Origin of the sequence: Mesorhizobium sp. B2-5-4 (genome assembly GCF_006441095.1) — a bacterium.
Lineage (GTDB): Bacteria > Pseudomonadota > Alphaproteobacteria > Rhizobiales > Rhizobiaceae > Mesorhizobium > Mesorhizobium salmacidum.
The window spans coordinates 56,771-105,652 of record NZ_VFUR01000018.1 but is presented as its reverse complement, the minus strand read 5'-3'; the positions used below and the strand labels follow the sequence as shown (position 1 = coordinate 105,652).

Sequence of the window (48,882 nt, the reverse complement as noted above, 5' to 3'; positions counted from 1 at the left end):
TCGCTGGACTGCCTTCCCAAAGAATCTCTTCTCAGACCAATTTCAACTCCCAAAACGCCATATGCGATTCCCCTGCCGTGAACGGGGAGAAGGAAAGATAGCTCACTGAGCCGCAAATTCCGCCGGATCGAAGTCGTACCGCGTCGAGCAGAACTCGCAGGCGACGTGGATGCCGCCATCCTCGGTGCTGTCCTTGATCTCCTGCGCGGAGAAGCCTTCGAGGATGCCGCGGATCTTGTCCCGGGAGCATGAGCACTGATCGGCGACGGGAACGCCGCCGAAGACGCGCACGCCATGCTCGTGGAACAAGCGATAGAGCAGCCGCTCGGCGCCGATGGTCGGGTCGATCAATTCGGTCGGCTCGATGGTGCCGAGCAAGGCCAGCAACTCCTGCCAGGAATTGTCTGTCGGATCATGGATCTCCTCGCGCGGATCGCCATCCCCACCCGGCAGGTCCGGAATGCGCATGCGCTCGGGCGATTGCGGCAGGAACTGCGCCAGGATGCCGCCGGCGCGCCACTGCTCGCGCGCACCGCCGACACCGGGCGTCAGCAGCTTGGCGACCGAGAGCCTTAGGTCGGTCGGGATCTGTTCCGACTGGCGGAAATAGGTGCGCGCCGCCTCTTCCAGCGTCTCGCCGTCGAGCTGGACGATACCCTGATAGCGCTGCGTATGGGCGCCCTGGTCGATGGTCAGTGCCAGCACGCCGCTGCCAAGCAGCGTTTGCTGCGAGGTCTCGCCGGCCGCGATCAGTGCCTCCAGCCGGTCGGCGTCGAAACGCGCATAGGCGCGCAGCGCCGAGGGGGTGGAAAAGTCCGCGACCAGCATGTCGACAGGCCCATCGGTACGGGTCTGCAGGATGAACTTGCCTTCGAACTTGAGCGAGGTGCCGAGCAGCACCGTCAGCACACAGGCTTCCGCCAGCAGGCGGGCGACCGGCTCGGGATAGTCGTGGCGGCCAAGGATGGCGTCGAGCATCGGCCCGAGCTGGACCGTGCGGCCACGCACGTCGAGCGGACCGACTTCGAAGGGAACGACGTGATCGTCGCCGGCGTAGCCGAACTCGCCGAGTTTGGGGTGATGTTCAGTCACTTGATGGCTTTCCAACATGACAAAGCTCCAGGGCGCGGCCATGGGGCCCTGGTGGGCACATGCGTCCAAACGCGCTTGATTTGCGTGATGCGGCGCAGATAAGCATCGCGCCTCCGCAGATCAAGCGCCTGGGCATTTCAGGCGCCCAGGCATTTCGGGCGCCCAAGACACTTCAAGCACCAAGAGACTTCAAGCACCGAGGCACCAGGCGAGCACGGCCTTCTGGGCGTGGAGCCGGTTCTCGGCCTCGTCGAACACCACCGAATGCGGCCCGTCGATGACCTCGTCGGTCACCTCCTCGCCGCGGTGGGCCGGCAGGCAATGCATGAACAGGGCATCGGGCTTTGCCCTGGCCATCAGCGCTGCGTTGACCTGATAGGGCGAGAAGACATTGTGGCCGCGAGCACGGTGTTCCTGGCCCATCGACACCCAGCAGTCGGTGACGATGCAGTCGGCCTGGTCGACGGCTTCCTCGGGCGAGCGGGTGAAATGCAGCTTGCCGCCATGCGCCTTGGACCAGTCGATATGCTTCTGCGCCGGTTCGCTGCCTTCGGGCACGGCGACGTTGAGATTGAAGCGGAACCGTGCCGAGGCCTCGAGCAGCGAGTGCAGCACATTGTTGCCGTCGCCGGTCCAGGCGATCGTCTTGCCAGCCACCGGCCCGCGATGCTCCTCGAAAGTCATGATGTCGGCCATCAGCTGGCAGGGATGGGTGTCGTCGGTCAGGCCGTTGATCACCGGAACGGTGGCGTTCTCGGTCAGCTCCAGCAGCCGCTCATGCGAGGTGGTGCGGATCATGATCGCATCGACGTAGCGCGACAGCACCTTGGCGGTATCGGCGATGGTCTCGGAGCGGCCTAGCTGCATCTCGGTGCCGGTCAACATGATGGTCTCGCCGCCAAGCTGGCGCATGCCGACGTCGAAAGAAACGCGCGTGCGCGTCGATGGTTTGTCGAAGATCATCGCGAGCACCTTGCCTTCGAGCGGCTTGGTCCGTTCACCGGCCTTGAGACGCGCCTTTCGCGTCACCGCGTCATCCAGCATGAAGCGCAAATCGCCTTCGGAAACGGTGGAAAGATCAGTGAAATGGCGGACTGACATCAGGAATGGTTCCGGATTACTTCGCGGCGGCGGAGGCCATGGCCTCCGACAGGCCCTTGGCGCCAGCGCGGATGCGGTTGAGCGCTTCGTGAATCTCGGCATCGATGACGGTGAGCGGTGGCAGCAGTCGGATGACGTTGTCGCCGGCCGGAACGGCCAGCAAATGCTGGTCGCGCAGCGCCATGTTCACCTTGCCGTTGGGCATCGCGCATTTGAGGCCGAGCATCAGCCCGGTGCCCCTGATATCCTCGACTATTTCGGGGAATTCGTCAGCTATTGACGCAAGCCCCTGCTTCATCAGCAGCGCCTTGCGCTGGACATCCTCGAGAAAGCCATCTTCCAGCACCACGTCGAGCACGGCGTTGCCGACCGCCATTGCCAGCGGATTGCCGCCGAATGTGGTGCCGTGCACGCCGGCGGTCATGCCGACGGCGGCCTCGTCGGTGGCAAGGCAGGCGCCCATCGGGAAACCGCCGCCAATGCCCTTGGCGATGGCCATGATGTCGGGCGTCACACCCGACCACTCATGCGCGAACAGCTTGCCGGTACGGCCGATGCCGCACTGGACCTCGTCATAGATCAACAACAGGCCGTGCTGTTCGCAGAGCTGCCGCAGCCGCTTCAGCGACTGTGTCGGCACCGGACGGATACCGCCCTCGCCTTGCACCGGCTCGATCAGGATCGCGGCGGTCTCCGGCGTGATCGCCTTTTCAGCGGCGTCGATGTCGTCGAAACCGACCTGGTCGAAGCCTTCGACCTTGGGTCCGAAGCCTTCGAGGTATTTGTACTGGCCGCCAGCCGCGATGGTCGCCAGCGTGCGGCCATGGAAGGCGCCTTCGAAGGTGATGACGCGGAAGCGCTCGGGATGGCCCTTGACGAAATGGTAGCGCCGCGCCGTCTTGATCGCGCATTCCAGCGCCTCGGCGCCGGAATTGGTGAAGAACACCTTGTCGGCGAAGGTGGCATCAGCCAGCCGCTCGCCAAGCCTGCTCTGCCCCGGGATTTCATAGAGATTGGAGACGTGCCAGAGTTTCGCCGCCTGTTCGGTGAGGGCCGCGACCAGATGCGGATGGCCGTGGCCAAGCGAATTGACCGCGATACCGCCGGCGAAATCGAGATATCGCTCGCCCTTGTCGGTAACCAGCCAGGTGCCTTCCCCATGGTCGAAGGCCAGGGGTGCGCGAGCAAAGGTCTCGTAAAGCGCCGAACCGCTCATTATATGCGTCTCCGGTACCGGAAAATCAAAAAAGCCGCCAAAGCGGCGGCCTTCTGCGGCTTATCGTGTTTTTCGGCCATGAAGTCAACGAAAACGTCGCGTAGTGGCGCGCGGCAAGCCCCCTGACGCAACGCCGGCTCATGAGCGACCGGGCAAGTTGGGGAAAACCGAAAAAACCGATTCGTGTTGCACTTGGGACTCTTGTCACCGAGTCAGCGCATAGAGTAGTTGTAGTCGAGAAATAACTAGATTTCGTGCGGCGGACCTAATCACCAGATATATGTGGTGTCTGCCCCAGCAGTTGTGCTGGGTCGGGAATGGATTCTGATTGCCGCACGCTTATGAGGAGCGCGGTCATGAACTGGACTGACGAGCGGGTAGAACTCTTGAGAAAACTGTGGTCGGAGGGTCTGAGCGCAAGCCAGATTGCTGCGCAGCTTGGAGGGGTCAGCCGCAACGCGGTCATCGGCAAGGTGCACCGGCTGAAACTGTCGGGCCGCGGTCGCGCGACGGCGTCGCCGGCACGCCAGAAGAAGGCGACGCAGGGATCGACCGTCCAGAAGTCGGTGGCGCGCGCCGCGAGCACGGCACGCCATGTCACGACTTCGATCGGCGCGACGGCCCTTCAGACGCAATTCGATGCCGAACCCGTGGCGCGGCACTACATCCGCCCGGTCGAGAACGTCGTGGTGCCGATCTCACGGCATCTGCAGCTCGTCGAACTGACAGAGCGCACCTGCAAATGGCCGAACGGCGATCCGCTTTCGGAGGACTTCAATTTCTGCGGCAACGAAGCCGCTGAAACCGGTCCCTACTGCAAATACCATGCCCGCGTGGCGTTCCAGCCAGCGGCGGAGCGGCGGCGGAATCGCTGAGCGAATAGCGAATAGCGAATAGCGAATAGCGAATAGCGAATAGCGAATAGCGAATAGCGAATAGACAGTGATTGAGCTTCCGCGAGGGGGCAATGCGGTTTTTCCCCTAATCGCTACTCCCTATTCGCTATTCGCTCTTTTACAGCCACCCATTCTTCCTGAACCGCCAATACAGGAAGCAGCAGATCAGCGCGATCATGGCCAGCACCATCGGGTAGCCATATTCCATCTTCAGCTCCGGCATGTCGGTAAAGTTCATGCCGTAGATGCCCGCGAATGCGGTTGGCACCGCCAGGATGGCCGCCCAGGAGGCGAGTTTCTTGGAGATCGCCGTTTCCTGGCTTTGACCGACCAGAAGACTGGCCTCGAAGGCGAAGGCCAGCACCTCGCGCAGGCTGTCGATCTTCTCCTGGACGGTACGGATGTGATCCGTCACGTCGCGGAACAGCGGGTGCATGGCCGAATGGATCTGTGGCAGGTCGGCGCTGGTCAGCCGGCGGCAGACTTCCACCAGGGGCAATGCCGCGTTGCGCAGACGCAGGAGATCGCGGCGCAGCATGTAGAGGCGTTCGATGTCGGGGCCGGTCATCGGCTTCAGCAGGACCTTGTCCTCGATCGCCTCGACCTCGTCCTCGATCTGCTCGAGCACGGGCATGTAGTTGTCGACGATGAAGTCGAGAATGGCATAGAGGACGAAATCCTCGCCCTTGGCCAGCGAATGCGGGCAGCTTTCCCAGTGCTGGCGTACGGCGGCATAAGATGTGGAAGGACCGTGCCTGACGCTGACGATGTAGCCTGAGCCGACAAACAGATGTGTCTCGCCGAAGGTGACGCGCCCTTCGATCAATTGCGCCGTGCGAGCGACGATGAACAATGCATCGCCATATTGCTCGACCTTTGGCCGCTGGTGCGGGTGCTCGGCATCTTCGATCGCCAGCTCATGCAGATGAAACTGCGCCTTGACGCGCAACAGAAGTTCGCGGTCGGGTTCAAGCAGCCCGATCCAGACGACATGTCCCGATTTCTTGGCCCAATCGCCGGCTTCCTCGATGGAAATATCGGCGATACGGTGCCCGGCGGTGTAGACACCACAGGCGATGATGCCCGATGTCAGCGGCGAGGGCTTGAATTCCCGGACATATTCCATCGCGGCCTCCCGAAAGCGTTGCCTTCCCTAGGGAACCGGCAAGCTTATCTCGGGATAGTTTAGCGCAATATGATCAAGCGTTCGAGAGGAGGTGCGTTCACTTCACCGGCAGCGCCGCGGGGAGGCCGATCTTGTCCGTCTTGTCGCTCTTCGGCCGCTCGGCCGGCATCTGGTCGCCGGTGACGATGTAGTAGATGGTCTCGGCGATGTTGGTGGCGTGATCGCCGATACGCTCGATGTTCTTGGCGCAGAACAGCAGATGCGTACAGGGCGTGATGTTGCGCGGGTCTTCCATCATGTAGGTCAGCAATTCGCGAAACAGCGACGTGTACATGGCATCGATCTGGTTGTCACGGTCGCGCACGAAGCCGATCTTGTCGACCGAACGCGACGCATAGACGTCGAGGACTTCCTTCAGCTGGGTCAGCGCCAGGTTGGCCAACGCCTCCAGGCCGCGGAAAAGGCTGGTCGGCTGACGGCCGTCGGTGACGGCGACCACCCGTTTGGCAACGTTCTTTCCGAGGTCGCCGACCCGCTCGAGGTCGGCCGAGATGCGGATGGCGCCGACGATCTCGCGCAGGTCCGTCGCCATCGGCTGGCGCTTGGCGATGATGATGATCGCCTTGTCGTCGATCTCACGCTGCCCCTCATCCAGCACGATGTCGTCGCGAATGACCTTCTGGGCCAATCCCGGATCGGCATTGACCAAGGCGGCGACCGCCTGCTCGACCATGCGCTCGGCATGGCCGCCCATCGCTGCGATGCGCTTGGCGAGATATTTCAGTTCCTCGTCAAAGGCGCTCATTGTGTGAACGGACTGCATGGACGAAATGCCTTCCCACGGGGTGTCTTGATCTTGAGTCGTTTCCTCGAATCCCCGCTGATACGCTAACCGGATGACAGAAAAAAGAAACGGTCCAGTGGGAAACTAGGGCAGTATCAGTGCGCCGGCAAATGGACCGAGAAGGCGGCGCCCTTGCCGACCTCGGACTTGATCGTCAGCCTGGCATTGTGACGCGTCAGGATGTGCTTGACGATCGACAAGCCAAGTCCCGTGCCTTTCTGGGTCCGGCTGGTCTCGACATCGATGCGATAGAAGCGCTCGGTGATGCGCGGGATATGCTCCTCGGGAATGCCGGGGCCAAAATCCCTGATCGTCACGTCGATGCCTGGTTCGGAACCATCATCGCCACGCGCGATCGACACCACGACGCGGCCGCCCGACCGGCCGTATTTGCAGGCATTTTCCAAAAGGTTCTCGAAGACCTGGAACAACTCGTCGCGATCACCCGGCACATCGAGCGACCCCTCGGCGAAATCGCGTTCGATGGCGACATTGTTTTCTCGGGCAAGCGGTCCGAGCGAATCGATGACGCTGTCGACGGTCTGGCGCAGATCGACTTCGGTTCCCGGCTTCAGATAGGGCTTCATCTCCAGCCGCGACAGCGACAGGAGATCATCGATCAGTCGCGCCATGCGGCCGGTCTGGTTCTGCATGATCTGGAGGAACTGCTCGCGCGCCGCCGGATCGTTGCGGGCCGGTCCGCGCAGCGTTTCGATGAAGCCAGCGATCGAGGCCAGCGGGGTGCGCAACTCGTGACTGGCATTGGCGATGAAGTCGGCGCGCATGCGGTCTATGCGCCGTGCCTCGCTCTGGTCCTTGAAGACCAGCACATAGAGGTCGGTGCCATGCCCGACCGAGGACGCGCTGACCCGGTAGGCCCGTTCGACGGGAAGTTTCTCGGTATAGTCGACAACATCCGAGGCGACGGTGCCCGACAGAACACTGTCCAGCAGCGCCTGCATTTCCGGCGCCCGGAATTTCAGCGGCAGCGATATGCCGGGCGCGATGCCTCCAAAGGCGGCAAAAGCGGCGGCGTTGGCGTGGACGATGGTGGCGGCCTGGTCGAAGATGATGAGCGGATCGGCGACGGCGGCCGCGAGATATTCGCCGGACAGGCGCTGCAAGCCCATCGCTTCGATTGCCCCGGCGCTCTCGGCGGAATGGCGCGCAGCTGTAACCGGCAATAGTGCCGCCGCCAGCAGCAGGAGCAGCGCCGGTACCAGCACGTAGGCGGAAATACCCGCGAAGCCATAGGCGATCAGGACCGCCACGACACCGGCCGCGAGCAGCCAGCGGCTGGTCCACAGCCGGGCGGCGATCGCTTGCCCCATGCCTTTCTGCTCTGCGCCCAGGTCAGTCATTCGCGCGCCCAGCCTCCACCGGTCACACGGCGGCGAAAACTTCCGCTGGACCGCAAATCAAAAGTGCTACAGCGTCCTTTGCGCGCCCAAATGGACGCGCGGCGCTGTAGTGGCTCCCAATAGCATGAGTCCAGACACTTAAAAGGGTTCGTCTGCATGAATAAGGCCAAGGAAAATTCCGCCTCGCCAACTTCAGGTCCGCTGAAAATCCGGATCGGCGGCAAGGAACGGGAGTTCGATATCGAGAATCCCGAGCTTCCGGACTGGGTCGAGGAGAACAAGCTGACCGCGGGCGGGTATCCCTACGACAAGAAGATGAAAGCCGAGGAGTACGACGATACGCTCGAGCAGTTGCAGATCGAGCTGGTCAAAGCGCAAGCATGGCTGCAGGCGACCGGCAAGCGGGCGATGGCGCTGTTTGAGGGGCGTGACGCCGCCGGCAAGGGCGGCACGATCTTCGTGCTGCGCCAGTACCTCAACCCGCGCACGGCGCGCAACGTCGCGCTGACCAAGCCAACCCCGACGGAGCTGGGGCAATGGTATTATCAGCGCTATGCCGACCATTTCCCGACGTCGGGCGAATTCGTCACCTTCGACCGCTCATGGTACAACCGCGCCGGCGTCGAGCCGGTGATGGGTTTTTGCACCCCAGAACAGCACCAGAAGTTTCTCGACGAGACGCCGCATTTCGAACGAATGATCGTCAATGACGGCATCCATTTTTTCAAATTCTGGCTGAACATCGGCCAGGAGACGCAGCTCGAGCGCTTTCACGATCGCCGCTACAGCCCCCTCAAGAGCTGGAAGTTCTCGCCGATCGACATTGCCGGCATCACCAAGTGGGACGACTACACCAAGGCGCGCGACAGTATGTTCGAGCGCACCCACAAGGAGTTCGCGCCATGGATCATCGTGCGGGCCAACGACAAGCGCCGCGCGCGGCTGGCAGTGATGCGTCGCATCCTCCTGTCGCTGCCCTATGAGGGACGCGATCTCGATATCATCGGCAAGGAAGACAGGAAGATCATCGGCGAAGGGCCGTCATTCCTGGGTAAGCAGGACTGACGCTTTTTTTGGCGCCGCGCAGCCAAAGGCGGCGCGGCGCAATTGATGAGGGCCCTTGATCCGGCTCTACAGCATGTCGCGGCGAATGGGATTCGCCCGGCCTGCTGTAAGCTTCTGATGTTTTGCATGTCGTTATCCCGGAACCGAGGACACTTCCGGGCGACATGCATTAGGCCGCCAGGCGTGCGATCCGCTGCAACCGTCGCAGCGTGGCGTCGTCCTGCAGCGCCTGCTGGAACAGCGATATCTCCTCATCGATGCGCTCGCAAAGCGCGGTGGTGTTGCCCTTGAGCAGGCCGCGCGTCTGCAACAACGCCGCAACCGGCTTCTTGGCGAGCTGCCTGGCCCGGCCGAGCGTCGCCTCCTCGACGCTGCCTTCCGGGACGATCTCGGCGACTAGGCCGAGCGCCCTGGCATCTTCGGCACGAAGCGTGTCGCCGAGGCAGAAGAAGCGGAAGGCACCGGCATAGCCGAGCTTCTGCGGCGCCAGGATGCTGGTCGCCGCGTCGGGCACCAGGCCGAAATCGACGAACGGCACCCGGAACGTGCTTTTTTCTGACGCGATCACCATGTCGCAATGGAACAGGATGGTGCAGCCGACGCCGACGGCATCGCCGTCGACACAGGCCAGGATGGGCTTTGGAAACGTTGCCAGCATGCGGAACATGTCGGTGACGGCGGCGATCAGCTTCTGATGCTTGGTGGCGTCCAGGAATTCGGAAAAGTCGCCGCCAAGACAGAAGCAGCCCGCCAGGCCGCGCAGCACGACGACCCGCACCTCGTCGTTCTCGGCGGCTTCCTGAAACGTCCTGGCAAGGCTCTCATAGGCCCTCCTGTCGAGCACCGGCCGGCCGTCATTCGACGACACGGTGACGATCAGCGCATGGTTGCGCAGTTCGGGTTGTGGGTGCGCGTTCATGACGCCCTCCTTTGGCCGAGCATGTCGGGATATCCCCTGGCCAGGACGGGTGCATGGTGATTGCGGCGCGAACGCACCACGTCCAGCGTGTGCTCGTTGAAGGTGAGCAGCGTCGCCACGACCTGCTGGTTGCCATAGGTGCGCTGATAGCCCAGCGGCGTCGCCAGGAAGTGCAGTTGCAATGCGCGCAGCACCCACATCGGCTCGAACTCGATGATGACCTTGTCGATGCCGCGCTTGAGACCCCACTCGACGAAACCGGCTATCAATTCCGTGCCGACCGTCGAGACGCCGCGCCGGCCATCGCGAAAACCCGGAGCCACCGCATAGCGGGTCAACTCCCAGATGTTGGGGCCCGCCGGCGGCGTTCCTTCGGAGAGATCGGTCAACACCTCGGTCAGCAGATGCGGCCGTGTGGTCGGCAACATCCTCTGATAGCCCGCGACTTCATCGCCCCTGATGACGATCTGATGCACCGCCTCGTCATGATCGAACTGGTCGACCTCAAAACCGTCGGGGCGCCGCAGGTCCTCCCATCCCATTTCCTCGACGAATATCCGGTAGCGCAGCCGATGGACGGCCTCCCAGAGGTCGGGGCGTTCCATCAATTCCTTGGTCGAAAGACAAAAAAGCATTCCGTAGTCTCCTGTGTTTCAGGGGAAGATACGGCCGTGCTTCGATGCGAAAATTGCGTGATCACGTAGGCAAGAAGTTCTAGGCCTGCACGGCCGACCTAGCTAATGTATCCGCGCCTTATCGCCTCGGCGACTGCCTGCACCCGGTTGACGGCACCGAGTTTGCTTTTGGCGTTAAGAAGATGTTTCTCCGACGTGTGTTCGGAGATGCCGAGGATTTGCGAAATCTCCCATTCGGACTTGCCGACCGCGGCCCATTGCAGGCACTCGCGTTCGCGCGGCGTCAGTTCGATGTGATCGATGGTCGTGGCCGCCATGGTGTGAAGCTGCATGGCGCGGCCAATGGCATAGGTCGAGACCAGCGAGACCAGGCCGAATTCGGCCGCCGACAGTTCCACGGCCTCGCCACCCAGCGACACCATGACGATTTCGCCATCGAGCGTGATCAGCGGGAAGGCCAGCCCGTCGCGCAGCTTGAAGGCGCCGGCGTCGCCCATTACTTCGCCACTGCTCTTATCGATGCGAACGCCCTGGGCGGCTTCCCGCCACTGGAACGGCGACTGCAGCTGTTTCATGTGACTGACGACGGGATCGTGATCGACATAGTTGCGCGTCACATAGCGCTCGAGCCATTCGACCGGCCAGTCGCAAAGCAGCACATGCTGCTTTTGCTGCCCCGTCGGCGTGCCCGGCCGCGGAACGGTTCCGGCCATCAGCGCGGTCAGGCCGAACTCCGATGTTACGCCTAACAATTTCTCGCATACCGCGGCCGCCGTTGCGGCGTGCTGCAGCTGGTCTATGTATTCCAGCGTCCGATCGAACTGACTCATCGCAACATCAACCCCATGTTGCCTTATGCATTGAAGCCCATGGTCCACGCCATGCCGGCGCTTCGCCACCGACCAGGAATTGCAAAGCGCCCCCTTCCGGTTGTGGTTCTCGACCCTGGTACCCCCGCCAGAGCAGCCACCGCTGTTTGCAAACCCACCAAATCATATCCCGAAATCGAAGCGTTGAAATCAAAAAGCATTGTGCCTGTACCATTTTCATACCAAAACCGGCACGAGCACGGTGCGGGGAGTTCTATCGTGGCGTTCCAATGGAGGTTCCAGGTCCTGGCAGCGGCGCTCATTGCGGCACTGGTTTTGGTTCCCGGAGCGCGCGCGGCGGAGCCGCAGGTACCGGTGCTCTGGGACGCCAAGGAGCGGCTGCCCAAGCCAGACCTTTCGGCACTGCCGCGGCTGCGGTTCCTGACGACCACGGATTTTCCGCCCTTCAATTTCCTCGATGGTTCGGGAAAGCTGTCCGGTTTCCACATCGACCTGGCGCGGGCCATCTGCGCGGAACTCGATATCGTCGACAGGTGCCAGATCCAGGCCTTGCCCTGGGCGGAGCTTCAAGGCGCGCTCGAGAAAGGCGAGGGCGAGGCGATCATCGCCGGCATTGCCGCAACGCCGCAGTCACGACAGACATACGCCTTCTCGCGCGCCTACCTGCAATTCCCGGCGCGCTTCATTATGCCGAAGAACAAGGCGCTGGCGGAACCGATCTTCGACAAGTTGCACGGCAAGCGCGTCGGCGTGATATCAGGCTCGGCGCATGAACGCATGCTGCGTGACTATTTCGGCACGGTCCAGGTCGTCCCCTTCGACAGACCGGAAGCCCTCTACGGCGACCTCAAGGCCGGCAAGATCGACGCTGCCTTCGGCGATGGCATGCGATTCGCCTTCTGGCTGGGCGGCTCCGATGCCGCCGGCTGCTGCCGCTTTGCCGGCGGCCCCTACCTGGCGCCCGAATATCTGGGCACCGGCATGGCCATTGCCACGCGAGCGGACAATCCGGCGCTGGCCGCGGCGCTCGATTACGCGTTGCAGGAGATTTCGATGAAAGGCACCTTCGCCGAATTCTACCTGCGCTATTTCCCGGTCAGTTTCTTCTGATCCGATCCGGTCAGTTTCTTCTAAGCACAGCCGATGTTCAGGTGACTTGAACCCCAACAGTCCTGGTTCAGACAGATGTCAAGTGAGCGTGCGAAGCCTTGCCTTCGCCGCACGGCCGATCGCAGCGACGGTCAACGTGTCGAGATCGAGCTGACGACGGATCAGCTGCAGCACGCGCACCTCTTCCAGCCGCATCTCCAGATCGACGGCGGCGACCTCGAAGGCGGCTGCGTAGGCAGTGTCGCGCAACCGCTCCGGCAGCGCCTCCGCAACCTGGGTCAGGACACCTTCCAGCCCATCCTTCTCTTGCAGCATCTTCTGGCAGGCTTGGGCCACGGCAACCAGCCGATCCTGCCTGAAATCCTCGAACACCGGCCACGAGCGGACGACATCGCCGATCCTGGCCAGTTCGACGTCGGTCATGTCCCGGTCGGAGGCCGAAGTGATGACCATAAGATAGATCAGGGCTTCGTGGGGGGTGGGCGACGGCATTCTTTACTCCTTGAACGGGTTCCGAAGGTAGGAAGGTGAGCCCGAGGCCGCAAGGAAAAAGCGCCCCACGCGTTGACGCTCCGGCCACGCGCGCCTAGAGACCGGTTGAAAATCGACACTTGCAGCCAGAGCGGCGAATAATTTTGGAAAACAGGACCATGGCGGGATCAAACATCATCGATCTCAATCCCGAACTGCTGACGGCCGCGGTCGAGAGCAAGGCATGGCCGTTCGAGGAAGCCAAAAAGATCATCGAACGCTACAAGGGCGCCGACTTTCCAGAATCGATCCTGTTCGAAACCGGCTATGGGCCGTCGGGCCTGCCGCATATCGGCACGTTCGGCGAAGTGGCGCGCACATCGATGGTGCGTCATGCGTTCCGCGTGCTGACGCAGGACAAGGTCGCGACCAAGGTGCTGTGTTTTTCGGACGACATGGACGGCATGCGCAAGATACCCGACAGCGTGCCGGATCGCGCAGCGCTCGAGCCGTATCTGCACAAGCCGCTGTCGTCGGTGCCCAATCCGTTTGACGGCGACTATGCGAGCTTCGCCGACCACAACAATGCGATGCTCTGCCGCTTCCTCGACACGTTCGGCTTCGACTACGAATTCGCCAGCGCGACGCAGTACTACAAGGCCGGCCGTTTCGATGCGATGCTGTTGCGCGCCGCCGAACGCTACGACCAGATCATGGCGGTCATGCTGCCGACGCTTGGGCCGGAGCGGCAGGCGACCTACAGCCCCTTCCTGCCCATCTCGCCGAAGAGCGGGCGCGTGCTCTACGTTCCCATGAAGCATGTGGACGCCAAGGCCGGCACCATCACCTTCGACGATGAAGGCACCGAAACCACGCTGCCGGTCACCGGCGGCAGGGTGAAGCTGCAGTGGAAGCCGGATTTCGGCATGCGCTGGGCGGCCCTCGGCGTCGACTTCGAGATGTTCGGCAAGGATCACCAGACCAATGCGGTGGTCTATGACCGCATCTGCAACATCCTGGGCGGGCGGGCGCCGGAGCATTTCGTCTACGAGCTGTTCCTCGACGAGAACGGCCAGAAGATCTCCAAGTCGAAGGGCAATGGCCTGACGATCGACGAATGGCTGACCTATGCGCCGACCGAGAGCCTGGGGCTCTACATGTACCAGCGGCCGCGGCAGGCCAAGAAGCTCTATTTCGACGTCATCCCGCGGGCCGTGGACGAATATTACACCTTCCTCGCCGCATACTCGCGTCAGGACTGGAAGGAGCGGCTGGGCAACCCGGTCTGGCATATGCATGACGGCAATCCGCCCGCCATCGACATGCCGGTGCCCTTCTCGTTGCTGCTCAACCTGGTCAGCGCCTCCAATGCGCAGAACAAGGATGTGCTGTGGGGCTTCATCTCGCGCCACGTGCAGGGCGTGACGCCTGCCACCCATCCCGAGCTCGACCGGCTGACGGGCTATGCGATCCGCTATTTCGACGATTTCGTGAAGCCGACGAAGACCTTTCGACCGGCCGACGAGGTCGAGCGCGAAGCGCTGCTGGCTCTCGAAAAGGCTCTTGGCGACTTGCCGGCGGGCGCCAGCGGCGAGGCGATCCAGAACGCTTCGCTCAACGTGGCGCGCAAGATCGAACGCTACCAGGATCATTCCAAGCAGAGCCCGGAAGGCGGCCCCGGCGTTTCAGGCGCCTTCTTCCAGATGATCTATCAGGTGCTGATCGGCCAGGAACGCGGCCCACGCTTCGGATCCTTCGCCGCCCTCTATGGCGTCACCGAGACCCGCTCGCTCATTCAGAAGGCGTTGGCTGGTCAGCTGGCTTGAGGACGCCGCCGTCCTCCTCCAGGATCGAGCCCGGCGCCTGAGGCGCTGGGTCGGGTGCGGCCGGCACCGCCGAGATGCCGGCAAGATTCGGCGCCGATCCGAAAATGCCTTTCTTCGCGCTTTGTGCCTTGTCACCGGCCTCGACATAGGGCCCGCCCTTGGCGGCGCGCGCCCAGCCGTTTTCGACCAGCCATTGACCGACATCCTGCTTGCCGATCCGGCACTCCGCCGCGATCCGGTCGCGACCACCTTCCGGCGGCACCGTGCAGACCACGGCGCGACCGCGCAGGAAGGCCCGGAACGCCGTGCGGGCACGGACCCCGCACGGCCAGGATTTGCCATCGGTGGTGCAGATCTCGTCCTGCCCGACGACATCGATGCCGGAAACGGCGACCGAATAGCCTTTCGCCTCGATCAGGCCGGCGGCCGGGGCGACCGGCTGGAACAGCTTTGTGCCGTTCCAGTCGTCGGGCATCTTCGGCTTGGGCGGCACGGCGAGGGCCAGCTTGCTCAACGGCTCGCGCGGCTCGACCCGCTCGAGCTCTCCGGCGGGCAGTTCCGGCGGCGCGACGACCTGCGGATCGATCGCCCGCGAATGCGCTGCCGGTTTTGGCGGCTGCGGAGCAGGTATGGCTGAGGTGGCAGGTTCTTCTGGTACCGTCCCGGTGTCAGCCTGCGGGATCGTATCGGCGCCGGGATCGATCTGATCCACCGCAACAGTGCTTGCGCTGCCTTTCAGCGTGCGTCCGCCGGCAACGACCAGCGCCGCCATTATCGGAACCATCAGAACCGCCAGGACAAGATGAGGAAGTCGCACCCGCTGCACCTATTGGCTTGCCCAGACGATCCGCGCCACCCATTCGACCTCGCGCATGGGGATGTCGCGATCCGGATGCTCCGGATTGAGCGAGACCAGCGCGATCGACTTGACGGTCTGGCGCTCGAGCACCTTGGCCATCACCTCGCCTGATGTGGTCTTGACGACGACGCGATCGCCCTTGCGGGTGGCGGCGCCCGGCTCGACGATGAGCACGTCGCCGTTGCGGTAGAGCGGCAGCATGGAATCCCCCTGCACCTGCAGCGCATAGGAACTCTCGGTCGATTGCGCTGGCAATTCGACGAGATCCCAGCCCTGCCCGGCGGGAAAGCCGGCATCGTCGAAGAAGCCGCCAGCGCCTGCCTGGGCAAAGCCGAGCAACGGCACGGCGCGCCGGCTGGCGGGCGATGCGCCCCGGCCTTCGATCAGTCCTGTGAATTCGTCCAGCGAAGCGCCCGTGGCCTCGATGATCTTGGCCAGCGATTCGGTCGAAGGCCAGCGCGGCCGCCCGTCGGACGAGAGGCGTTTCGATTTGTTGAAGGCGGTCGAATCAAGTCCCGCGCGCCTTGCCAGACCCGAAGCCGAAAGCGAATAGCGCTCGGCAAGAGCATCGATGGCAGCCCAGACGCGGTCGTGCGAGAGCATGACGTGCTCTCCTTCGAAACAGGAAAAAATGCCTCTTCCTGTCTAACGCGCAACCGCTGCGTTGTCCACCAGCGCGGCCGGTGGATCACGAACAAAGCTGTGTGCCGAAACGACGGCACAGTGTCATGGCCGAAGCCGCTATCCGGCCAATGCCGCCATCGCCCTCGGCAAACCCTTCTTGAGCTCGTCGACGTTCATCACCGGGATCAAATCGACGGTGGCATTGAAGGCGAAGAAGAACCGCTCGGCGACATAGGGCATATCCGAACTGTCCTTTACCTCTAGGAAAAGGTAGGCCGTCCGCCAACCACCGTCAGCGGTAAAGTAAGCAGCCTCCGGCTTGAGATCGGACAGAGTGTGCTCGATGAACTTGCCCATGCTGCCGTCCTTGATCGCCTTGTTGCCTTCCTCGGCCGGGATGGAAACTCTCAGCATCATACGCATGATGATTAATCCTCCGCCAACTCCATGTTAGCGATACCTAATGTACCATCCGCGCCTGGCTTGGGAAAGTCGATCGAACCCTGCCCGCCGACGGGTTGATCAGCCGGACGATTTGGCCAGGCCGCGCAGTCCCTGGTGCGACGTCATGAAAATCCGTTCCGCCTCTGTCGGTGGCCGCGGGTTCACCGCACGGCCAAGTGCGGCGACAACCTCGTCAATGTCGAGGAAGCGGCGTGCCTGGCGGTCATAGACGCCGGCCGTCGTCAGGATCAGGGCGGCCGTCTCGCCATCGTCGAGGACGAAGCGGTGCTTGCCGATGACCTGGGTGCCTTCCCAGGTCTCGATCGAGGACACCACTTCGAAGCGGCGCCACAGCTGTATCTCGCGGGCGTAGACGGCCTGCAACCCGCCCATCATCGGCGCCCAGCCATTCTTCCTCGCCAGCGTAATGAGGCCGGCACGGACAAACAGATCGATGCGGCCAAGGTCGGCCAACATCATGTAGCGCGCATTGTTGAGATGGATGTTGAAGTCGATGTCGGTCGGCAGGCAGCGAAAGGCCAGCCGGCCTTCGCCGCCCATGAGATAGGGACCACGCCTGCGCGCCGTGGCCAGCATGCGCGCCATGCGCGCCCAGACGTACATGACGCTAAGTCAGGCTGCCTGCTTCACATCGCCCTTCGCATGGGGATCGAAGCGTTCGTAGAAGGTCTTACCTTTCTCGGCCATGTCGATGAGCAGCTTGGGCGCCTTGAACTCGGCGCCATACTTCTTCTGCAGGCCCTTGGCGATCTTGAGGAATTGCTTGGTGCCGATCCCGTCAATGTAGGACAGCGCGCCACCGGTATAGGGTGCGAAGCCGAAGGCCAGGATCGAGCCGACATCGGCCTCGCGCGGGTCGGTGACGATACCCTCTTCCATCACGCGTGCCGCTTCGAGCGCGATGGTGACCAGCAGGCGCTGCTGCAGCTCCTCATAGTCGACCTTCTCGGCCGCGAGCTGCGGATAGAGGTCCTTCAACCCCGGCCACAGCTTCTTCTTCGCGGGCTTGGCCGGATAGTCGTAAAAACCCTTGCCGTTCTTGCGGCCGAAGCGGCCGTGGTCGTCGACCATGGTGTTGATCAGCGCCATCTGCCTGGGGTCGACGGCCTTGTCGCCGAGATCCCTGATGGTCTGCTTCATGATCTTCTGGGCGAGGTCGATGGCCGTCTCATCGGTCAGCGCCAAGGGACCGACCGGCATGCCGGCGGCCTTCGCCGCATTCTCGATCATCGGCGCGGGCACGCCTTCGATCAGCATCTTGTAGGCTTCCGACATGTAGCGCAGCACGCAGCGGTTGACATAGAAGCCGCGCGTGTCGTTGACGACGATCGGCGTCTTCTTGATGGCGCGCACGAAGTCGATCGCGGTCGCCAGCGCCTTGTCGCCGGTCTTCTTGCCGAGGATGATCTCGACCAGCATCATCTTGTCGACCGGTGAGAAGAAGTGGATGCCGATGAAATTCTTCGGCCGCGCCGAATTCCTGGCGAGGCCGGTGATCGGAATGGTCGAGGTGTTGGAGGCAAAGATCGCCGACGACTTCAGCACGGCCTCCGCCTGTTCGGTGGCGTTCTTCTTGACGGCGGAATCCTCGAACACGGCTTCCACCACGAGATCGCAGCCGGCGAGGTCTGCATAGTCTGCCGTCGGCGTGATCAGCGACAGGAGCTTGTCCTTCTCCTCGGGCCTGGCGCGACCCTTCTTGACCTGATCCGAGATCAGGCTGTCGGAATGCGCCTTGCCCTTTGCGGCCGCCTCCATATCCCGGTCGAGCAGCACCACCGGAATGCCGGCCTTGGCGGTGACATAGGCGATGCCGGCGCCCATGAAGCCGGCGCCGAGGATACCGATCTTCTTGAACCTGGTGTCCGGCACGCCGGCCGGGCGGCGCGCGCCCTTGTTCAGCTCCTGCAGCGACACGAACAGCGAGCGGATCATCGCCGCCGCCTCCTTGCTCTGCATGATCTCGGTGAAATAGCGCTGCTCGATCCTGAGCGCGGTGTCGAAGGGCACCAGCAGGCCCTCATAGACGCATTTCAGGATCGCGGCGGCGGCCGGGTAATTGCCATGGGTCTCGCGGCGCAGGATGGCGATGGCCGGCGGCCACAGATTGGCGCCGGCCGCCGAATAGATCGGCCCGCCGGGCAGCTTGAAACCCTTCTCGTCCCACGGCGCCACCGGCTTGAGGCCGTTCCTGATCATCGCCTTCGCGGTCTCGATCAGCTTCGCCGGTTCGGCGATCTCGTGGATCAGGCCCATCGCCTTCGCCTTCTGCGGCGACAGGGTCTGGCCGGAGGTCAGCATCTGCAACGCCTGTTGCTGGTCGGTCAGCCGCGGCACGCGCTGGGTGCCGCCGGCACCGGGGAAGATGCCGATCTTGACCTCGGGGAGCGCCATCTTGACCTTGTCGGAGTCGGCGGCGACGCGGCCATGGCAGGCGAGCGACATTTCGAAGGCGCCGCCCATGCATGTGCCGTTGATCGCCGAGACCCATGGCTTGCCGCAGGTTTCCAGCTTGCGGAACAGGCCGGTCATGATGCCGGCATTGTCGAACAGCGCCCTGGTCGCCTTCTCGACATCCCTGACCTTGTCAGTGGCGAAGCTGGTCAGCATCCTCTGCAGCAAGGTGATGTCGGCGCCACCGGAGAAAGTGTCCTTGCCGGAGGTGATCACCGCGCCTTTGATGGCGGCATCGCCGGCCACCTTGTCCACGATGGCGTTCAACTCGCGCATCACCTCTTCGGTGAAGACGTTCATCGAGCGGTCCGGGCTGTTCCAGGTGACCAGCGCGATGCCATCGGCGTCGATGTCGAGGGTGAAATTGGCGTAGCTCATCGTTCTCTCCCCGTCAGACGCGTTCGATGATGGTTGCGGTACCCATGCCGGCACCGATGCACAGTGTCACCAGCGCGGTGTTCAAGTCGCGGCGCTCGAGTTCGTCCAGCACCGTGCCGAAGATCATCGCGCCGGTGGCCCCGAGCGGATGGCCCATGGCGATGGCGCCGCCATTGACGTTGATCTTGTCGTGCGGGATCTCGAAAGCCTGCATGTAGCGCAGCACCACCGAGGCGAAGGCCTCGTTGAGCTCGAACAGGTCGATGTCCGACAGCTTCATCTTGGCACGCCTCAACAGTTTCTCGGTGACGTCGACCGGGCCGGTCAGCATCAGCACCGGTTCGGAGCCGATGTTGGCGAAGGTGCGGATGCGGGCGCGGGGCTTGAGGCCCATCGCCTTACCGGCCTTCTTCGAGCCAAGCAGCACGGCCGCCGCGCCATCGACAATGCCGGACGAGTTGCCGGCGTGATGGACGTGGTTGACCTCCTCGACCTCGGGATGCTTCTGCACCGCCACCGCGTCGAAGCCGCCCATTTCGCCGGGCATGACAAAGGACGGATTGAGCGAGGCGAGCGACTGCATGTCGGTCGACGGCCGCATATGCTCGTCATGGTCGAGAATGGTCAGTCCATTCTGGTCCTTGATCGGTATGACCGAGTTCTTGAAGCGGCCATCGGCCCAGGATCTTGCGGCGCGCTTCTGGCTCTCGACCGCGTAGGCGTCGACGTCGTCGCGCGAGAAGCCGTATTTGGTGGCTATCAGGTCGGCCGAAATGCCTTGCGGCACGAACCAGCCGGGCAGGCCGACCGAAGGATCCATGAACCAGGCGCCGCCGGACATGCCCATGCCGACGCGCGACATCGATTCGACGCCGCCGGCGATGACGATTTCATCGGCGCCCTGCGCGATCTTGGCGGCGCCGAAATTGATGGCGTCCAATCCGGAGGCGCAGAAGCGCGAGATCTGCATGCCGGGTGCCTTGGTGTCGTAGCCGGCCTCGAAAGCGGCGGCACGGGGAATGACGGAGCCCGCCTCGCCGACCGGGTCGACGCAGCCGAAGATGATGTCGTCGACCGTGCCGGTGTCCAGCCCGTTGCGGTCGCGCAGTGCCTCGAGCGTCCTGGCGGCGAGCCGCACCGCCGGCACCTCGTGCAGCGATCCGTCCTTCTTGCCCTTGCCGCGCGGCGTGCGAACGGCGTCATAGACATAAGCTTCGGCCATTTTCATGCTCCTTGGGTTCGCTGAAGAGAGCTGCTCAGAGCGAGCGTCCGATCAGCAATTTCATGATCTCGTTGGTGCCGCCGTAGATGCGCTGGACGCGGGCGTCGCGGAACATGCGGGCGATCGGATATTCATTCATGTAGCCATAGCCGCCGTGCAATTGAAGGCATTCGTCGACGACTTTACCCTGCAGGTCGGAGAGCCAGTACTTGGCCATCGAGGCCGTTACCGGATCCAGCCCGCCATTGATGTGGCGGGTGACGCAGTCATTGTAGAAGACGCGGCCGATGGTGGCCTCTGTCTTCAATTCAGCCAGCTTGAACTGGGTGTTCTGGAAGTCGATGATCGCCTTGCCGAAGGCCCTGCGCTCCTTGACGTAGTCGATGGTCAGCGCCAGCGCCCGCTCGATCATGGCGATCGCCCCGGTGCCGATCTGCAGCCGCTCCTGCGGCAATTGCTGCATCAGCTGGACGAAGCCCTGTCCCTCTTCATGGCCGAGCAGGTTGGAGGTCGGCACACGCACGTCGTTGAAGAACAGCTCCGACGTGTCGTTGGCCTTCAGCCCGATCTTGTCGAGGTTGCGGCCGCGCTGGAAGCCTTCGACCTCATCGGTCTCAATAACGATCAGCGAGGTGCCCTTGGCGCCCTTCTCCGGATCGGTCTTGGTGACGACGATGATGAAGTTCGCCAGCTGGCCGTTGGTGATGAAGGTCTTGGAGCCGTTGATCTTGTATTGGTTGCCGTACTTCTCGGCACGCGTCTTGACACCCTGCAGGTCGGAACCAGCGCCAGGCTCGGTCATGGCAATGGCACCGATCAGTTCGCCGGTGGCGAGCTTGGGCAGCCATTTCTTCTTCTGCTCCTCCGAACCGTAATGGAGGATGTAAGGGGCGACGATCGAATTGTGCAGGCCGATGCCGAAACCATCGACGCCGACATGGCCGATCGCCTCGATGATGGCGCTCTCATGCGCGAAGGTGCCGCCCGAGCCGCCATATTCCTCCGGCATCGAGGCGCAGAGCAGGCCGGCGGAACCTGCCTTCAGCCAGCTTTCGCGGTCGACCATCTCGTTCTTTTCGAACTCGTCGTAGCGCGGTGCGATCTCCTCCGACATGAAACGGATAGCCATGTCGTAGAGCATGCCGACCTCGTCGGCCGCCCAGGCTGGCTTCGGCAAAGAGAGCACTTCGGCGGGATTTGTCGCCACGATTTCCTCCGCGTATCGACAGACAGACAGGCCAGCGAGGTTGAGTTTAGAACGCTTCCGCCGGCAGGGCCATCAGCGTATCGGCGCCACTAGAAATACGGGCGAGGTGGGCCGAGGTCTCCGGCATGATCCGTTCCATGAAGAAGCGCGCCGTCACGACCTTGTTGTCATAGAACGCCCCCTTGTTTTCAAGGAAAGAGTGGGAACCGTTGGCGCCTGTCTTGCCCTGTGCCGCCTTGGCCATCCGCGCCCACATGTAACCCAGCGCCACGAGGCCGAAGAGATGCATGTAGTCGGTCGAGGCCGCACCGGCATTGTCGGGCTTGGCCATGCCGTTCTGCAGCAGCCACATGGTCGCCGCCTGCAAATCGTTGAGGCCCTTCTTCAGACCCTTGGTAAACGGCGCCATCTTCTCGTCCGCGCGGTTTTCCTCGCAGAATTCGCCGACCTCCTTGAAGAAGGCCTGTATGGCGCAGCCGCCGTTCAAGCCGAGCTTGCGGCCGACGAGGTCGAGCGCCTGGATGCCATTGGCGCCTTCATAGATCATGGCAATGCGGGCATCGCGCACGAACTGGCTCATGCCGTGCTCTTCGATGTAGCCGTGGCCGCCGAACACCTGCTGCGCCATCACGGCGTGGTCGAACCCCTTGTCGGTCAGCACGCCCTTGACCACCGGCGTCATCAGGCCGGTGTAGTCGTCGGCCGCCTGGCGGTCCTTGTCGTCGGCGGAGCGGTGCGCGATGTCGGACTTGATCGCCGTCCACAGCGCCAGCGCGCGGCCGGCCTCGTTGAAAGCCTTCATGGTCATCAGCGAGCGGCGGATGTCGGGATGGACGATGATCGGGTCGGCCTTCTTCTCCGGCGACTTAGGGCCCGACAGCGAGCGGCCCTGCAAACGGTCCTTGGCGTAGGCGACGGCGTTCTGGTAGGCGATCTCCGACAGCGACAGCCCCTGCAGGCCGACGCCGAGCCGCGCCTCGTTCATCATCGTGAACATCGCCTTCAGGCCGCCATTGGCCTCGCCCAGCAGCGTGCCTTCAGCCCCGTCATAGTTCATGACGCAGGTCGAATTGCCGTGGATGCCCATCTTCTCCTCGATGGAACCGCAGGAAACGGTGTTCCTTGTCCCCGGATTGCCCGACGCATCGAGCTTGAACTTCGGCACGATGAACAGCGAGATTCCCTTGACGCCTTCGGGGGCGCCTTCGATACGGGCCAGCACCAGATGGACGATGTTGTCCGACATGTCGTGCTCACCGGCCGAGATGAAAATCTTCTGGCCTGAAATCTTGTAGGTGCCATCGCCGTTCGGCACTGCCTTGGTGCGCAGCAAGCCGAGATCGGTGCCGCAATGCGGCTCGGTCAGGTTCATGGTGCCGGTCCAGGTGCCCTCGACCATCCTGGGCAGCCAGGTGGCCTTCTGCTCGTCGGTGCCGTGGGTGATGATGGCCGCGATCGCACCCTGGGTCAGGCCGGGATACATCATCAACGACATGTTGGCCGACACCATGTATTCGGCCACCGCCGTGTGCACGGCATAGGGCAGGCCCTGGCCGCCGAACTCGACCGGAGCCGCCAGACCCATCCAGCCGCCTTCGCGATACTGGTCGAACGCTTCCTTGAAGCCCCTGGGCGTGGTCACCGAGCCGTCGTCGTGGCGCACGCAGCCTTCCATGTCGCCGACACGGTTGAGCGGATGCATGACGTTCTCGGCGAGCTTGGCCCCTTCGGCGAGAATTGCCTCCAGTATGTCGGGCGTTGCGTCGGCGAATCCGGCAAGGTTCGAATAGCGCTGATAGCCCAGCACCTCGTTGAGCACGAACAGCGTGTCCTGGACCGGGGCCCTGTAGATCGGCATGCTTTCCTCCACCATGCGGATAAAGGCCCCGAAATCAAGCCGTGCGCGGCAAGCGGGCCAATGTCGAAGTGGCAATAGCAAATATTGACGTTTGCGTAAACGTCAATATTTTCGATGCGACAAGATTCCGTCGCCACGCGCGTGAAACTAGACTAGCGTTTGCGGCATTGCGCAAGCCAGCGCGAAACAGCAGGCCATGACAGCGAAAAGCCGCGCAGCATGGCCACGCGGCTTTGATGGTGAAGGTCCGACAGTGTCGGAGAGTGGCTTAGCTGGCGACGCTCGCGTGCGGCGTCGAACGCTCGGCCAACATCTGGCGCACCGCCGACATCGAGCCGCCGAGCTCATTGATGGCGTCGTCGATCAGTGCCCGCTGCTTCTGCAGGCGAGCGAGCTGCTTCTCCGACTTGTCCAGCGCCAACCGCAACTGCTTGGTGTTGGAACCGGTCGGATCGTAGAGGTCCATCATCTGCTTGACGTCGCGCAGCGAGAACCCAACCTTTCGGCCGAGCAGGATCAGCTTCAGCCTGGCCTTGTCGCGGCGCGTATAGAGACGGGTCGAACCGTCGCGCTGCGGGTGGAGCAGGCCTTTGTCTTCGTAGAAGCGCAGCGTGCGCAGCGTCACGCCGTACTTTTTGGCCATTTCGCCGATGCGGGAGAGATCCTCGCCGACTTCGACGGATGCATTATTGGTATTGGCCGCGGTCTCGCCGGCCGAGATAAGTTTCATGGTCACTGGCTTCCCCGTCTGGTGGCGTCGCGGTCCCGGACCATGCGTCGCCTGACTGGAAGCGGGGGCGTGCTTCCAGCCGTGGTTTCAACAAACAAATCGCAAAACAGCACAGTTGATGCGCCATTTACGTTTACGTCAATTCTATACCGATAGCCGCCTCATGACGCAAGGGCGTTCTGAGAACGGTGCCTTATGCCGCACCGGAAATCGCGACAGCCAACTTCCTTGCAACTTCTTAAGCTTGGTTAACGCGTTGTTTACCACGTTGGGCGAAATGTGCGCGTGTCGGCTATCCGTGGTTATCCTGTATCGAATTTTCACGGTTTTTCGGAGCGCGGGTGAAACCCGGGAAGCTTGTCTTCCACCGTGGCATGGAAGCGCGGTCGCCTCGTTCCGGCAGGGACTTGGGGAGCTGGTCGCAAGCCGGCCAATCTGAAAGACGGACGCACCGATGAACAGCAAGCGGTCCTATCTCGATACACTCAATGCCGGCAGGCAGCGCAAGCCGCAGACAACGCTCGAGCAGCTGAACCGCTCGCTGGAGACCCTGGAACAGCGCCTGGGACAGACGCGTGAGGACGCGACGGCACGGCCCGTTCCTCGCCAATATGGCGCCGACCCGCGTTACCCCGCCGCGGAACCGCGTTATCCCGCCGCGCAGCCGACGGCCCAGCAGCGCTGGTATGAGGATCCGCAGCCGGCGCCGCGTGCGCACAACCCGGCGCCCTCGCCTGCCTTCGACCAGAATTACCAGGCAATCGCGCGCGACATCGACCGCGTGCGCGGCCAGGAAGACAGCGTCGCCATGGTCGGCAAGATCGCGGGCGAGCTGCGCGGCATGCGCGAGGAACTGCGCCACCAGGTGACTTCAGGCCTGCAGCGCGAATTCGACGCGCTGCGCAAGGACATCGACCGCGCCTTCCAGGCGAACGCCAAGCCCGGCGCGACGGGCAAGGGCAGCGCCGAACTCGGCGTGGAATTCGAGCGGCTGTCCGGCGCCATCAAATCGCTGTCGGAGAAGAGTGACGACAGGAGCGTCAACCTGCTGCGACTGGAACTCGAGCAGGTCAAGGCCGCGCTCGACACGCTGGCGCGCGAGGAGAGCGTGCAGAAGGTCGACCGCCGCTGGGACGATTTCGATCGCCGCTGGACTGCCTTCGAGGACCGCGTCGACGCCGATCAGCGCAAGCGCTCCGACGATCCCGCCCTTGCGGCCCTGACCGATCGGCTGGAGCAGATCAGCAACGCCGTCAACAACCTGCCGGAATCGCTGTCGCTGCGTTCGCTGGAGGAAAAGGTCCGCACACTGGCTGGGGCGGTCGACCATTTCGCCAACCAGCAGGACAATCGCGGCGGCGGCACGCTGGCCGTGATCGACGAGCGGCTGGACGAGATTTCCCGCGCCATCGTAGCCTCGACAGTCGCCGCACAGGCGAATTCAATCGACCACGAAGCCTTCGAGCGCATCGAGAAGCGGATCGACTCGCTCGCCCAGCAGATCGAGGAAGTGGCGCAGGACCGTCCCGGCAATGTCGTGGTCGACCGGTTGAACACGCTGTCGAGCCGGGTCGATGACCTCGCCGGCCGCGCCAACCTGCCCGAGCAGGCGATGGAACGGCTCGCAAAGCAGATCGCGCTGATCGCCGACAAGATCGATCAGGCGCCGGCCATGCCCGACGCCGACTACATCTTCCAGGGGCTTGAGCAGCGTTTCGACGTGCTGTCCGGCATGATGGAGCGTCGCCAGGGCGACGCCATCGAACAGGGCAACATGCTGTTTCGCGATCTCGAGCGCCGGCTGGACGAGGTTGCCGACCGGCTGGATCAGCGCAGCATGGCGCAGGTCGACAGCGCCGGCATCATGGACGCCATCGACGCCCGCTTCACCGCACTGGCCAAGCGCATGGAAACGCGCGCTCCCGATCCCGCCGGCGAGGCGGCGATCCGCGGGCTGGAAAGCAGGCTCGAGGATATTTCAAGCCGCCTGGACGCTTCGGCGGCCCAAGTCGCCGGCATTGATCCGGCGCTGATCCGCAGCCTGGAGGCGCAGGTCGCCGGCCTGTCTGCGCATCTTTCCAAGCCGAGCACGCCGCTGCCGGATTTCGAGGACATCAGCCCGCGGCTCAACGAAATCGAAAAAGCGCTGGCTGGGACCCGCGATTCCATCCTCGGTGCCGCACGCGAGGCGGCTGAGAACGCGGTGCGCTCGCTGGCCGGAACGAGCACCAATACAGCCGCGGTCTCTGGCCTCGCCCAGGACCTGAAGACGCTGGAGACATTGACGCGGCGTTCCGACGAGCGCAATTCGCGCACCTTCGAGGCCATTCACGATACACTGCTCAAGATCGTCGACAGGCTGGGTTCGCTGGAAACCAGCGACCCGTCCGAAGCGGTAAGCGAACTCCTCGACGCGGCTCCGACCGAACCGAGTGGTTGGCGGGGCGCGCGGCGGCCCAAGATGGCCGTAAATGCACCGTCGATGACGATGGACGAGCCGCAGCCGCTGACCGGCATGGCCGATCTGGACGCGCGTGCCGCGGCCATATTGCGCGCCGAGCCCGGCGAGCCGGCACCGCACGTTGAAACGGGCTTGTCTGCCCGGCCGGGCGCGCGCTCGCCCGCGGAAGCAGCAGCCGCCGCCGCGATGGCCGCACTCGGTTCCGACGCCACCGCCGGAGAGGGCCAGCCTGCTGGCCGCAAGTCGATGTTCGGCGGCCTGGCGCGCGCCTTCAAGGGCAAGAAGGCGGCGGATGTTCCGCCGCTGGCCGGCTCGGCGCCGAGCGCCGATATCCCGAGTGTCGATCTCGACGAGCCGCTCGACCCGAAAGTCGCCAACCGCCCGCTGGAGCCCGGCTCCGGCGCGCCCGACCTCAATGCCATCATGAAGCGCGTGCGCGACGAGCGCGGACAACCGGCAAAGCCCGGCGACAGCGACGCGGCGAAATCGGATTTCATCGCCGCTGCCCGGCGCGCAGCGCAGGCGGCCGCGGCCGAAGCCGACGCCCTGAAGCGCCAGTCGACGATGAAAGGCCCGGTCAAGGCGCTCAGGATAGGCGACCTGCTCAAGGCGCGGCGCAAGCCGATCCTGATGGCTGCGGCAGCGATCATGCTGGCGCTTGCCGGCCTGCAGCTCGGCAAGGCGTTTCTTTCGGATCCCGCCGCCCAGGTGGCAAATAACGACACGGCCCCGATTGTCGCCTCGCAGCCGGTGAAGACGGCATCTGTCGATACCGCCAGCCGGCCGAAGACCGAAGTCCAGCCGGCGGCGACAGACAGCGCGCCGGCCCCTGCCGTCAGGCAGGCCGAACAATCCGCGCCGGCAAGCAAGGACGACATGACGGCGCAGACCGTCATGGCCATGCCGTCCGATACGGACGCGATGCCGGATACCGCATCCGCCGCCAGGCCCGCTCCGGCGCCGGTCGCGTCGGCCGTGGCTTCCGGCCCGAGCACAGCCGCTCCCGACGCGATGGCTTTGGCCGCGCCGGCGCCGGTTGCCCCGATGACCGCTGCTCCTACCATGACGGATCCGGCACCCGCCGCCATCGCCGGCGGTACGCAGACGGATGCCGATGCCCAACCGGCCCCTGCTACGCCAGTCGCGACCGAGGCAACGGCCAACGACACGACTGGCGCCGTTGCGCCCATGGACAAGGCGGCAGCGACTGCCGCGACCAAATTCGACATCCCGGCCGATGCGGGCCCGGCCGCCTTGCGTGACGCCGCCGCCGGCGGCGACGCCAAGGCATTGTTCGAGGTCGGCTCGCGCTACGCCGAGTCGCGCGGCGTCAAGGAAGACATGGCGGCGGCCGCCAGATGGTATGAGAAGTCGGCGGAACTCGGCTTCGCGCCGGCCGAATACCGCATCGGCAACTTCTACGAGAAGGGCATCGGCGTCGCGCGCGACATCAAGAAGTCAAAGACCTGGTACCAGCTCGCCGCCGCGCAGGGCAACGCCAGCGCCATGCACAATCTGGCGGTGCTGTTCGCCATGGCCGCCGATGGCGTGACCGACAATCAATCGGCCGCGCACTGGTTCCAGGAGGCCGCCGACCTCGGCGTCAAGGACAGCCAGTTCAATCTCGGCATCCTCGCCGCCAAGGGCGTCGGCATGAAGCAGAACCTGGAAGAATCCTACAAATGGTTCGCGCTCGTCGCCAAGACCGGTGACAAGGATGCCGCGGCCAAGCGCGATGAGATCGCCAATGCGCTGCGGCCCGAGCAGCTCGAGCGGGCGCGCGCAGCGACAGAATTGTGGAAGGCCAAGCCGCTCAACGCGACAGCCAATTCGGTGGACATTCCTGAATCCTGGCAGGAAGGCACGCCGCAGACGACCGCCGGCATCGACATGAAGAAGGCGGTCAAGAACATCCAGCTCATCCTCAACAAGAACGGCTATGACGCCGGCGGCGCCGACGGCGTGATGGGCGGGAAGACCAAGAACGCCATCATCGCTTTCCAGACCGCCAACAAGCTGCCGGCGACCGGCGCGGTCGACGAGAAACTGGTCAAGGCATTGCTGGCGCGCAAATAACGGCAGAAGCGTCGTTTCCACGACGCCCTTGCCATATATTTGCCTGTTAACTGATTGAGTTGTCTTTTTGTTTCGGCGCGGTGGCGGGATTTGATCCCGCTGCCGCGTCGTCGCAAGAGAAAATTGGCTTTTCGATGCGATACTGTCCGAAACGGCTTTATTCGCCGACAGGCAAACTGATCGAGACTGACGGGTGGGCATCTATCTCCCGATCGCGGAAATTTCCGTCAACGTCTTCGTGCTGCTGGCCATGGGCGCCGCGGTGGGCTTTCTGTCGGGCATGTTCGGGGTGGGTGGCGGCTTCCTCATCACACCGCTCTTGATCTTCTACAACATCCCCCCGGCGATCGCGGTCGCCACCGGCGCCAACCAGGTCATCGCTTCTTCCGTCTCCGGCGTCCTTTCGCACATGAAGCGAGGCACGCTCGACTTCAAGCTCGGCGGCGTGCTCCTGGCCGGCGGCATCGTCGGGTCCACCGCCGGCATCTACGTGTTCGGCTTCCTGCGCAGGCTCGGCCAGCTCGACCTGTTCATCTCGCTGCTCTACGTCGTGCTGCTCGGCACCGTCGGCGGGCTGATGCTGGTCGAAAGCATCAACGCGCTGCGCGCCACGCGCAGCGGGGCGGCACCGGTGTTGAAGAAATCCGGCCAGCACAACTGGATCCACCGTTTGCCGCTGAAGATGCGCTTCCGCGCGTCGAAACTGTTCGTCAGCGTCATTCCGGTGCTCGGGCTTGGCGCCGGTATCGGCTTCCTGTCGTCGATCATGGGCGTCGGCGGCGGCTTCATCATGGTGCCGGCGCTGATCTATCTCTTGAAAGTGCCGACCAACGTCGTCATCGGCACCTCGCTGTTCCAGATCATCTTCACCTCCGCCTACACGACGCTGGTTCACGCCACCACCAACCAGACCGTCGATGTGATGCTGGCCTTCCTCTTGATGGCCGGCGGCGTGGCCGGGGCACAATATGGCGCCAAGGCCGGCCAGCGGCTGCGTGGCGAGCAATTGAGAGCCCTGCTGGCGCTGCTGGTGCTGGCGGTGGCGATCCGGCTCGCAACCGATCTGTTCGTCACGCCGCCCAACCTTTATTCGCTGTCCGGCGCGGGCCTCAACTGATGAATGGCCTGAAAGCGTTCGCAACCGTCGCTCTCCTGTCCCTGACCGCCGCGGCGCCGGCGAGGGCGCAGACGCCGCTGACGGAAGGCATCCAGATCGGCCTCTCCACTGACACCGTGTCGATCACCGCCGGTTTTTCCGGCGCCGACCTGACCATTTTCGGTTCGCTGGAAAATCCCGACCCGCTGGTGGCACGCCAGGGCCGTTACGACGTCATCGTCGTGCTCGAAGGGCCACCAAAACCGGTGGTAGTGCGCCGCAAGGACCGGGTGCTGGGCGTCTGGGTCAATCTGGATTCCGAGACCTTCGAGAACGTGCCGGTGTCTTATTCGGTGGCGACGACGCGGCCGTTGCAGGACATCACCGAACCCAACAGCTACAAGCAACTGTCGCTCGGCGCCTCCAACCTCTATATGCAGCCCGCCGATGCCGGTGACAGTCCGGCGACGATCGAGGAGTTCACGGCGGCGCTGCGCGAGCGCAAGGCCGCCGCCGGCCTCTACAGCGAGAATGTCGGCGGCGTGCAATTCCTGTCGCAGAACCTGTTTCGTGCCACCGTCAGGCTGGCGCCTAATGTGCCGGTCGGCACGCACAAGGCGCGCGCGTTCCTATTCAAGAGCGGCCTCTTCGTGAAGGAGAGTTCGGCGCAACTCGAAATCCGCAAATCAGGCTTCGAACAATCGATCTTCCGCGTCGCCCACGACTATTCGTTCCTCTATGGCGTGTTCGCCATATCGCTGGCCATGGTGACGGGCTGGCTCGGTCGGCTGGTGTTCCGCAAAGATTGATGTTGCGGGAAAAGAGGGGTTCCGCTTTTTCCCGCCATGCGATAAACCGCCGCCTCCCAGCCCAGGGGCAAACACGCACATACAATTCGCAAGAGCGGTCCCGGATGACAGCGCGATGCGCCGCCGCTGTTTTGCCGCGGTGAAACAATGACAGGAGGCTGCAATGCATCAGGCATTCGGCGGCATCGACTTCGGCACGTCCAATTCCACGGTGGGCGTGATCCGGAACGGCAAGGCGCGGCTGGTCGCGCTGGAGGGCGAACAACCCACTCTGCCAAGTGCGGTGTTCTTCAACTTCGAGGACGGCCACACCTATTTCGGCCGTCGCGCGATCGGCGATTACACCGACAGCACCGAAGGCCGCCTGATGCGCTCGTTAAAGAGCGTGCTCGGCAGTTCGCTCGCCCACGAGAAGACGCGTATCAAGGCGCGCCAGATCGGCTTCATCGACATTATCGGCCTGTTCATCGGTCATCTGAGGACGCGGCTGGAGGCGGACGCCGGCGGCGTGGTGGAGAGCGTGGTGCTCGGCCGCCCGGTGCAGTTCGTCGATGACGATGCGCAAGCCGACGCGGAGGCGCAAGGCGAACTCGAGAAGGCTGCCCGTGCCCAGGGCTTCAAGCATATCGCCTTCCAGTTCGAGCCGATCGCGGCGGCGCTCGACTACGAGCAGAAGGTGACGCGCGAGGAACTGGCGCTGATCATCGACATGGGCGGCGGCACGTCGGACTTCTCGATCGTGCGGGTCTCGCCGGAGCGCTCGCGATCGATCGACCGCAAGGACGACATCCTGGCCAGCCGCGGCATCCATATCGGCGGCACCGATTTCGACCGGCTGCTGAGCATCGCCCATGTCATGCCGCAGCTCGGCTATCTCTCCGCGACCAAGGACGGCAAACGCAATCTGCCGGCCAGCTACTTCATCGATCTCGCCACATGGCAGCGCATCAACCTGGTCTACACCGCCAAGGCGATGACGCATCTGCGCCAGATCCGCTACGAGGCCGCGCGCGCCGATCTGGTCGACCGCTTCATCCATATCGTCGAGCACCGCTACGGGCACGCGCTGGCGGCGCTGGTCGAGAAAGCCAAGATAGAGCTGACCGACAGGTCATCGGCGGACGTGGCGGTGAAGCTGCCGGACGCGAGTTTCGCCGCGGAAATCACGCGCGACGGACTGGAGGCCACGATCGCCCGGGATATCGAGCGGGTCACCGAAACGGTGGCGCAGACCATCCGCGACGCCGGAGTCAAGCCGTCCAACATCACCGCGGTGTTCCTGACCGGCGGATCGACGGCGATCCCGCTGGCAAGGCGGGAAATCCTGTCGCTGGTGCCGCAGGCTTCCGTCATCGACGGCGACATGTTCGGATCGGTCGGGCTTGGCCTGGCGCTCGACGCGCAGAGGAAGTTCGGCTGACCCTACCCTGACCCGTTCATCTCCGCAGCCAGATGCGCCTTCAGCGCCATCTGGGCCAGGCTTGCCTGACGGTCGCGATGGGTGATCATGGCGAAGTCGCGCTTCGGCAATTCGATCGGCACGGCTCTCAGGCTCCCCTCGGCGACCGCGCGCCCGACGACGAGCTCCGAAATGATGGTCGCGCCGGCGCCGGCCTCGACGGCCTGACGAACCGCCTCGTTGCTGGGCAGCACCAGGAATATCCTGAGGTCGGCAAGCGAAATCCCCTCACGGCGCGCCAGATCCTCCAGCACCTCGCGCGTGCCGGAGCCGCCCTCGCGGATGATCCAGCGCAGGCCGGTGATGTCGGGGCGGCCCGGCGCGATTTCGACGATCTTGGGATGAGAGCTGGCAACGACCAGCATCAACCGGTCGGTATCGACTTTGGCGCGGCGCAATATATCGGATTCGGTGCGCCCTTCGACCAGGCCGAGATCGGCGGTTCCATCGAGCACGCTGGCCTCGACCTGCCTTGTGTTGCCGATGGTGACGCTAAGCCTGACGGCCGGATGCGCCTCGTGGAAGGAGGCCAGCCGGCGCGGCAGCCAGTAGCTGGCGATGGTCAGGCTGGCGGCGATGGAGAGGCTGCCGGCGACCGTCTGCGAAACATGTTCCAGCACATTGCGGGCGGCAGCGGCCCGCTCCAGCACGGCCTTGGCCTCGGGCAGGAACCGGTGGCCGGTCTGGGCCAGCTCGATGTTGCGGCCGACGCGGTTGAACAGATGGACGCCGTGCTGCTCTTCCAGCGCGCGAATAGCCGCCGACGCGGCCGATTGGGAAATGCCCAGGAGTTCGGCCGCCTTGGTCATGTGGCCGCGCTCGGCGACGGCGACGAAAATGCGCAACTGATCCAGGGTCATGCGCGCATTAAGAACCAACATCGATCGAATTTACAAGAACAACTGATTAGACGGATCGATAGCTTTATTCTACTTTTTCGGAAGAAGTTAGAAAAAATTCGCCAGTGGATCGCGAAGGATAAAATGATCGGGCGGTTCAGATCCCTGCTTGCGCATTGGACCCGCGGCATCCGACGGCGGTTGGCCGGTGATCGATACCACCCGGAAGAGCATTACATGCGCGGCCCCGGGCCGAAGACGCGAGCCAAATCCGCCGGCCGCGCGAGCAGCACGGGATGATGATGCAAAGACCGCCGCGCGGCGCCAATTCAGCCCCCTCGCAACGCCAGCTTGCCGACACGCGCGCGCCCGATGAGGGCGATGGCGTCGACACCTCGCCTGACGTTTCCGACAGTATCGCCAAGACGACCTGCTACATGTGTGCCTGCCGCTGCGGCATCGACGTGCATATCAAGGACGGCAAGGTCCGCTACATCAACGGCAACAAGGATCATCCGGTCAATCGCGGCGTGATCTGCGGCAAGGGCAGCTCCGGCATCATGCAGCACTACAGCCCGGCTAGACTGAAGAAGCCATTGCTGCGCATCGGCCCACGCGGCTCGGGCGAGTTCCGCGAGATCGAATGGGAGGAAGCCTTCTCGATCGTCACCGGGCGGCTGTCGGATATCCGCCGCACCGATCCTAAAAAACTCGCCTTCTTCACCGGGCGTGACCAGTCGCAATCCTTGACAGGCTGGTGGGCGAGCCAGTTCGGCACGCCGAACTTCGCCGCCCATGGCGGCTTTTGTTCGGTGAACATGGCGGCCGGAGGCCTTTACACGATCGGCGGCTCGTTCTGGGAGTTCGGCGAGCCCGATTGGGACAACACGAAATACTTCATGCTGTTCGGCGTCGCCGAGGACCATGATTCCAACCCGATCAAGATCGGGCTGGGCAAGCTCAAGGCGCGCGGCGCCAAGGTGGTCTCGATCAATCCGTGCCGGACCGGCTACAATGCGATCGCCGACGACTGGATCGGCATCCGGCCCGGCACAGACGGCCTGTTCGTGTTCGCGCTGATCCACGAACTCTTGAAAGCCGGCCGCGTCGATCTCGATTATTTGCTGCGCTACACCAACGCGCATGTCCTGGTTATCCAGGAGCCGGGTGCGGCCGATGACGGGCTGTTCGTGCGCGACAGCGACGGCAATCCGCTGGCATGGGACAGAGTGGCGAAGCGTACGGTGAACGCCACCGATGCCGACGCCAAACCGGCACTGACCGGCAGCTGCGATGTCGATGGCCGCCGCTGCGTGCCGGTGTTCCAGCTCATTGCAGACCGCTATCTCGACGAGAGCTACGCACCCGATGCGGTCGCGGAGCGTTGCGGCGTCTCCGCCGGAACGATCCGCCGGATCGCGGCCGAACTGGCCCACGTCGCCTTCGAACAGGCAATCGAATTGCCGGTCGCGTGGACCGACTGGACGGGGCGCCGGCATGAGACGATCAAGGGACGCCCCGTTTCGATGCACGCGATGCGCGGCATCTCGGCCCATTCCAACGGCTTTCATACCTGCCGCGCCATCCACCTGCTGCAGGTTCTGCTGGGTACGGTGGACGTGCCGGGCGGCTTCCGCTTCAAGCCGCCCTACCCTAGATCCGCCCCGCCGGGTCCGAAGCCGTGCGGCAAGGACGTGAGGCCGATGACGCCGCTCGACGGCATGCCGCTCGGTTTCGTTTGCGGGCCCGATGATCTGCTGGTCGACGAAGCGGGCACGCCGCTGCGCATCGACAAAGCCTATTCCTGGGATTCGCCGCTTGCGGCGCATGGCCTGATGCACACCGTCATCCGCAACGCCTGGGCCGGCGATCCTTACCCGATCGACACGCTGATGATGTACATGTCGAACATGGCCTGGAATTCCTCGATGAACACGGTCGAGACCATGGCCATGCTCACCGATCATGATGAAGCGGGCAACTACAGGATCCCCTTCATCATCTATTCCGACGCCTACTACTCCGAGACCGTGCCGTTCGCGGACCTCGTCCTGCCCGACACCACCTATCTCGAGCGTCATGACTGTATCAGCCTGCTCGACCGGCCGATCAGCCATGCCGACGGGCCGGGCGACGCCATCCGCCATCCGGTCGTCGAGCCCGACCGCGACGTCAGGCCGTTCCAGTCGGTGCTGATCGAACTCGGCGCGCGGCTTGGCTTGCCCGGCTTCGTCGAAAACGATGGCTCGGCGAAGTACCGCGACTACGCCGACTACATCGTCAATCATGAACGCACGCCCGGCATCGGCCCGCTCGCCGGCTGGCGCGGCAAGGATGAAACCTCGATCGGCAAGGGCGAAGTCAACCCCAACCAGTTGCAACGTTACATCGACAATGGCGGTTTCTGGCAGCACGACTTCACCGACGACCAGCGCTACTACAAGATGGCCAACCGCTCCTATCTCGACTTCGCGGTGCAACTGGGCTTCATCCCGAAGGCCGAGCCGATCGTCTTCCAGCTCTATTCCGAACCGATACAGCGTTTTCGGCTGGCCGCGCGCGGTCATGGCCTGGTGGTGCCGCCCGAGAGCGAACGCGAGCGCGTCGAGACCTACATGGACCCGCTGCCGTTCTGGTACATGCCATTCGAGGAAGCGGCCGTCGACCTTGGAAAATATCCGCTGCACGCGCTGACGCAGCGGCCCATGCACATGTACCATTCCTGGGGTTCGCAAAACGCGTGGTTGCGGCAGATCACCAGCCAGAACCGGCTGTTCGTACATCACCGGACCGCGGCCGGCCTCGGCCTCGCCGACGACGACTGGGTGTGGATCGAGAGCATCAACGGCAAGGTGAAGGGGCAGATCAAGCTGGTCGACGGAGTGAACGAGAGCACGGTCTGGACCTGGAATGCGATCGGCAAAAGGCGCGGCAGCTGGGGGCTGAAGGACGATGCCGCCGAGAGCAATCGCGGCTTCCTGCTCAACCACATTATCGGTGACCAGACTTCTGCTGACGTCAGCGGCAAACGCTATTCGAATTCCGATCCGGTCACGGGACAAGCTGCGTGGTTCGATCTGCGCGTCCGCATCGTGAAATGCACGGCCGAAGAGATCGGCTTCACCGAACCGCAATTCGAGCGTTTTCATCAGCCACCGCATTTCGGATCCTCGCCGGACAAGCTCACTTTCGGCACCGGGTTCCGGCAGGCTAGAGAGGCGGCCGAATGACCTGTCTTCCCCATCCAGGCGGCAAGAAGCTTGGCCTCGTCATCGACCTCGACACCTGTGTCGGTTGCCAGGCCTGCGTCACCGCCTGCAAGGAGTGGAATACCGGCGGCCACATGGCGCCGCTGACCGACATCGACCCCTATGGCGGCCATGTCGACGGGGTCTGGTTCAACCGCGTACACAGTTACGAGCACATCACCGAGATGGGGGGGCGCACTGTGAACTTCCCGCGCTCCTGCCTGCATTGCGAGACGCCGGCCTGCGTCACCGTCTGCCCGACGGGCGCCTCCTACAAGCGGGCCTCCGATGGCATCGTACTGATCGATGAGGACAAGTGCATCGGCTGCAAATTGTGCAGCTGGGCCTGCCCCTATGGCGCGCGCGAATTCGACACGGATGTCGGCGTGATGAAGAAATGCACGCTCTGCGTCGACCGCATCTATAACGACAACCTGGCCGAGGGAGACCGCGTGCCGGCCTGCGTCGCCGCCTGCCCGACCAGCGCGCGGCATTTCGGCGACCTCGGCGATCCCCAATCCCCCGTTTCGCAACTGGTGGCGGAGCGGGGCGGTGTCGACCTGATGCCCGAACTCGGCTATCGCCCGACCAACAAATACCTGCCGCCGCGCGCTCACACGCAACGCGCCGCATCGGTGGCCGCTCCCGCGCTGGAGCCGGTACGGGCCGAGGGCGGTTTCCTTGGCTGGGTCGACCGCATGCTTTCAAGCTGACCATCCATGCATCCAGCTTTTTCGGTCGTCTTCTTCACCACCGCCACGGGTGCCGGCTATGGGCTGCTCGCGCTGCTCGGCGTGCTCGGTCCGCTCGGCTTCATCGCACCCGATTTCTGGCCGGGCTTCGTCGGCATGGGACTGGCGCTCGGCCTGATCGCCGCCGGCCTGTTGTCATCGACCGGTCATCTCGGCAGGCCCGAACGTGCCTGGCGGGCGTTCTCGCAATGGCGCAGTTCATGGCTGTCACGCGAGGGCGTTGCCTCGGTAACCACCTTCGTCCCGGCGGGACTGTTCGGCATCGGCTGGGTCCTTCTTGGCCGGGTCGATGGATGCGTCGCTGCTGCCGGACTTCTTGCCGCGATTGGCGCCATCGTCACCGTCTGCATGACCGGCATGATCTATGCCTCGCTGAAACCCATCGCCCAGTGGCACAGCCCCTACACCTTGCCCGGCTATCTCATCTACTCGGCGATGAGCGGCAGCGTGCTTCTGAACGCTGTGCTGCAAGCATTTTCTCTCGACTCGAAAATGCTTCTGACGGCTTCCGCGCTGCTCATCTTGCTCGGCTGGGGCTGGAAGCTGGCGACCTGGCGCCACAACGACCGGCTTGAAATCCCGACCAACGCCAACACCGCGACGGGGCTGACCGGTGGCACGGTGCAATCCCTGGAATGGCCGCATACAGAAGAAAACTACCTGCTCAAGGAAATGGGCTTTCGCATCGCGCGCAAGCACAGCGCGAAGCTGCGCCGGATCACGCAAATACTGGCCTTCGCTTTGCCCATCCTGCTGCTGATCGTCACCTTCGCGCTGCCTTGGCCCTTCGCGACGGCGTTCTCGGCGCTGGCCGCGATCGTCCAGTCCGCCGGCATGCTGGTCGAGCGCTGGCTGTTCTTCGCCGAGGCCAAGCACACGGTCATGCTCTACTACGGGCGATAGATCTCAGCCTGGCCGCAGCATCGAGTGCGAGATGGCGAAGATGCGCTCGGTGCCAAGCATGTAAGCCATCAACGACTCCAGGCGAAACAGCCCGGCATAGGCGCGGTCGAGCACATTGAGCGAGCCGGTATAGGCACCGAAGGCAGGCATGATCATGCGGCCGCCGTCGCCGGCAAAGCAGCGCCGCCGCACCGAGCGGCCTTGCTGCACAATACGGGCGCAGGGGTGGAGGTGGCCGGATATTTCGCCCTCGACCCGCACCTTCGATGGCTCGTGCCGGAACAGCAGCGAGCCTATGGCCAGTTCCCGCACGGTTTCGCCGGGCAGGTCGGCGGGCGCTTCCGGATCGTGATTGCCGGCGACCCAGAACCAATCGCGGCCTGCCATCAGCGCTTCCAGCCGTTCGCGAAAACTTTGATGCATGCGTTTGGCGCCGCCGCCGTCGTGAAAGGAGTCACCCAGGCTGATGACGATCGACGGCTGGTAATCCGATATCACCGCCTGCAGCCGCAGCAGGGTCGCGCCGGTATCGTAGGGCGGGATCAGCGTGCCGCGTCTTGCCAGCGACGACCCCTTTTCCAGATGTAGGTCCGATACTGTCAGCAGCCTAAGCTCGGGAAAATAGAGCACGCCGCGCGGATCGCAGACCGCACGTTCGCCGGCGATGCCTATCATGTCGGCCTCGGCGATCAGCGATGCGCGCGCCAGCGAAAAGTTCATTCGTCAACCACCCCAGGCCCCATGGCCTCTTCGACCAGCGTCGCCGCATCCATCAGCAGCGTTTCATCGGCCTCGCCGTTCACCGGCATCTTGCCGATCTCAAGCATGATCGGCACGGCCAGCGGCGAAATCTGTTCGAGCGCCTTATGCATGATTCTACCCTGGATGCGCGAGAGCATGTCGGCAAGTCTGCTGACATCGAGCAGGCCGGTCGCCGCGTCGGCACGGGTCGCCTGAAGCAGGATGTGGTCTGTCTCATGGCTGCGCAGCACATCGTAAATCAGGTCGGTCGAAACGGTGACCTGCCTGCCGCTTTTCTCCTGGCCCGGGTGGCGTTTTTCGATCAGGCCCGAGATCAGCGCGCAATTGCGGAAAGTGCGCTTGAGAAGCCAACTGTCGGCCAGCCAGGCTTCGAGGTCGTCGCCCAGCATATCCTGGTCGAACAGCGCGCCGAGTGAAGGTTTCCTGGCTTTGAACATGGCGCCCATGTCGCCCAGCGACCATATAGCGAGCGCATAGTCGGTGGCGACAAAGCCAAGCGGCCTGGCGCCCGCCCTGTCGAGGCGACGGGTGAGCAGCATGCCAAGCGTCTGGTGCGCCAGCCTGCCCTCGAAGGGATAGGCGACCAGATAGTGGCGGTTGCCGCGCGGAAAGGTCTCGATCAGCAAATCGTCGCGCTTGGGCAGCATCGATTTGTCCGACTGGAACCGCAGCCAGTCGGCCACTTGCTCCGGCAGCTTCTTCCAGCGCTGCGGATCGTCCAGCATGATGCGGACCTGCTCGGCCAGATAGGTCGAGAGCGGGAACTTGCCGCCGCCATAATAGGGTACCTTGGCGTCGCTGCCGGGCGCGTTCGAGACGAAGCATTCATTCTCGCGGATACCTTCGAAGCGCAGTACCTTGCCGGCGAACATGAAGGTATCGCCATGCGTCAAGGTTTCGAGGAACGCCTCCTCGATCTTGCCGAGCACGCGGCCGCCGTGCGACGCCGAGCCTTTGCTGCCGGCCTTGACGTAACGCACGTTGAGCGCGGGCACCTCGATGATGGTGCCGACATTCAGCCTGTATTGCTGGGCAACGCGCGGATTGGATACGCGCCACAGTCCATCCTTGTTCAGGCGGATGCGGGCGTAGCGCTCATAATTCTTCAGCGCATAGCCGCCGGTGGCGACGAAATCGATGACGCGGTCAAATCTCGGACGATCGAGGCCTGAATAGGGTGCCGCCGTTCGCACCTCTTCATACAGGTCATCGGCGCGGAACGGTGCGCCGCAAGCGCAGCCGAGCACATGCTGCGCCAGCACGTCGAGCCCGCCATCGACCAGCGGCGGCGTATCCTGCGCGCCGAGATAATTGGCGTCGAGTGCGGCCCGGCACTCCAGCACCTCGAAACGGTTGGCGGGGATCAAAATCGCCTTGGACGGCTCATCCATGCGGTGGTTGGCACGGCCGATGCGCTGTGCCAACCGGCTGGCGCCCTTCGGAGCACCGACATGCACGACCAGATCGACATCGCCCCAGTCGATGCCGAGATCGAGCGTCGATGTGGCGACGATGGCGCGCAGCGCGTTCTCGCCCATCGCCTTCTCGACGCGCCGCCGCTGGGCGACGTCAAGCGATCCGTGATGCAGCGCGATCGGCAACGTGTCCTCGTTGACGCGCCACAACTCCTGGAAAAGCAGCTCCGCCTGGCTGCGTGTGTTGACGAACAGCAGGGTCGTCTTGTGGCGCTTGATCTCGCGGTAGATTTCCGGCGTGGCGTAGCGCGCCGAGTGCCCCGCCCACGGCACGCGCTCCTCGGAATCGAGGATCGAGATTTCGGGCTTCGCACCGCCCGTCACAGTGATCAATTCCGCCATATCACCCCGCGGGTTCTGGCTGACCAGCCAGCGCCGCAATTCGCCCGGCTCGGCCACCGTCGCCGACAGCCCGATCGTCTGCAGGCCAGGGACAAAGCTGCGCAGCCGCGCCAGCCCAAGCGCCAGCAGATGGCCGCGCTTGGACGTCACCAGCGAATGCAATTCGTCGAGCACGACATAGCGCAGATCCTCGAAGAAGCGCCTCGCATCGCCTGCCGCGATCAGCAGCGCCAGTTGCTCCGGCGTGGTGAGCAGGATATCGGGCGGCGCAAGCTTCTGGCGCTGGCGCTTGTGGGCGGGGGTGTCGCCGGTGCGCGTTTCGATGGTGACGGGCAGACCGATCTCCTCGACCGGCTTGCCGAGATTGCGCTCGATGTCGACGGCCAATGCCTTCAGCGGCGAGATATACAGCGTGTGGATACCGCGCCGCGCCTGGCCTGGTTTTCGCCTCGGCCTGACGGCCAGTTCGGTCAGCGACGGCAGGAAGCCGGCCAGCGTCTTGCCGGCGCCGGTCGGCGCGATCAACAGCACAGATTGCCCGGCTTGGGCCTTCGCCAGGAGTTCGATCTGATGCGCGCGCGGCGACCAGCCTTTCTCGCCGAACCATTCTACGAATGGCTCGGGCAAGACGACGGCGGCATTCTGGTCTGCGAGGCGCGGCAGCTCGGTCACCCGCCAGAGGTAGCGCGGCGGCGCGCAACCGCCAAGCAGAATCGGAACAAAAGGGGATCGAAAGCCTTACGGCCGCCGGAACCCTGTCGGCGCGCCATAGAGATAACCGATGCGGGCGATGGCTTCCTTCAGCCCTTCGCGCGACGCCAGCATGGTGTGGCCGTTGGCGTGGATCATGGTCTCGGCGCCGGTCATGATGGCGACATGGCCTTTCCAGAACACAAGGTCACCACGTCGCAGCCCCGTATAATCGGGGCCGGGCTGAAGCGGCTCGCCGACCGAATTGGCCTGCATGTCGGAATCGCGCAGCACCTCCCTGCCGGCCATGCGCATGGCCAGTTGCACCAGGCCGGAGCAATCGATGCCGAAGCCGGAAACACCGCCCCAGAGATAGGGCGTGCCGAGAAACGTCTCGGCCACGGACACATAGTCGCCGGCCACTTCGCCGATCGGCTGCAGATGGCCAGCGATCAAGGCTTCACCGGAGGGCAGCAGTGCATAGTGCGTGCCGCGCGTTTCGGCGGCACCCGTCACGGTTACCGTCGATCCCATCGACAATTGCCCGGAAATCGGAAAGCGCAGATCGGGACCGGGATATAGGAACGTGCGCGGCACCGAGATGATGTGGGTGGGCGCATGGTCCCGCTCGCCCAGCATGGCGTCGGCGACATAGCCGACATAGCCGTCTCGCTCGGCCTGGATCCAGGCCCAGCCCTCTCTATTCTCGAAAACCAGGACATCGTCGCCGAACAGAGCTTGCGTGTTGACGCCCGAATCCAGCGCCGGCGCCTTGCGGATATCGGCCACCGATACCGAAATCCGCGCCGGCCGGCCCGCTACGAAACGGTCGGCAGCGACCTCTCCTTTCAACCTGGCATCGGCGAGATCGGAGCGGAAGGCGTGCAGGCGGGGGTCGTGGGCGGTCAAATCGGCAATCCAGTTAGATAGGAAAATTGTTCAGATCGGCAGGTCGTGGGCCTTGGCAATGATACCATCGCCGAAGCGCTCGACAAAGAGCGCGCCTTCGACGGTGCGCTTGATCAGGACGTTGCGCTTGTCGAGCTCGTCGCGATGACGCGACACCAGCTTCAGCGCGCCCATCGTGTCGAGGGCGCGCGTGATGACCGGCTTGGTGACGTTGAGGCGGGCGGCAAGACCGCGCACCGTATGCGGCGGCGGATCGAGATAGATGGTGAACAGAATTGCCGTCTGCCGCATGGTGAGATCAGGCGCATCCTCGCGCACCTGCGACAGCATCACCTGCTGCCACAGTCGCAAGGCCTGGCTCGGGCGCATCGCAATCGACATCGCGCCAGCATGACGGCAAATTGTTTCGGTTCCGTTTCAGTTTCTGCAATTTGCCGGCCCTGCTTGCGCATCAGCCATAGCGCGTCGACATGATCCGCTCCAACGCCCGGATGCCTTGCGCCTCGCCACCGGCAGGGCCGTAGGGGCGATCGGCGGGGTTCCAGGCGAAGATGTCGAAGTGGGCCCAGCTTGCCGTCTTCTCGACAAAGCGCTTGAGGAACAGCGCCGCCGTGATCGACCCGGCGAAACCGTCCGTGGTGACGTTGTTGATGTCGGCGATCTTCGACGACAGTTTCGCGTCGTAGGGCCGCCACAGCGGCATGCGCCACAGCGGGTCCTCGACCGCGATGGAGGCGGCCGCCAGCTCCGCGGCAAACGCCTCGTCATCGGTGTAGAAGGGCGGCAGGTCGGGACCCAGCGCGACGCGGGCTGCTCCGGTCAGGGTCGCCATGTCGACCAGGAGCTGCGGCTCCTCTTCGTCGGCAAGCGCCAGCGCGTCGCCCAGCACCAGCCTCCCTTCCGCGTCCGTATTTCCGATCTCGACTGATATGCCCTTGCGGCTCGCCAGCACGTCACCGGGGCGGAAGGCATTGCCGGCAATCGAATTCTCGACCGCGGGGATCAGCACCCGCAGCCGTACGTTGAGCCCGGCAGCCATGATCATCGAAGCCAGGCCCAGCACATTGGCCGCGCCGCCCATGTCCTTCTTCATCAGGAGCATGCCCGAAGAAGGCTTGATATCGAGGCCGCCCGTATCGAAGCAGACACCCTTGCCAACCAAAGTCACCTTCGGCGCGCCTTGCTGCCCCCATGTCATGTCGATCAGGCGCGGCGCATCGGACGACGCACGACCAACGGCGTGGATCATAGGGAAATTCTGTGTGAGCAGGTCGCCGCCCTTGATGACGGAGACTTCGGCCTTGTGGGTTCCAGCCAGGACCCGCACTGCCCTCTCCAGATCGTCCGGCCCCATATCGTTGGTCGGTGTGTTGACGAGGTCACGCGTCAGGAAAACGCCGTCGGCGATGCGGCGAACGCGCTGCGCATTGACGCCGGCCGGCAATTCGAAGCGCAGCGCCTTGCCCGGCTTCTTGCCATAGCGGGTAAAGACATAGCCGCCGAGCGCCAGCGCGACCGCCGCGAGTTCAGGCTCGGCCGGCGCCGAGGCGAAGTGCCAGTCGCCTTCCGGCAGGGTTTTCGACAGCGCGCCCAGACCGAGCGCGCCCTCACCGTCGCCAAGACCGAACACGGCGCCGCCGAGCACTCCGTTCTCGTCCGGCACGACCAGCGTCCTGCCGGCCTCGCCGGAAAAACCGTTTGCCTTGGCCCAAGCGACAATAGATGGCGACAGACCGGCCGCGTCCAGCCCGTCCCTGGCGACCAGATGGATCGGCAGCGGGTTCTTCAGCTTGTTCTCGACCAGTTCCACGGACATCAGACGTTTCTCCTGCCGAACTCGCCCGAGTCGGCGTTTCTTAACCCTCCGTTAGGGTTAACAGAATATTTCTGCTGGAGGGAAGATGGCCACGCAATGGCCACGCGCACGAATGGAGGCCCAGGGTGCCGATGCCGACCAACCGCACGATAAACATCCGGGGAAAGCGGCTCATCACCACGGCATTCATGCTGGCGCTCGCGGCAGGTGTCGCGGGATGCGCAACCGACAAGCTCACCACCGGCTCCATCGGACGCACCAGCGGCAAGCCGCTGGAGACGATGTCGGCGGGAGAATTGCACAACGCCAGTGCCGCTCTTGGCCAGTCCTATGCGAGGAACCCCACCGACAAGCGAATCGCCACCAATTTCGCGGCGGCGCTGCAGATGGATGGGGATGCCGACCAGTCGCTCGCCGTGATGCGCAAGCTGGCGATCGCCTATCCCAAGGACCGCGACGTACTCGCCGCCTATGGAAAGGCGCTGGCCGCCAACGGCCAGTTCGAGGCGGCGCTCGATGCGGTGCGCCGCGCACAGACGCCGGAATATCCCGACTGGAGGCTGGTGTCGGCGGAGGCGGCCATCCTCGATCAGACCGGCCAGAAGGACGAGGCGCGCCAACTCTACCGCAAGGCCCTCGAACTCAAGCCGAACGAGCCCTCGATCCTTTCCAATCTCGGCATGTCCTATGTGCTGGAAGGAGATCTGCGCACCGCCGAGACCTATATGCGGTCGGCCGCCCAGCAGTCGAACGCCGACAGCCGGGTGCGCCAGAACCTGGCGCTCGTCGTCGGCCTGCAGGGTCGTTTCGACGAAGCCGAGAAGATCGCCTCGCAGGAACTTTCCCCCGAACAGGCACAGGCCAACGTCGCTTACCTCAGGCAAATGCTGGCCCAGCAGAACGCCTGGAGCCAGCTCAAGGACCAGGACAAGGCGAAACCGGCGAAAACCGCCACCAACTGATCGCCGCGAGCTTACCGCATCGTAAAAGCCGCGCTCGATTACAGCGCGGCTTTTTGTTTTCGCAGGCGGATTCTGCGTTGGCTACTGGCTGGTCGACGCGGCCGCCCCGGGATGATCGCCGAAGATACCGCGCTGGCTGACCTGGATGCCCGCCGGCCCCAGGATGATGGCGAACAGCACCGGCAGGAAGAACAAGATCATCGGCACGGTGAGTTTGGGCGGCAGGGCGGCCGCCTTTTTCTCGGCGGCGTTCATGCGCATGTCGCGGCTTTCGGCGGCGAGCACGCGCAGCGCGTGCGCCACCGGCGTACCGTAGCGTTCGGCCTGGACAAGCGCCTGCGACACAGACTTGACCGATTCCAGCCCCGTGCGGCTGGCCAGGTTCTCGTAAGCCTGCTTGCGCTCCTGCAGATAGGAGAGTTCGGCGTTGGTCAGGATGAATTCTTCCGCCAGGGCCACCGACTGCGCGCCGATCTCGTCGGCGACCTTGCGCAGCGCGGCTTCCACCGACATGCCGGACTCCACGCAGATGAGCATCAGGTCGAGCGCATCCGGCCACGCCATCTGGATCGACTGCTTGCGCTTGGTCGCGCGATTGTTGACGTAGAGGACCGGCGCGTAGAAGCCGCCATAGGCAACCAGGACGCAGACGAACAGCCGGACCACCAATGGCTTGTCGGGCAATCCTCCGAGCACGAAAATATAGACCAGACCGAGCGCGAAGCCGACAAAAGGAAGCACCAGGCGGAAGAACAGAAAACGCGTTAGCGGATTCTGCCCGCGAAAGCCGGCAACCTTGAGCTTTTGCAAGGTGGCCTCGTCGGCCAACGCACGCCGCAGATCGAGCCGGTCGACAATGTTGCGCATGCCGACCGACTGTTGCTCGCGCAGACCCTTGCGGCGGCGATCGGCCTCGGTCGCAAGCCGCGCGCGCTGCTTGGCGCGAAGCTCATCACGCTCCAGCGCGACCGATTTCATGCGCGCCTTGAGTTGGTTTCCGCCAAGCGCCGGGAGCAGCGTAAAGACAGTTGCGAACACGGCGATAGCGACCAGCAGCGCAATCAGGAAGCTGGGATCCGTCAGTGATTTGATGGCTTGTTCGGTCATGCCGCGGCCCTAGACTTCAAAGTTCATCATCTTGCGCATCACGAAGATGCCGATCGACATCCAGACGGCGGCGAAACCGAGTATCAAATGGCCGACGCTGGTCGTGAACAGCGGCATCAGATAGTTGGGACTGGAGAGATAGACGAGAAAGGCGACGATGAAAGGCAAGGCACCGATGATGGCGGCGGATGCTTTCGCTTCCATCGACAGTGCCGCGACCTTGGCCTTCATCTTCTTGCGGTCGCGCAACACGCGCGAAAGGTTACCCAGCGCCTCGGAGAGATTGCCACCGGCCTGCGACTGTATCTGGATGACGATGCCGAAGAAACTCGCCTCGGTGCACGGCATGGTTTCGGGCATGCGCAGGGTCGCGTCGGGGATCGACAGGCCCATCTGCTGCGAATCGACTATCCGGCGAAACTCGGCCTTCACGGGTTCAGGCGATTCATTGGCGATCAGGCGTATGGCGTCGTTCAGCGGCAGGCCGGACTTGACCGCCCGCACGATGATGTCGAGCGCGTTTGGAAATTCGTTGAGGAATGCCTTGACGCGGCGGGTACGACGAAAGGAGACGAACCAACGCGGCAGGCCGAGCGCTCCGGCGAGCAGCACACCGGGCAAGACAATCATCGGCGCTCCGGCCATGAACGCGACGATTGTCAGCGCGAGGCCGAATATGGCCGAATAGATATAGAAACGCTCGATCGGCACCTTCATCCCAGCCTGGCGAAGCTGGGCTTTCAGCGGCGGCTTCTTGACGGCGGTGTCCTTGGTCTTCTGCTTCTCGTCGAGTTCCTTCAGTGAATCCTGCACCGATTTGCGGCGCTTGGCGGCGTCCGCCGCGCGGTCACGGGTCGCCTTGACAACAGAACGGTCCGTCTCGGCGGCCTTGATCGTTTCAAGCCGCTTTCCGGCCTGTTTCTCATTGCTAATCTGGGTGAACAGGAATGCATAGGCGACCGCGCCGGCGCTGAAGCCGGCGAGCACGACAAACGCCAATACGGTGCCGTCAATTCCAAACATCGATCAGAACCTTCACGCCCGCGGATGCGTCAGTCAGCACGTTTCTCCATAGCCTCGAGCGCTGTGGCGAGACGCTGCTCCTCGCCATAGTATCGGGCCCGCTCCCAGAAATGGGGGCGGCCGATGCCGGTCGAGACGTGTTCACCCAACAGCCTGCCGTTGGCGTCCTCGCCCTTGATGTTATAGAGGACAATATCCTGCGTGATGATGACGTCGCCCTCCATCCCGATTACTTCGGTGATGTGGGTGATGCGGCGCGATCCATCGCGCAGGCGCGCCGCCTGGATGATCACGTCGATGGAGCCGACGACGATTTCGCGCACGGTTTTCTGCGGCAGCGAATAGCCGCCCATGGCGATCATGGACTCGATACGGTTCAGGCATTCGCGCGGGCTGTTGGAGTGGATCGTTCCCATCGAGCCGTCATGGCCGGTATTCATCGCCTGCAGGAGATCGAAGACCTCTGGTCCGCGCACTTCGCCGACGATGATGCGTTCGGGCCGCATGCGCAGGCAGTTCTTGACCAGGTCGCGCATCGTCACCTCGCCCTCGCCCTCAAGGTTGGGCGGACGCGTTTCCAGGCGCACGACATGCGGCTGCTGCAGTTGCAATTCGGCCGAGTCCTCGCAGGTGATGACGCGCTCATCACGGTCGATGTAGTTGGTCAGGCAGTTGAGCAATGTCGTCTTGCCGGAGCCGGTGCCGCCCGAGATGACGATGTTGCAGCGGACACGGCCGATGATCTTGAGAACTTCGGCCCCTTGCGGAGAGATGGCGCCAAACTTGACCAGTTGGTCGAGCGTCAGCTTGTCCTTCTTGAATTTGCGGATGGTGAGCGCGGTGCCGTCGATGGCCAGCGGCGGCGCAATGACGTTGACGCGCGACCCGTCGGGAAGACGGGCGTCGCAGATCGGGCTGGATTCGTCGACGCGGCGGCCGACCTGGCTGACGATGCGCTGGCAGATGTTGAGCAGCTGCTGGTTGTCGCGGAAGCGGATGTTGGTCTGTTCGACCTTGCCGTTGACTTCGATATAGACGTTCTTGGACCCGTTGACCATGATGTCGGCGATGTCGTCGCGCGCGAGCAACGGCTCGAGCGGCCCATAGCCGAGCACGTCATTGCAGATGTCCTCGAGCAGTTCTTCCTGCTCAGCGATCGACATCGCGAAGTTCTTGATCGCGATGATATCGTTGACGATGTCGCGGATTTCCTCGCGGGCGCTTTCGGGATCGAGCTTGGCGAGTTGCGACAGGTCGATCGTATCGATGAGGGCCGAGAAAACCTGGCTCTTGGTATCGTAGTAGGTTTCGCTCTTTTCGCGGCCTCTCCTCGGTTCCGGCGCCATCGGCGGCGCCTCGACCGCGCGCCTGGCCGGTGGCGCGACAGGCGCGCTCGGCTGAGGCGTGGCCGCGGGCCGGGCAATAACCGCGGTGTCCGCCGAGACCGCGGCGGCCGGCGCGACCGGTGCCGGCTGGCGAAATTCCGGCGTGAACCGATTGCCGTCGTCGTTGCCTCTTTTACCGAACATGACCGACTACCGACCCCATTGCGTCACTTCTTGTTGCGCGAGAGCTTGCCGAGCAGACTGCCCAGGCCAGCCTTCTTTTTCGCTCTGATTTCGCTGCGGCCGGTCAGCACATGAGCAATCTCGTTGATGGTGGCCACAACCGGGTTCTTGGCATCCATCTCGCCCAGCATGCGTCCGTTGTTTGCGGCATTGCCGAACAGCAAGGGATCAAAGCCGATGACCGACATCGGTGTCAGGCCCAGCGGCTCGGCGAAATCGGATGACGATATCTCCGGCCGCTTCGGCACGCCGGCCTGGTTGATGATCAATTTCGGCGGCGGGTCGTTCGGGCGAAG

Annotated in this window: 41 protein-coding genes (1 of these 41 running past the window's edge); 12 read left to right on the top strand and 29 right to left on the bottom strand. The window is 63.6% G+C overall.

Annotated elements, in window-relative coordinates; all coding sequences use genetic code 11:
- Window positions 1-102 precede the first annotated feature (102 nt).
- The 3 genes from FJ492_RS21695 to FJ492_RS21685 form a co-directional block, all read right to left on the bottom strand.
- Complete coding sequence (locus FJ492_RS21695; RefSeq protein WP_140746621.1) at window positions 103-1,134, bottom strand: Hsp33 family molecular chaperone; 1,032 nt, start codon at window positions 1,132-1,134, stop codon at window positions 103-105.
- A 147-nt stretch (window positions 1,135-1,281) separates the two neighbouring features.
- A complete protein-coding gene (gene argF / locus FJ492_RS21690) occupies window positions 1,282-2,193 on the bottom strand; it encodes an ornithine carbamoyltransferase (protein ID WP_140507557.1) in 912 nt (303 codons plus the stop codon).
- Window positions 2,194-2,209: 16 nt separating this feature from the next.
- The gene (locus FJ492_RS21685; protein ID WP_140507558.1) at window positions 2,210-3,409 is read right to left on the bottom strand and encodes an aspartate aminotransferase family protein; all 1,200 of its coding nucleotides are present in this window, start codon (window positions 3,407-3,409) and stop codon (window positions 2,210-2,212) included.
- A 356-nt stretch (window positions 3,410-3,765) separates the two neighbouring features.
- On the opposite strand from FJ492_RS21685, the gene FJ492_RS21680 reads away from it, so the two are divergent.
- A complete protein-coding gene (locus FJ492_RS21680; RefSeq protein ID WP_140507560.1) occupies window positions 3,766-4,284 on the top strand; it encodes a GcrA family cell cycle regulator in 519 nt (172 codons plus the stop codon).
- A gap of 139 nt (window positions 4,285-4,423) precedes the next feature.
- On the opposite strand, the gene FJ492_RS21675 is transcribed toward FJ492_RS21680, so the two are convergent.
- The 3 genes from FJ492_RS21675 to FJ492_RS21665 form a co-directional block, all read right to left on the bottom strand.
- Entirely contained in the window at window positions 4,424-5,431 is a 1,008-nt protein-coding gene (locus FJ492_RS21675) for a magnesium and cobalt transport protein CorA (RefSeq protein WP_140772185.1), read from the bottom strand.
- A 97-nt stretch (window positions 5,432-5,528) separates the two neighbouring features.
- Window positions 5,529-6,254: a phosphate signaling complex protein PhoU gene (gene phoU / locus FJ492_RS21670; protein WP_140772183.1), complete on the bottom strand. Its 726-nt coding sequence runs from the start codon at window positions 6,252-6,254 to the stop codon at window positions 5,529-5,531.
- Between the two features lie 116 nt (window positions 6,255-6,370).
- Window positions 6,371-7,636, bottom strand: coding sequence for an ATP-binding protein (locus FJ492_RS21665; RefSeq protein ID WP_140772181.1), 1,266 nt, complete (start codon window positions 7,634-7,636; stop codon window positions 6,371-6,373).
- Between the two features lie 156 nt (window positions 7,637-7,792).
- On the opposite strand from FJ492_RS21665, the gene ppk2 reads away from it, so the two are divergent.
- Window positions 7,793-8,701 carry a polyphosphate kinase 2 gene (gene ppk2, locus FJ492_RS21660; protein ID WP_140716177.1) on the top strand — a complete coding sequence of 303 codons (909 nt, stop codon included), beginning with the start codon at window positions 7,793-7,795 and terminating at the stop codon, window positions 8,699-8,701.
- Between the two features lie 169 nt (window positions 8,702-8,870).
- Here ppk2 and FJ492_RS21655 read toward each other — a convergent pair whose 3' ends face one another.
- From FJ492_RS21655 to FJ492_RS21645, 3 genes are all read right to left on the bottom strand, one after another.
- Window positions 8,871-9,620: an enoyl-CoA hydratase-related protein gene (locus FJ492_RS21655; RefSeq protein ID WP_140772179.1), complete on the bottom strand. Its 750-nt coding sequence runs from the start codon at window positions 9,618-9,620 to the stop codon at window positions 8,871-8,873.
- The gene (locus FJ492_RS21650; RefSeq protein WP_140716173.1) at window positions 9,617-10,255 is read right to left on the bottom strand and encodes an acyl-homoserine-lactone synthase; all 639 of its coding nucleotides are present in this window, start codon (window positions 10,253-10,255) and stop codon (window positions 9,617-9,619) included. The genes FJ492_RS21655 and FJ492_RS21650 overlap by 4 nt, the downstream gene beginning before the upstream one ends.
- Before the next feature lie 98 nt (window positions 10,256-10,353).
- On the bottom strand, window positions 10,354-11,085 hold the full coding sequence (locus FJ492_RS21645; RefSeq protein WP_140507572.1) for a LuxR family transcriptional regulator: 732 nt from the start codon (window positions 11,083-11,085) through the stop codon (window positions 10,354-10,356).
- Between the two features lie 285 nt (window positions 11,086-11,370).
- On the opposite strand from FJ492_RS21645, the gene FJ492_RS21640 reads away from it, so the two are divergent.
- Window positions 11,371-12,195, top strand: a complete 825-nt coding sequence (locus FJ492_RS21640; RefSeq protein WP_246673872.1) for a transporter substrate-binding domain-containing protein — start codon at window positions 11,371-11,373, stop codon at window positions 12,193-12,195.
- Window positions 12,196-12,273: 78 nt separating this feature from the next.
- Here FJ492_RS21640 and FJ492_RS21635 read toward each other — a convergent pair whose 3' ends face one another.
- A complete protein-coding gene (locus FJ492_RS21635; protein ID WP_140507575.1) occupies window positions 12,274-12,687 on the bottom strand; it encodes a tellurite resistance TerB family protein in 414 nt (137 codons plus the stop codon).
- A gap of 158 nt (window positions 12,688-12,845) precedes the next feature.
- On the opposite strand from FJ492_RS21635, the gene FJ492_RS21630 reads away from it, so the two are divergent.
- Entirely contained in the window at window positions 12,846-14,492 is a 1,647-nt protein-coding gene (locus FJ492_RS21630; protein ID WP_140772177.1) for a lysine--tRNA ligase, read from the top strand.
- Here FJ492_RS21630 and FJ492_RS21625 read toward each other — a convergent pair.
- From FJ492_RS21625 to FJ492_RS21585, 9 genes are all read right to left on the bottom strand, one after another.
- Entirely contained in the window at window positions 14,458-15,309 is an 852-nt protein-coding gene (locus FJ492_RS21625) for a thermonuclease family protein (RefSeq protein ID WP_348641914.1), read from the bottom strand. The genes FJ492_RS21630 and FJ492_RS21625 overlap by 35 nt on opposite strands.
- 9 nt (window positions 15,310-15,318) lie before the next feature.
- The gene (locus FJ492_RS21620; RefSeq protein ID WP_023772997.1) at window positions 15,319-15,954 is read right to left on the bottom strand and encodes a helix-turn-helix transcriptional regulator; all 636 of its coding nucleotides are present in this window, start codon (window positions 15,952-15,954) and stop codon (window positions 15,319-15,321) included.
- A gap of 138 nt (window positions 15,955-16,092) precedes the next feature.
- The gene (locus tag FJ492_RS21615) at window positions 16,093-16,398 is read right to left on the bottom strand and encodes a hypothetical protein (RefSeq protein ID WP_140507581.1); all 306 of its coding nucleotides are present in this window, start codon (window positions 16,396-16,398) and stop codon (window positions 16,093-16,095) included.
- Window positions 16,399-16,497: 99 nt separating this feature from the next.
- Complete coding sequence (locus tag FJ492_RS21610; RefSeq protein ID WP_140772172.1) at window positions 16,498-17,043, bottom strand: thioesterase family protein; 546 nt, start codon at window positions 17,041-17,043, stop codon at window positions 16,498-16,500.
- A 9-nt stretch (window positions 17,044-17,052) separates the two neighbouring features.
- A complete protein-coding gene (locus tag FJ492_RS21605) occupies window positions 17,053-19,272 on the bottom strand; it encodes a 3-hydroxyacyl-CoA dehydrogenase NAD-binding domain-containing protein (protein ID WP_140772170.1) in 2,220 nt (739 codons plus the stop codon).
- Window positions 19,273-19,285: 13 nt separating this feature from the next.
- Window positions 19,286-20,494: an acetyl-CoA C-acetyltransferase gene (locus FJ492_RS21600; protein WP_140507584.1), complete on the bottom strand. Its 1,209-nt coding sequence runs from the start codon at window positions 20,492-20,494 to the stop codon at window positions 19,286-19,288.
- A gap of 34 nt (window positions 20,495-20,528) precedes the next feature.
- Window positions 20,529-21,701: an acyl-CoA dehydrogenase family protein gene (locus tag FJ492_RS21595; protein WP_140772168.1), complete on the bottom strand. Its 1,173-nt coding sequence runs from the start codon at window positions 21,699-21,701 to the stop codon at window positions 20,529-20,531.
- A gap of 46 nt (window positions 21,702-21,747) precedes the next feature.
- Entirely contained in the window at window positions 21,748-23,559 is a 1,812-nt protein-coding gene (locus FJ492_RS21590) for an acyl-CoA dehydrogenase (RefSeq protein ID WP_140772165.1), read from the bottom strand.
- Between the two features lie 268 nt (window positions 23,560-23,827).
- A complete protein-coding gene (locus FJ492_RS21585) occupies window positions 23,828-24,289 on the bottom strand; it encodes a MerR family DNA-binding transcriptional regulator (protein ID WP_140772191.1) in 462 nt (153 codons plus the stop codon).
- 454 nt (window positions 24,290-24,743) lie between these two features.
- Here FJ492_RS21585 and FJ492_RS21580 point away from each other — a divergent pair, with 454 nt between their 5' ends.
- The 4 genes from FJ492_RS21580 to FJ492_RS21565 all read left to right on the top strand — a co-directional run bounded on the left by FJ492_RS21580 (window position 24,744) and on the right by FJ492_RS21565 (window position 32,151).
- The gene (locus FJ492_RS21580) at window positions 24,744-28,826 is read left to right on the top strand and encodes a peptidoglycan-binding protein (protein WP_140772163.1); all 4,083 of its coding nucleotides are present in this window, start codon (window positions 24,744-24,746) and stop codon (window positions 28,824-28,826) included.
- A 193-nt stretch (window positions 28,827-29,019) separates the two neighbouring features.
- Window positions 29,020-29,943, top strand: coding sequence for a sulfite exporter TauE/SafE family protein (locus FJ492_RS21575; protein ID WP_027141986.1), 924 nt, complete (start codon window positions 29,020-29,022; stop codon window positions 29,941-29,943).
- Window positions 29,943-30,731: a TIGR02186 family protein gene (locus FJ492_RS21570; RefSeq protein ID WP_140772160.1), complete on the top strand. Its 789-nt coding sequence runs from the start codon at window positions 29,943-29,945 to the stop codon at window positions 30,729-30,731. The genes FJ492_RS21575 and FJ492_RS21570 overlap by 1 nt, the downstream gene beginning before the upstream one ends.
- A 163-nt stretch (window positions 30,732-30,894) precedes the next feature.
- Window positions 30,895-32,151, top strand: a complete 1,257-nt coding sequence (locus tag FJ492_RS21565; protein WP_140772156.1) for an Hsp70 family protein — start codon at window positions 30,895-30,897, stop codon at window positions 32,149-32,151.
- Between the two features lie 2 nt (window positions 32,152-32,153).
- Here the strand turns inward: FJ492_RS21565 and FJ492_RS21560 are convergent, their stop codons facing one another.
- Window positions 32,154-33,050, bottom strand: a complete 897-nt coding sequence (locus FJ492_RS21560) for a LysR family transcriptional regulator (RefSeq protein ID WP_140507595.1) — start codon at window positions 33,048-33,050, stop codon at window positions 32,154-32,156.
- Between the two features lie 278 nt (window positions 33,051-33,328).
- Here FJ492_RS21560 and FJ492_RS21550 point away from each other — a divergent pair, with 278 nt between their 5' ends.
- The 3 genes from FJ492_RS21550 to FJ492_RS21540 are packed head-to-tail and all read left to right on the top strand — an operon-like array spanning window position 33,329 to window position 37,932.
- Complete coding sequence (locus FJ492_RS21550) at window positions 33,329-36,259, top strand: molybdopterin oxidoreductase family protein (protein WP_181166717.1); 2,931 nt, start codon at window positions 33,329-33,331, stop codon at window positions 36,257-36,259.
- Entirely contained in the window at window positions 36,256-36,990 is a 735-nt protein-coding gene (locus tag FJ492_RS21545; RefSeq protein WP_140507599.1) for a 4Fe-4S dicluster domain-containing protein, read from the top strand. Before FJ492_RS21550 ends, FJ492_RS21545 begins: the two co-directional genes overlap by 4 nt.
- A gap of 6 nt (window positions 36,991-36,996) precedes the next feature.
- A complete protein-coding gene (locus FJ492_RS21540; RefSeq protein WP_140772152.1) occupies window positions 36,997-37,932 on the top strand; it encodes a DmsC/YnfH family molybdoenzyme membrane anchor subunit in 936 nt (311 codons plus the stop codon).
- A gap of 3 nt (window positions 37,933-37,935) precedes the next feature.
- On the opposite strand, the gene pdeM is transcribed toward FJ492_RS21540, so the two are convergent.
- The 5 genes from pdeM to FJ492_RS21515 form a co-directional block, all read right to left on the bottom strand.
- The gene (gene pdeM / locus FJ492_RS21535) at window positions 37,936-38,652 is read right to left on the bottom strand and encodes a ligase-associated DNA damage response endonuclease PdeM (protein ID WP_140746570.1); all 717 of its coding nucleotides are present in this window, start codon (window positions 38,650-38,652) and stop codon (window positions 37,936-37,938) included.
- Window positions 38,649-41,183: a ligase-associated DNA damage response DEXH box helicase gene (locus FJ492_RS21530; RefSeq protein ID WP_140772150.1), complete on the bottom strand. Its 2,535-nt coding sequence runs from the start codon at window positions 41,181-41,183 to the stop codon at window positions 38,649-38,651. Before FJ492_RS21530 ends, pdeM begins: the two co-directional genes overlap by 4 nt.
- A 66-nt stretch (window positions 41,184-41,249) precedes the next feature.
- A complete protein-coding gene (locus FJ492_RS21525) occupies window positions 41,250-42,110 on the bottom strand; it encodes an NlpC/P60 family protein (protein ID WP_140746564.1) in 861 nt (286 codons plus the stop codon).
- Window positions 42,111-42,140: 30 nt separating this feature from the next.
- Window positions 42,141-42,491: a MarR family winged helix-turn-helix transcriptional regulator gene (locus FJ492_RS21520; RefSeq protein ID WP_140507608.1), complete on the bottom strand. Its 351-nt coding sequence runs from the start codon at window positions 42,489-42,491 to the stop codon at window positions 42,141-42,143.
- Window positions 42,492-42,561: 70 nt separating this feature from the next.
- The gene (locus FJ492_RS21515; RefSeq protein ID WP_140772148.1) at window positions 42,562-43,926 is read right to left on the bottom strand and encodes a leucyl aminopeptidase family protein; all 1,365 of its coding nucleotides are present in this window, start codon (window positions 43,924-43,926) and stop codon (window positions 42,562-42,564) included.
- 131 nt (window positions 43,927-44,057) lie between these two features.
- Here FJ492_RS21515 and FJ492_RS21510 point away from each other — a divergent pair, with 131 nt between their 5' ends.
- Window positions 44,058-44,888, top strand: a complete 831-nt coding sequence (locus FJ492_RS21510; RefSeq protein ID WP_140507741.1) for a tetratricopeptide repeat protein — start codon at window positions 44,058-44,060, stop codon at window positions 44,886-44,888.
- Window positions 44,889-44,969: 81 nt separating this feature from the next.
- Here FJ492_RS21510 and FJ492_RS21505 read toward each other — a convergent pair whose 3' ends face one another.
- The 4 genes in view from FJ492_RS21505 to FJ492_RS21490 are tightly spaced (at most 29 nt apart) and all read right to left on the bottom strand, a layout consistent with a single transcriptional unit that may run on beyond the window.
- Window positions 44,970-45,995 carry a type II secretion system F family protein gene (locus FJ492_RS21505; RefSeq protein ID WP_140507611.1) on the bottom strand — a complete coding sequence of 342 codons (1,026 nt, stop codon included), beginning with the start codon at window positions 45,993-45,995 and terminating at the stop codon, window positions 44,970-44,972.
- Between the two features lie 9 nt (window positions 45,996-46,004).
- A complete protein-coding gene (locus FJ492_RS21500) occupies window positions 46,005-47,018 on the bottom strand; it encodes a type II secretion system F family protein (protein ID WP_140507613.1) in 1,014 nt (337 codons plus the stop codon).
- A gap of 29 nt (window positions 47,019-47,047) precedes the next feature.
- The gene (locus FJ492_RS21495; RefSeq protein WP_140507615.1) at window positions 47,048-48,547 is read right to left on the bottom strand and encodes a CpaF family protein; all 1,500 of its coding nucleotides are present in this window, start codon (window positions 48,545-48,547) and stop codon (window positions 47,048-47,050) included.
- 23 nt (window positions 48,548-48,570) lie between these two features.
- Window positions 48,571-48,882 carry the 3' portion of a CpaE family protein gene (locus tag FJ492_RS21490; protein ID WP_140507616.1) on the bottom strand. It continues 978 nt past the right edge of the window, so the window shows 312 of its 1,290 coding nt (coding positions 979-1,290); its start codon lies off the right edge, out of view; it ends in the stop codon at window positions 48,571-48,573.

Bases quoted from the DNA above. Each gene is read 5' to 3' on its own strand.
- ppk2 (WP_140716177.1), top strand. From the start codon at position 7,793: ATGAATAAGGCCAAGGAAAATTCCGCCTCGCCAACTTCAGGTCCGCTG.
- FJ492_RS21585 (WP_140772191.1), bottom strand. From the start codon at position 24,289: ATGAAACTTATCTCGGCCGGCGAGACCGCGGCCAATACCAATAATGCA.
- FJ492_RS21600 (WP_140507584.1), bottom strand. From the start codon at position 20,494: ATGGCCGAAGCTTATGTCTATGACGCCGTTCGCACGCCGCGCGGCAAG.
- FJ492_RS21570 (WP_140772160.1), top strand. From the start codon at position 29,943: ATGAATGGCCTGAAAGCGTTCGCAACCGTCGCTCTCCTGTCCCTGACC.
- FJ492_RS21540 (WP_140772152.1), top strand. From the start codon at position 36,997: ATGCATCCAGCTTTTTCGGTCGTCTTCTTCACCACCGCCACGGGTGCC.
- FJ492_RS21515 (WP_140772148.1), bottom strand. From the start codon at position 43,926: ATGTCCGTGGAACTGGTCGAGAACAAGCTGAAGAACCCGCTGCCGATC.
- pdeM (WP_140746570.1), bottom strand. From the start codon at position 38,652: ATGAACTTTTCGCTGGCGCGCGCATCGCTGATCGCCGAGGCCGACATG.
- FJ492_RS21650 (WP_140716173.1), bottom strand. From the start codon at position 10,255: ATGCTTTTTTGTCTTTCGACCAAGGAATTGATGGAACGCCCCGACCTC.
- FJ492_RS21495 (WP_140507615.1), bottom strand. From the start codon at position 48,547: ATGTTCGGTAAAAGAGGCAACGACGACGGCAATCGGTTCACGCCGGAA.
- FJ492_RS21645 (WP_140507572.1), bottom strand. From the start codon at position 11,085: ATGAGTCAGTTCGATCGGACGCTGGAATACATAGACCAGCTGCAGCAC.
- FJ492_RS21545 (WP_140507599.1), top strand. From the start codon at position 36,256: ATGACCTGTCTTCCCCATCCAGGCGGCAAGAAGCTTGGCCTCGTCATC.
- FJ492_RS21635 (WP_140507575.1), bottom strand. From the start codon at position 12,687: ATGCCGTCGCCCACCCCCCACGAAGCCCTGATCTATCTTATGGTCATC.
- FJ492_RS21510 (WP_140507741.1), top strand. From the start codon at position 44,058: ATGCCGACCAACCGCACGATAAACATCCGGGGAAAGCGGCTCATCACC.
- FJ492_RS21550 (WP_181166717.1), top strand. From the start codon at position 33,329: ATGATGCAAAGACCGCCGCGCGGCGCCAATTCAGCCCCCTCGCAACGC.
- FJ492_RS21675 (WP_140772185.1), bottom strand. From the start codon at position 5,431: ATGGAATATGTCCGGGAATTCAAGCCCTCGCCGCTGACATCGGGCATC.
- FJ492_RS21565 (WP_140772156.1), top strand. From the start codon at position 30,895: ATGCATCAGGCATTCGGCGGCATCGACTTCGGCACGTCCAATTCCACG.
- FJ492_RS21695 (WP_140746621.1), bottom strand. From the start codon at position 1,134: ATGGCCGCGCCCTGGAGCTTTGTCATGTTGGAAAGCCATCAAGTGACT.
- FJ492_RS21605 (WP_140772170.1), bottom strand. From the start codon at position 19,272: ATGAGCTACGCCAATTTCACCCTCGACATCGACGCCGATGGCATCGCG.
- FJ492_RS21590 (WP_140772165.1), bottom strand. From the start codon at position 23,559: ATGCCGATCTACAGGGCCCCGGTCCAGGACACGCTGTTCGTGCTCAAC.
- FJ492_RS21655 (WP_140772179.1), bottom strand. From the start codon at position 9,620: ATGAACGCGCACCCACAACCCGAACTGCGCAACCATGCGCTGATCGTC.
- FJ492_RS21615 (WP_140507581.1), bottom strand. From the start codon at position 16,398: ATGCGTATGATGCTGAGAGTTTCCATCCCGGCCGAGGAAGGCAACAAG.
- FJ492_RS21665 (WP_140772181.1), bottom strand. From the start codon at position 7,636: ATGACTGACCTGGGCGCAGAGCAGAAAGGCATGGGGCAAGCGATCGCC.
- FJ492_RS21685 (WP_140507558.1), bottom strand. From the start codon at position 3,409: ATGAGCGGTTCGGCGCTTTACGAGACCTTTGCTCGCGCACCCCTGGCC.
- FJ492_RS21560 (WP_140507595.1), bottom strand. From the start codon at position 33,050: ATGACCCTGGATCAGTTGCGCATTTTCGTCGCCGTCGCCGAGCGCGGC.
- FJ492_RS21680 (WP_140507560.1), top strand. From the start codon at position 3,766: ATGAACTGGACTGACGAGCGGGTAGAACTCTTGAGAAAACTGTGGTCG.
- FJ492_RS21520 (WP_140507608.1), bottom strand. From the start codon at position 42,491: ATGTCGATTGCGATGCGCCCGAGCCAGGCCTTGCGACTGTGGCAGCAG.
- FJ492_RS21630 (WP_140772177.1), top strand. From the start codon at position 12,846: ATGGCGGGATCAAACATCATCGATCTCAATCCCGAACTGCTGACGGCC.
- FJ492_RS21580 (WP_140772163.1), top strand. From the start codon at position 24,744: ATGAACAGCAAGCGGTCCTATCTCGATACACTCAATGCCGGCAGGCAG.
- phoU (WP_140772183.1), bottom strand. From the start codon at position 6,254: ATGCAGTCCGTTCACACAATGAGCGCCTTTGACGAGGAACTGAAATAT.
- FJ492_RS21620 (WP_023772997.1), bottom strand. From the start codon at position 15,954: ATGCTCTCGCACGACCGCGTCTGGGCTGCCATCGATGCTCTTGCCGAG.
- FJ492_RS21505 (WP_140507611.1), bottom strand. From the start codon at position 45,995: ATGACCGAACAAGCCATCAAATCACTGACGGATCCCAGCTTCCTGATT.
- FJ492_RS21500 (WP_140507613.1), bottom strand. From the start codon at position 47,018: ATGTTTGGAATTGACGGCACCGTATTGGCGTTTGTCGTGCTCGCCGGC.
- FJ492_RS21610 (WP_140772172.1), bottom strand. From the start codon at position 17,043: ATGTACGTCTGGGCGCGCATGGCGCGCATGCTGGCCACGGCGCGCAGG.
- argF (WP_140507557.1), bottom strand. From the start codon at position 2,193: ATGTCAGTCCGCCATTTCACTGATCTTTCCACCGTTTCCGAAGGCGAT.